Raw genomic sequence first — 57,002 nt, 5'->3', positions numbered from 1 at the left:
GTCGTCGACGTCGTCGAAGAACACGATCCGGTCGGCGACGGGGGAGGCCGCGGCGAATGCGCGGAGCGCCTGCTCCTCGGGTCCGCGGCCCACGACCACCAGCTTCAGCCGCTCGTTCGCCGCCGTGCGCTCGAATCCCGTGATGAGGTCGTCGACACCCTTCGCCTTCGTCAGCCGTGAGAGGAACAGCACGTAGCCGTCGCGGTCGAGCTCGCGCATCGCGAGCGTCGCCTCGACGACCGCCGGATCGAGGTCGACGTACGCGGAGGTGTCGATCGCGGGGTACGAGATGTCGATGCGCTGGCGGCACTGCTCCGCGAACGCCGTGCCGTGCACGGCGTCGATCTCGGCCGCGGACGAGACGATGAGGTCGCGCGTGTACTCCGAGACGGCCACGCAGTGATCCTGCGAGAGGTAGCTCGAGAGCACGTGCGCGGCCGCGCCGAACCGGCCCTCCTCGACGCACGAGCGCACGACGTTCGTGACATCCGACCCGACGGCCTCGGCGATCGTCGTCACGTTGACGGGGAGCCCCGTGTTCCACGCGGCGCGCACGGCGTCGGCGACGGCGATCGTGTGGGGGCTCAGGTAGAGCGAGAGGCAGACGGTCGGCACGCCGTCGGTGAACAGCTCGATGAGCCGACCAGTGATGCCCGCGAGGTATCGGCCGTCAGGCACCTTGTAGTCGCCGACCGGGTCGGGGCGCTCGACGAAGATGCCCTCGCTGTAGGGCAGCATCGTGTCGAGCGGTTTCAGCGGCAGTCCGGTGGCCTCGAGGCGGTCGATCGGCCAGGTGATGATGCGAACCTCGTCGAAGCCGCGCTCGATCGCGGCCTCGGCGAGATTGCGGCCCTCGACCGAGTGCCCGCAGATGACGGGGTCGGCGCGGTTGACGATGACGAGGCGGTTGCGTGGCTTGCTGCTCATGACGGTTCCTTTCAGCGCTGGCGGTCGTGCCGGGTCATCCGCTCGGGGTCGACGGCGGTCGGGCGCTCGTGCCCCACGCGCCGGGCTCCGGCCCGAGCGCGACGAGTAATCGGCCGCCGCGGTGCACCTCGTCGCCGCGGAGCCAGGTGCGATCGATCGGGTCGCCGTTCAGGTGCACCGACTGCACGTACTGCGGCGGGCCGTCGTGGCCGGGCTCGACGAATCCCGTCGTCTCGATCGCCAGATCGCCGCCGCTCATCGCGATGCGGCTCTCGGCGTGCGCCGGCGCGTTCACGAGGAACAGGTTCTGCCCGGCGACGGGGAAGAGTCCGAGCGAGGCCCAGACGTACCACGAGCTCAGGCCGCCGGAGTCGTCGTTGCCCGGCAGGCCGCCGCGACCTATGCCGAACTGCTGCTGCACCGCGGCATGCACCACCTCGGCGGTGCGATCGGGGCGTCCGGCGTAGTGGTACGCCCACGGGGCGTCCATGTCGGGCTCGTTGTTCATGCCTTCGAACCTGCCGAGCGCGTAGCCGGCCGTGAGCTCGTCGAGGTCGGGCCTGACGCCGGGCTGGCGCACCGGTTCGGCGCCGAAGCCGAAGAAGCGGTCGAGCATGTCGACGAACCGCTCGTCGCCGCCCGCGAGGTCGATGCGCCCGCGCATGTCGTGCAGGAGGCGGAACGAGTAGTTGTACCGGCTGCCCTCGTAGAACGTCGAGTCGACGAGCAGGCCCGTCTCGGGGTCGAACGCGTTGCGCCACCGAGCGGAGAGGCCGACGAACTGCTTGGCGAGTGCACGGTCGCCGACCCGTTCGGCCACCTTCGACGTGCACCAGTACCCGAACGCGAGGTCGAGCGTGTGGCTGATCGGATGCGCGTGCCCGCGCAGCAGGAAGTCCTCGCCGTAGGTGCGGCGGAGGTCGGCGTGCATGTGCACGAGCGCCCAGTCCCAGTCGACGCCGGGCAGGTCGAGCTGGCACAGGTCGGCGAGGAAGGTCTGCGCGAGCGCGCTGCCCTGCCGGGAGAACCGGTCGCTGCCGCGCGCCATGCGGTAGCCGATCGGGAAGTTGCCCTCCTCCTCGCAGATCGTCAGCAGCGCCGTGCCGAGTTCGATCGCGCGCTCGGGCATGAGCGCGGTGATGAGCGGCAACTGGGTGCGGTAGATGTCCCACATGGTCGACAGGTCGAACACGAACGGGCCGTCGGCGGGCCAGAACGGGCTCTCCTCCGGGGCGAGGCACGGCTTGATGAGCGAGTGGTAGAGCGCCGTCGAGAACACCGTGTCGCGCTCGGCGCTCGGCGCGTCGACCGTGATCGACTTCAGCTGCCGACGCCAGGTCTTGCGCGTGCGCTCGCGCCTCGGGGTGAACCTCGAGTGCCCCTCGCCGCAGTCGGCCCGCAGGTTCGCCTTCGCCTGCTCGACGCCGCGCAGCGAGAAGCCGATGCGCACCTCGATCGACTGCCCCGGTTCGCTCGGCCCGGCCCACATGAGGCCGAACGGTCGCAGGGTCGTCGGTCGGATGTGGTCGAACGCGAGTCGCGTGCCGCCCGGCATCAATCGTCGGTCGTACCAGAGCATCTGCCGCCACGCACTCGCGTCGCACTCGATGTAGACCGCGAGCGGCGTGCCCTCGACGACGATCTCGCCCTGCGCGACGCCCGGCGCGATGGACTCGAGCTTCGCCCGCAGCGGGATGGTCTCGCCGTACGGGATGCCGAGGCCCCCGAGCGAGAAGTCGATCACGACGCGGGCGTTGCGATGCCGCGGGAACGTGTACCGGTGCACCGCGCTCTTGGGCCCCACCGTCAGTTCGGCCCGGATGCCGTTCTCGAGGGTCGCCTGGTAGTACCCGGGCTCCGCCGCTTCGTCGACGATGTCCCACTGCCGGCCGAGCTCGTCGAGCGGCTCGATCATGGGCGTCACGCGGAAGTAGTTGTAGTACTTGCGGATCGCCCCCGTGCCCGACTGCTGGAAGTGCGTGAACCCGGATGCCACGGGCCGGTCGTGCAACTCGACCGGCAGGCCCTCGGTGCCGAGGTCGTAGCGCCCGTACCCCGTGGGATAGGCGCCCGAGTACGCGCACGCCGACACCATGCCGAGCGGGTAGGCGGCACCCGGATGCGTGTTGCCGACCTGCGGCTTCGGCCACCACCAGGTGGCCGCGAGCCCCGTCTGCGGCGGGAGCGCCGTGGCCTCGGTTCCGATGAACGGATCGACGCGCCCGATCACGTCGGGTTCCCCCGCCCGCCCTGCATCATCGGTGACGCCGGTCGGGCCTCGGTCGCGTGCATCGTGGCCATGCAGGGACGCTACGTGCTCCGCGCTCGCCGTAGGTTACGGGCCGATGAACGATGACGGGCGGGCCCGCGGCATCCGTTCGCGACGGAATCCGCTCCGCGAAGGCATCGGATGCCCCGGGCCGCCCGGGTCGGGAATGACAGGGTGCGCCCGCTGTTGTAGTCTGTAAGGCCGCGCAACCTTCGGGTCGGGCGGCATTGGAAACTCCACAGCGTGCGACAACGGCCCGTCAGCCGGTTCTTCCGGCGGCGCGACATGGGGATGATCGGTTTCGACATCGTCTGTGTACCCACGAGAAGCGGGCCGAGGATCCAGGGTTATCTCGTAAACGATCTCTGGAAAAAATAACTGCCAATAAGACGCAGTCCGACTTCGCCCTCGCTGCTTAAGCGAGCTCGATAGTCCGTCAGCCCGGGTTCGTTTCCGCCCCGGTCGCTGGCGTCATCTAGGAAACTCGCTGCACGTCGTCGCCTGAGCGCCGTGTGGGACTTTCTTCAGGCTGGGCCTGTCGACTTAGGTGCCTGTGGCAAAGGTCGGGGCCGAGCAGAACGCTTGCACAGGATGCGCCCGGAGAAGGCGTGGAAACTCAGCGATGGACGGGGGTTCAATTCCCCCCATCTCCACCATCGGTCGTTGTCGCACGTTGCGGAACTCGTCAAGAGGCCGTCCTTCGGGCGGCCTCTTCGTCGTCTCCGGTCGCCGTCGACGCCGTCCGGATTCGCGTCAGTCTGCGGTGTCCCCTTGACAGGGGTGCCAGTTCACGGAATCGTGAGGATCGCTCTCGACGATGAGAGCGCTCTCACGAAGTGAGATGGCGAGGTTCCCCGTCGCTTCGGCGTGCGGTGGTCGATGAAGATCAATGGAGCGTGACGATGACATCCGGTGCCCGATACTCCTGGCGTCCGTGGGCGGCGGTCGCCGCGGCCGGCCTCGTGGCCGCGACCCTCTCGGCGGTGGCCGCGCCGGCCAGCGCCGACGAGTCCGACGGCCTTGCCGGAGCGACGCTCTACGTCGGTCCCTTCAGCACGACGCTCGAAGCCGCGCAGCAGCTCGGCGGGCAGGCCCGTGCCGACGCGCAACTGCTCGGCAGCATCCCCTCCGGTTCGTGGATCACGAAGGGCACGCCCGCCGAGGCGGAGGCCGCCGTCGACGCCATCGTCGACCGGTCGTCTGCTCGCGGCGAGATGCCCGTGATCGTGGTCTACAACCTGCCGTTCCGCGACTGCGCGCAGTACTCCGCGGGTGGCGCGGCCGACACGGCCGCCTACCTCGCCTGGGTCGACGGGGTCGTCGCGGGCATCGCCGGCCGTCCGGCCACGGTGATCCTCGAGCCCGACGGCGTCGGCATCATCCCGCACTACACGACCCTCGACGGCGTGCAGGAGTGGTGCCAGCCCGCCGAGCTCGACCCGGCGACGGCCGGCCCGGATCGTTTCGTGCAGCTGAACGGCGCCGTCGATCAGCTGAAGGCCGGCGCCGCGACATCCGTCTACCTCGACGGAACCGGCGCCAGCTGGCTGAACGTCGGCGAGATCTCGGATCGCCTCATCAAGGCCGGCGTGGAGCGCGCCGACGGGTTCTTCCTGAACGCGTCGAACTACCAGTTCACGGCGAACTCGACCGCCTTCGGCACGTGGGTCTCGTCGTGCATCGCCTACGCGACCGAGGTGAACCAGGCCTCGACGGCATTCGCCGACTGCGGGAACCAGTACTGGAACGGCGGGCCCGACACCGGGTGGCAGGGCACCTCGATGACGCAGTACGCCGAGTGGAGCGCGAACGCCGCAGACCTCGCGGTGAACACGAGCGGCGTCGACTCGCGCTACCGGTCGATCCTCGGCGGCGTCGAGCCGACCACCCGGTTCGTGATCGACACGAGTCGCAACGGCCTCGGACCGTGGCAGTATCCGGCCGACACGTATCCGACGCACGAGGACTGGTGCAACCCGCCCGCCCGAGGCCTGGGCGTGCAGCCGAGCACCGAGACCGGGGTTCCGCTCGTCGACGCCTATCTCTGGATCAAGGTGCCCGGCGAGTCCGACGGCAAGTGCTATCGCGGCACCGCCGGACCGCTCGATCCCGCGCGCGGCATCGAGGACCCGGCCGCCGGTCAGTGGTTCACCCAGCAGGCGCGGGAGCTCGTCTCGCTCGCGGCTCCGTCGATCTCGCCGCTCGTCTGCGATGTCTCGGTCACCGGCGCGAAGATCGGGCGCGGGTTCACCGCCGTGCTCGTGATCCAGAATCGCGGCACCACCGCGATCGAACCCTGGCGCCTCGCATGGAGCTTCGACGGCTCGCAACGCGTCACGGGAGTGCTCGGAGGCTCGTACGCGCAGCACGGCGCCGACGTGACCGTGGACGCGCCGAAGCGGCTGGCCAGGCTCGCGCCGGGCAAGAAGACGCTGCTCGTCGTCGCCGGTGTCGGCGCCGCGACCGAGCCATGGCAGTTCTCGCTGAACGGGCGCGCCTGCACCTCGAGTTGAGCTCGCCGCGCGTCATCCGCTCCGATCAGTCGGTCGGGGCGGATGCCGCGCGCAGCAGCTCGGCCGCACGCTGCACGGCCGGGTTCGTGCGCATCGTGCGCTTGACGCGCATCATGATGCGGCGGTGCGCCGCGGCATCCGTGATCGGGATCATGACGGTGCCGGGTGGCTGGGCGATCGCGCCGAGGCGGGGGAGCACGGTCACCCCGATGCCGGTCGCGACGTAGTCGAAGGCGCTGGTGTAGTCGGGCGCGTGGATGCGGAAGCGCGGGGCGAAGCCCGCCGTCGCGGCGGACGACATGACGATCTCGCGGCACGGGCCCCGGCTGTGGTCGTTGTCGACCCACGGTTCGTCGGCGAGCTCGGCGAGCGCCACGCCCGTTCGCCCGACGAGCGCGTGGGTCTCGGGCACGACGACGACGTAGCCCTCGACGCGGAGCTCTTCGAGGTCGTACGCGTCGGCGGCGCCCTCGGCGGCGGTCGGATCGCGGTCGGCGCGCACCGACTCGGCGACGTAGAGTTCGATGTCGGGGTCTCCGGTGAGCTGGCCGCGGAACTCGATCAGCGCGAGCTCGAGCCTGAGCTGCGGGAACTCGCGGGCGAGGGTGGCCACGACCTGCGGCAACCAGGCGCGGTTCGCCGACGAGAAGGTTCCGATGCGCACCGTGCCCGTTCGGCCGGTGCGCAGGTCGTCGACCGCGCCGTCGAAGTCGGCGAGGTGGTCGAGCACGCGTGCCGCGCGCTCGGCGACGGCGACGCCCGCGGCGGTGGGCACGATGCCGCGCCCGCGGCGTTCGACGAGCGTCAGCCCGGTCTCGCGCTGCAGCGCGCTCACGTGCTGGCTCACCGCGGAGGCCGTGTAGCCGAGCCGTGATGCCGCCCGGTTGATGGAACCGGTCTGCACAACGGTGCGGAAGACGCTGAGGCGGTGCGGGTCGACCATGGCCAGATACTACAGTCCTGCTACATCAATGCCAACGATCGTTCGCTTGTGCTGCATCATCAAGTCGAGCAGGCTCGAGGCATGCGCACCAGTCCCGCACCGTCGTCCGTTCCCGCACCGATGGCGGCAGCCGCCCTTCCGGCCGAGCGCACCGCGACCGGATGGCCCGTGCTCGCCGCGATGGCCGTCGTGCTCGTGCTGTGGGCCTCGGCGTTCATCGCGATCCGGTTCGTGGGCGACGCGATCTCGCCGGGGCCGCTCGCGCTCGGACGACAGCTCGTCGGCGCCGCCGCGCTCGTCGCGGTCGCCCTCATCCGCAGGCCGCCCCTGCCGCGCGGGCGCACGCTCGCGCTCATCGCGCTCTACGGCGTGCTGTGGTTCGCGGGCTACACGCTGGTGCTGAACCTCGCCGAACGCCACCTCGACGCGGGTACGGCGGCGATGCTCGTGAACATCGCGCCGCTGCTTGTGGCGGTCGCGGCGGGGGCCCTCCTCAAGGAGGGCTTCCCGCGCTCGCTCATGATCGGCATGCTCGTGGCCTTCGTCGGCGTCGTCGTCATCGCGACCGGAGGCGTCGGCGCGCACAGCGATCCGCTCGGCATCGCGCTCGGCATCCTCGCGGCCGTGCTCTACGCGCTCGGCGTGCTCGTGCAGAAGGTCGCGCTGCGCACGGCGGACGCGCTGAGCGCGACCTGGGTCGGCTGTGCGATCGGAGCGGCCGTGCTGCTCCCGTTCCTGCCGCAGGCGGTCGGCGAGTTCGCGGTCGCCCCGGCACCGGCGGTCTGGGCGACGGCCTACCTCGGGGTGTTCCCGACGGCCGTCGCGTTCCTGCTCTGGGCGTACGTGCTGAAGCGCACGCCGGCCGGGCTCACGGCGTCCGCGACGCTCGCGGTGCCCGCGATCGTGGTGCTGCTGAGCTGGCTCCTGCTCGGGGAGCTGCCGACGCTGCTCGGCATGGTCGGCGGCGCGCTGTGCCTCATCGGCGTCGCGATCAGCAGGCGGTCGCCGCGGCATCCGAAGGGCTGAACCGACCTCGCCGCCGCCGACCTCGCCGACCTCGCCGCTTCGATGCGCGGATGCCGCGGCGCCCGCCGAGCGTCAGGCCGGGTCGCGCGCGAGCATGCCGTTCTGGATGCGCTGCACGCCGCCGAACTGACCGGCGCAGACGGCACCGAGCAGCACGGCGAAGCCGGCCCACATGAACGTCTCCCAGGCAGGTGCGACGACGACCAGCGCACGGATGCCTCCGGCGGCGGCGAAGATCGCGGCGAGCCCCGCGAGAGACGACGAGATCAGGCGCGGCAGGAGGTCGGCCGAGAACCCGACGAAGCGCACGCCGAACCAGTCGCCGCGCGTCGGCGTTCGGCGGCCCTGGTGATAGGGGAGCGCCGACCAGTAGGCGGTCGCCCGCGCGAGCCTGCGTCCGGAGCGATGCAGTGCGATGAGGAGCCAGACCGCCGGCACGCCGAAGGCCGCGCCGACCAGGCCCACGAACCCGGCGAACACCAGGTCGCCGAGCGGATCGACGCCTGAGGCGAGCACCGAGACCGCGAAGCTGGCGATGAGCACTGCAACCAGTGCACCGATGGTGCCCACGAGGCCCAGCACCCATCGCGAGGTTCGGCCGTAGTCTGCGCGCGTGCGCTCGGCGGCACCGTCGGCGTCGATCGGGCGGACCTGCGCGCCGGCCTGCGCCTCCGCAGCGAGCACGTCGGGAATCGTCGTGGGCAGGATCATCCGGAACACGGGGCCGCCTCGCCACCGTTCGGGGTGGTCGGTGCCGACGGGCGCAGGCCGATCATCCGGCGAGCCGGTCGAGCGAATCCGACATCATCGTCAGGCTTCCGCTGAAGACGTAGTCGAGATCGTCGGGCAGCCCGGCCACCGCCGTCGAGAGGTCGAGCAGGGGCTCGTCGCCGCCCGCCGCGCGTGCGATGATCTCGAGGCCCTCGACCGAGTCGGGCGCGACGCCCCAGGCGGCCACGAGCACCGATTCGAGCGTCTCGGTCGAGACCGGCTCGTCGCCCGTGAAGATCACGGCGAGCGACATCATCTTGCTGAAGCCCGATTGGAAGACGATGGGACTGGCATCGACCACGCGCGGATCCGATGCGATAAGGGCGTCGGTCACCGACGACTCGAACGGCTGCGAGGTGGCGGTGACTGCCGGCGCGCCGCTCGGCCGCGGGAGGAGCGTGCAACCGCAGAGGGGGATCACCAGGAGGGCGGCGCCGGCGACGATGGCCGTCGAGCGACGGATGCGGTTCCGGGGAGCGCGGATCATCGGTGCGCCCGTCGTCCGAGGTGGGGTGCCATCGGAGGCGCATCGATCCGGCGGGGCCGGCGCGTACTCGGGTTCCGCTTCGAGCTCACGATGCGTCGACCGGCCGGAAGCGCGGCACGCGGGCGCCGTCGATCTCGATCGTCTCGGCGAACATGTCGAGCGGGCGGATCCAGACTCCGTGGTCGCCGTAGAGCGCCCGGTAGACGACGAACCACTCCTCGGTCTCGGAGTGGCGCGCGAGCTCGAGCACCTCGTACCGGTTGCCCTTGTAATGCTCGTAGAGGCCCGGCGTCACGTCGGCCGGGCCTCCCGAGTTCGCGGCGCCGGGCTCGGGGCTCATGCTCGGCCGCCGAGCCGGGGGAGCACCTCGGTGCCGAGCAGTTCGACGTGCTCCAGGTCGAGCTGGTCGACCGTCTGCAGGTAGACGCGGTCGGCGCCGAGCTCGCGCAGGCGCTCGATCTTGTCGATCGCGGCCGTCGGCGTGCCGGCGACGTTCACGTCGGCGAAGGTGTCGGGGTCGGCGTCGATCGCCGCGAGGCGTCGGAGGTAGGCCGCCTCGTCGGTCGCGACGACGGTGGGCAGCGCGACCGAGAGCTTGAGCGTCGCCGGATCGCGGTCGATCGCCTCGCAGGCCCGGCGCACGCCGTCGAACTTCGCGACGATCTCGTCTTCGCCGCGGAACCCGAGGTTGAACTCGGTCGCGTAACGCGCGGCGATCGCGGGCGTGCGCTTCGGCCCGCCGCCGCCGACGATCACCGGCACGCGCGACTGCACGGGCTTCGGCAGCGCGGGCGACCCCGTGAGCGAGTAGTGCTCGCCCGCGAAGTCGAAGGTCGATCCCTCCGGCGTCGCCCAGAGTCCGGTCACGACGGCGAGCTGCTCGTCGAGCAGACCGAACCGCCGCTCGGGGAACGGGATGCCGTACGCGGCGTGCTCCTCGGCGAACCATCCGGTGCCGAGGCCGAGCTCGGCGCGGCCGCCCGACATCTGGTCGACCTGGGCCACCTGGATCGCGAGGATGCCCGGAACGCGGTACGTGACCGACGAGACCAGCGTGCCGAGCCGGATGCGGCGGGTCTCGCGGGCGAGCCCGGCGAGGGTGGTCCACGCGTCGGTCGGGCCGGGGAGCGGATCACCGCCGCCCATGCGCAGGTAGTGGTCGGAACGGAACCAGCCGTCGAACCCGAGCCGCTCGGCCGCCTGCGCGTGCGCGAGCTGCGTGTCGTAGCTCGCGCCCTGCTGCGGTTCGGTGAACAGGCACACCTCGAAGGCGGGCCGGTCGGGGGTCGTGCCGGTCATGCGTTCCTCTCGTCTCGGGACTCGGATGCCGCGGGGTCGGCGACGATCGCGAGCACCTGCTCGTGCAGCAGTCCGTTGGTGGCCAGGGCCGACCCGTGCGCGTGGCCTGGTGCACCGTCGACCGAGGTGAACACGCCGCCGGCCTCTTCGACGATCGGCACGAGCGCGGCGAGGTCGTACTCCTTCACGTCGAACTCGCCGACGATGTCGACGAGGCCCTCGGCGAGGAGCATGTACGACCACAGGTCGCCGTACGCCCGGTCGCGCCAGACCGCCTCGCCGAGCGCGAGCAGGGCGGGCAGGCGGCCGGCGTCGCGCCACTGGGCGATGCTCTGGAAGCTGAGCGACGCGTCGGCGAGGCTCTCGACGCCGGACACGCGGATGCGACGGGCGGGGCTCTCTCCGTCGCCGTCGGTCCACGCGCCGAGGCCGCGCGCGGCCCACCAGCGGCGGCCGAGGGCGGGCATCGACGCGACGCCCACGGCGGGCGTGCCGTCGATCGCGAGCGAGATGAGCGCGCCCCACACCGGAACGCCCCGGAGGAAGTTCGAGGTGCCGTCGATCGGGTCGATGATCCACTGGCGGGACCCGCGGTCGTCGCGGCCAAACTCCTCGCCGAGGATGCCGTCGGCCGGGCGGGCCTCGGCCAGCCGGTCGCGGATCGCGCGCTCCACCGCGAGGTCGGACTCCGTCACGAACGTGCGGTCGGGCTTCGTCGAGATCGCGAGGTCCGCCGAGCGGAAGCGCTCGAGCGCGACGCGATCGGCCAGATCGGCCAGTTCGAGGGCGAGTGCCAGGTCATCGGAGAGGTCGTTGCCGGGGGAGGGAGTCGAGACGCCGTTCACCGTGACAGGCTATCGGGCGGGGCCGTGCCGCGAACCGGTCGGTGTCGCGAACCGACGCGACACGCCCGGCCGAGTGGCATCCCGGCCTCGATTCGCGATTCGCCGCGATGTGCTGCTAGAGTCATCTCTCGGTTCGGAAAGCGAAAAACAGCCCGAATCACGCACCTCTAGCTCAATCGGCAGAGCAACTGACTCTTAATCAGTGGGTTCTGGGTTCAAGTCCCAGGGGGTGCACGAACAGCCCCGATCCTCTCGCCAGGATCGGGGCTTTTCTATTTCCCGCCCTCGATCGAGGAGCGACCGAACCCAGCGACCGCGCCCAGCATTCGGGCCTGCTCGTCTGGCCGCTCGTCGGGCGGCGACCGCTCGTCCGTTCAGCCGACGAGCGTCAGGCCGATGAACGCCATCTGCGACTGCGAGTTGTCGAGGCAGGTCTGGTACAGCAGGTCGAAGCCGCCGGGGATGTCGTTCGAGTCGGCCGTCGCGCCATCGAGCACCGCGGCGATGCCCTCGACTCGATACCGCCCCGAGACCACGCCGCTCATGTCGACGATCGCCCCCGACCAGGTCGGGAATCCGGCGCCTCCGCAGTGCCAGTGCTCGCCGATGACCCTGACCCCGTACGTGCCCGAGAGGTCCACCCCGCCCGCGCACGCATCGAGTTCGGCCTGGAACCCACTGGCCCAGACGTACTCGGTCCAGTCTGCCGACGCCGGGCCGGGCGGGGCGGGTGCATCCGGGGTCCAGGTCGCGTCGGCGTCGCTTCCGCCGTCTTCGTCGTCGCGGGTTCCGATCCCTGAGGCGGATGCCGCGGCATCCGCTGCCGCCTGCGTGGCCGCAGCAGCCGCGCGTTCGGCGGCGACCCGGGCCTCCTCGGCCAGGCGGTCCTGCTCGTGCTGCCACGCGGCCACCGCCTCCTGGAGGCGTTCGATGGACTTCGCTGCGGCGGTCGCGTCCGCGTCGAGCGAGGTCGAGGCGTCGTCGAGCGTCGCGGCGAGCGACGCCGCCGAACCGGATGCCCCGACGACCGCGGCGTCCGACCCGACGGCCACGCCACCGTCGAGAGCGGCCCGCGTCGACGCCAGCGTCGAGCGCAGGCGGTCGAGGACCTCGCGGAGGTCGTCCGCCGCGTCGTCGTCGAGCGTGCGGTCGGCCGCGGCCTCGAGTGCCGCATCGGCGTCGTCCGCGGCCTCCGAGGCGTTCCGGATCGCGGCGGCGAGCCGCGACACGCGGTCGGGTGTCGCGATGATCAGCGCGCTCCGGTGCACCCGCAGGCCCCCGGCGTCTGCGGATGCGGAGGCCGCGGCAGCGGTCGAGGCCGGTATCGCCACGGCCGTGCGCCGATCGGATGCGAGCGCCGCGTCGCCGATGACGCCGACCATGCACGTGGCGACGACGACCGGGATCGCCCAGAAGCCCGAGGCACGCAGCCCGTGCCGACGCCGGAACACGCGGCCCCGAACGTTCCCTGAATCGCTCACCCTTGCCATCCCCCCGAATGGAAAGGGGGTGCGCCCGGCCCGGGAACGGGCTGCGACGACTCCCCCAAGTCGTGGGGCCCACGCTAGTGCACCCGTGAGGGCGTGGTCGAGGACCCGCCGCAGCGTGTTCGGGCGAAGGTCGCGCAGCGCTCCGAGCCGTGCCGACCGGGCTCAGGCCCGCTGGCCGCCTCTCGCCCGACGACGGATCGTTGCGGTCGCCGTCGCACCAGCACCGAGGAGGACCGCCCCGACCGCCCAGGCGAGCCACGGCGAACCGGAGAAGCCGCTCTCGGCGAGGTCGCCGCTGGGTGCCGGCGTCGGATTCGGGGTCGGGGTCGGCGTCGGAACGGGCAGGTTCGCGGTGTTCGCCAGGCCGATCTCGACGGTGGTGCCCGTCGTCGGCACGAACGTGACCCAGCCGTCGGCGTCGGGCTCGAGCACGGTGCCGTCGACCGTCCACGTCGGCGTGCCCCAGACGACGCCGGGGATCGCCGGCGGCGCAGCCTCGCGCACCGATACCGGGACGCCGGTCGGCAGCTCGTCACGGCTCACGGGAACGCCTGCCGTCACCTCGGTCGTGAGGATCGGGCCGTTGGAGATGCGGTACTCGATCGGGAACGCGGTGTCGGTCGAGACGAGGTCCGATCCGGGCCCGGTGACCGTCTTCACGGCCGAGAGGGAGCCGAAGCCGTCCATGGTGTTCGTCAGCGACAGCGACACCGTGGTGCCCGGCATCACGACGAACGTGATGTTGCCGTCGGCGTCGGGCACCTGCGTCGAGCCGTCGACCGTCCATCCGGGCGTGCCCCACTCGACGCCCGGGATCTCGGGCAGGTCGCCCTCGCGCACGGTCACCACGGTGCCTGCGGGGAGCGACGGGAACGTGATCGCCTCCGAGGCGGGGATCTCGGTCGTCTGCTCCTCGCCGCCGTCGAGCGTGTAGATGAGCGGGAACATCGTGCCGTCGGGCAGGGAGCTCGATCCGTCGCCCGCCACGGTCTTCGAGATCGCGATCCAGCCGACCGCGTCTGCGTCGTTCGTGAGCTGCACGGCGATGGTCTCGCCGCCGACCAGCGTGAAGGTGACGTCGCCGTTCGCATCGGGTTCGACGGGCACGCCGTCGACCGTCCAGACGGGCGTGCCCCAGGTGATGCCGTCGACGTCGGGGAACTCGATCTCGCCGATCGTCACGATGTCGCCTGCGGCGAGGTCGGCGACGACGGCCGGATCGTCGGGCGAGACCGTCAGGTCGATCGGATCGCCGCCGTTCACGGTGTAAGCCAAGGTGAACTCGGCCCCCGACGGCACCGCGGTGTCGCCCGAGCCGGTGAGCTGCTTCGACACGCTGAAGCCGGCCGGGATCGGGGCGGCCGCGTCGGTCACGACCAGCTCCGTCGACGGGTGCGTCGCGTCGATGACGAAGGTCGTGTCGCCGTCCCACGTGATGTCGGTCCACGCGAGGTCGGGCGGCAGCACGTCGTCATCGGGCGGGATCTCGAAGAGCGCGATCCGCGTGCCGAAGGGGAACTGCACGTCGGGCGACACCGGCGTCCCGTCTGCGCTCAGTTCGAGCACGCCGGTCGAACGGGTGCCGTCGGGGGCGAGGGCGACGTAGCGCACCCTGAACGTCGTGTCGGGGGCGAGGTCGGCGGGCGCGACCCCGTCGAGCGCCTTCGCGACCGAGAACGTCCCCTCCTCGACCGGGGTCTCGCACGGGAGGGCCCCCGCGAACAGGTACGAGTGCACCTCTCCGCCGAGGATCGTGACATCGTTCGCGATGATCTGGCCGTCCCACGGCTGGGCGGTGATCGTGAGGTTCGCATCGGGCGCGTAGATCGAGCCGTCGCCGCGACCGCCGGTGCTGATGGTGACCGCGCCGGTCACCTCCGAGAGATCCCACACGGTGTAGGGCGAGTACGTGCCCTCGGGGTCGATCGCGGGCGGCATGATCGCCGTGGTGCCCGCGGCGACGTGGATCACGAGCGGATTCAGCGGGCCGGGCGTGCCGTCGGAGAACTGGAGCAGGCTCGCACCCTCGATGTCCGCGTACTGCACCACGTTCGGCTGGTCGGGCGAGAGCGGTCCGAGCACGATGCGGTCACCGGCGTCCTCGAGGATGTCGACGGGATAGCCCACGAGCTGCGTCGGGTCGACGACGTTCGCGAAGCACTGGTCGATCTCATCCTGATTGGCGTCGGCGCTCGCCTGCACGTAGTCGGCGACGGTCGAGCGGGTGTCGGCACCGGTCTCGTACGTGAAGATGCTGCCGTCGCCTGCCGACGTCGGAGGCGGGGTCGAGTCGTCGGGGTAGTCCTGGTTCTGGGCGTCGATGAGCGGCGGGTCGTCGGTGCCGGCCGTGCGCGCATAGCGCAGCCAGTCGCCGCGGGTGAACGAGACGAACGGCGCGGTGCGGTCGACGACCTTCAGGTCGCCGACCTGGGCCGGCTCGGTGGCGCCGAGGCTGGAGATCTGCGCGCGCCCCGGGTTGTTCGCCGGATCCGACGCGTAGGCGCCGATCAGCACGCGTGTCGGGTCGCCGTCGACGGTCGGCAGCACGTACGAGCCCGTGCCGGCGATCACGTGCGCGAACTGGTACGTGGCCGAATGCGTGATGCGCAGGCGGTCGCCCACCGCGATGCTGCCCTCGAACTCGGAGTTGCCGAGCGTCGCGTTGCCCTGCGCGTAGACCGTGTAGCCGCCCGCGAGCGTCAGCGGGTTCACTGCGGAGGTTCCGGGGGCGAGCACCACGGCGCTCCGCGCAGGCAGGACCTTCGTCGTTGCGGAGGGAACGGATGCCGATGCCGAGCCGGGGATCGCCATGAATCCGACGCCGCCGGCGAGCAGCGCCGCGGCCATCGCTGCGAGAGGTGCGAACCACCGACGTGCGTGCATGCAGACTCCATCCCCGGTCCGTACGCGTCGAGCGGTCACCCGGGTCGTCGCCGGCCTCGGGTGTCGCCGTCGCTCACCTCATGAAAGCACATCCGGGTCGCCGAGGGCAGAGGGCGGCACCCTCGTCGGGGGCGGCTCAGCCGACGTTTCCGAGGGCCGCGAGCACGCGCGGCGCCGCGCCGCCGAGGTTGAACTGCTCAGCGAACCGGTCGAACGCCGCACGACGGTCGTCGTCGAGCGGGCGGATCGTCGCGTCGAACTCGCCGAGCTCGAGGTCGCGCACCACCTCGACGACCTTCGGGGCGACGTCGAGGTAATCCGCGGCATCCGAGATGCGTGCGCGCATCGTGGCGGAGAGCAGCACGGATGCATCGGCGGCCGCGGCACGGATGCCGTCGAGGTCGACGAAGTCGCGCAGCAGCGTCGCTGCGGTCTTCTCGCCGATGCCCTTGACGCCGGGCAGCCCGTCGGACGCGTCTCCGCGCAGCGCCGCGAAGTCGGCGTACTGCTGGGGGAGCACCGAGTACTTGGCCACGACGGACGCGTCGGTGAGGACCTCGAGCTTGCTCATGCCGCGCGCCGTGTAGATCACGCGAACGTCGCGCGCGTCGTCGACGAGCTGGAACAGGTCGCGATCGCCGGTGACCACGTCGACGGGCAGGGTCGACTGCGTGGCGAGGCTGCCGATGACGTCGTCGGCCTCGTGCTCCGCCGCGCCGACGATCGGGATGCCGAGGATGCCGAGCACCTCGCGGATGAGGGGGATCTGCACGACGAGCGGGTCGGGCGTCTCTTCGACGTCGGCCGCGTCGGCGACGACCTCGACGACGCGGTGGGCCTTGTAGCTCGGGATGAGCTCGACGCGCCAGGCGGGCCGCCAGTCGTCGTCCCAGCAGGCGACGAGCTGCGTCGGCTCGTAGTCGGTGACGAGCCTCGAGATGATGTCGAGCAGCCCGCGCACGGCGTTCACCGGCGTGCCGTCGGCGGCCTTCAACGAGTCGGGAACGCCGTAGAACGCGCGGAAGTAGAGCGAGGCGGTGTCGAGGAGCATCAGGCGATCGGTCACACGGCGATCCTGTCACGACCCGCCGACGGGCGGGAAGAAGCCCATCATGCGCAGGCACTCGTATCCGAAGTTCGCGAGGCAGTACAGGCCGAGCGTCGCGCCGAGCAGCGTCTCGCGGAATGAGCCGGTGTCGCCGAGCAGCGGCAGCGAGACGTGCCCGCTCGCGAGCCAGAGCCGATTGACGACCGGCGTCTCGCGCACCCGCTCGGGCGGGCGGAGCACCTGCGGCCACAGCACGCCGGGCACTCCGCCCGTGAGGAAGTCGCCGAGCAGGTGCACGACGAACCCGAGCGTCACGGCGAGCGGGAACCACGCGACCTGCTCGGGAGCGAACACGACGATCGCCGCGCCGACCGCGGCCCCGGCGGCCCACGCCGCGAACCAGGACTTCGCGAAGCCGCGCGCCTTGAGCCCGAAGCAGGTGAGCACCGCGGTGCCGACGCCCGCGCCGATCGCGATCGTGCCGTGCCCGTCGACGGGCACGGTGATGAGGGTCAGCGCCCAGGCCAGCACCATGATCACGACGACCGCGATCGCGGAGTGCGCGCCCTGCCGGTGGCCGCCCGAGAGCGTGCCGACCGTGCGGGCCATGAGCCGGCCGAGCACGGGCACCGAGTGCGAGATGGTCGCGCTGTGGTGGTCGGCATCTGGCAGCAGCGCGGCGCCCGCGGCGACGGCGGTGCCCGCGAGCACGCCGACGGGGTCGAGCGGGTACGCGCCGAGCCCGAGCACCGGCATGGTGCTCGTGACGGCGATCCAGGCGGCGGCGCCGCTCGTGGCGTGGGTGATGCCCATCATCGTGCGTACTGCTTCCGGTCGGCGCGGTGCTCGGCCGATCGGCCGTCGATCAGTCTGCCGGAGGCCCCCGACATCGTGCGAACGGACCGGCGCCCGTCGCGCGCGGGTGCGCCCCGGCATCCGTCCGGCCGCGTCGCCCTCGGCTCAGTCGTCGAAGCCGCGCGCCGTGAGGGCTTCGCCCAGGTGCTCGGCCGTGCGGAGCGCGCGCACGATCACCGGCACCGCGAGGGCGAGCAGCGAGCCCTCCGAACCCCTCGCCCGCCGCGCCTCCACGACCTCGCGCACCAGGTCGGCGAGCAGTGGCACGCAGCGGATCGTGAGCGCGAGCGCGAGCCCGACGCGGTCGGCGTCGACCCACCGCGCGAATGGCCGCAGCAGCGTCTGCATGGCGTCGAGGGTCTGGGTCACGGGCGTGGTCAGCGTGTAGAGCGCCGCGAGCGCCACGGCGATGAGCAGGCGCACCGCCATGGTCGCGGCCGCCTCCCACCCGCCGAACACGACCTGCACGGGCACGGCGAACGCGAGCACCCACACGATCGGCACGATCTGCCGCAGCGCGAGCCGCGCCGGCACGCGCGCGAGCACGAAGAGCAGCACCACGACGACGGATGCCGCGGCGAGCCAGGCCAGCGTTCCCAGGAGCGCGACCGCCGTGACGAGCACCGCGAGCACGCCGAGCTTCGCGAGCGCGGGCGTGCGGTGCACGATCGACGTGCCGGGGTGGAAGACGCCGATCACGGACGCGGCTCCGAGTTCGCGCCGCTCATGCGATCCGCGCCCGGTACGCGTCGAGGGCGATGCCCGGCACGTCGTCGGCGACCACGCGACCGCCCTCCATGACGATCACGCGATCGAAGTCCTCGAGCAGCTCGAGCTGGTGGCTGACCACGACGAGCTGCTGCTCGAGGCCGGCGAAGTGCGCCGCGATGAGGCGCGCGTTGCGCGCGTCGAGCAGGGTCGTCGGCTCGTCGGCGACGACGATCTCGGGCCGGGCGACGAGCACCGCGGCGATGGCGAGCAGCTGCTTCTGGCCGCCCGACAGCCGGTGCGCCGGACGGTCGGCGAGGTCGGTGAGCCCGAACCGCTCGAGCACGGCGTCGACGCGCGCCGCGGCATCCGCCTTCTCGAGCCGGTGCCGGCGGAGCGTGAACGCGATGTCCTCGCGCACCGTGGGCATGACGATCTGGTTGTCGGCGTTCGTGAAGACGAACCCGACCCGGCGGCGCACGTCGCGCGCCCGCCGTGAGACGTCGAGCCCGTCGACGAGCACGCGCCCGACCGTGGGAGCCACGAGCCCGTTGACCATGCGCGCGAGCGTCGACTTGCCCGAGCCGTTGGCGCCGACGATGCCGATGCGGCGCTCGCGCAGCACGAGCGAGACGTCGTCGACGACGCGCTCGTCGCCGAAGTCGTGGCTGACGCCCTCGAACACGATCTCGGTCATGCGGTCTGCTCCTGCTCGGTCGGACGTCGGGTTCCGTCGCGCGCGGTCATGCGAGCCGCTCCACGATCATCGCCACGCCCTGGCCGCCGCCGATGGAGCACGCGGCGAGCCCCGGCCGGTCGTCGTCGGCCGCCGCCATGCGCGCGGCCAGCCGCACGAGCAGCACCGCTCCGGAGGCCCCCCACGGGTGCCCGAGCGCGATGGCGCCGCCGTCGCCGCTGATCAGGCGCTCGTCGAGGCCGAGCTCGTCGCTCACGGCGAGCACCTGCGCCGCGAACGCCTCGGTGATCTCGACGAAGCCGAGGTCGCGGGCGTCGAGTCCCGCGCGGGCGAGGGCCGCCTGCGCGGCAGGAGCGGCGCCGAGCCCGGGCAGGGCGGGGTCGCCGGCGGCGACCGCCGACGCGCGGATGCGCAGGGCCGGGAGCCCGAGCCCGCGGGCGACCTGCTCGGTGGTCACCGCCATCGCGGCCGCACCGTCGGAGAACCCGCAGGAGTTGCCGGCCGTGACGGTGGCGTCGTCGTCTGGCGAGAACGCGGGGGCGAACCTGGCGAGCCGTGCACGGTCGAGGCCGGCGCGGGGCCGGTCGTCGCGGGCGACCCCGTCGACGGGCACGATCTCGCCGTCGAAGACCCCGGCCTCACGGGCGGATGCGGCGAGCCCGTGCGAGCGCGCGGCCCAGGCGTCCTGCCTGGACCGGTCGATGCCGCGCACGACGGCCAGCCGATCGGCGGCGGGACCCATGTCGGGGTCCGGAAGGCCCGGGGGAGCGAACGGCGCGCGCGAGTAGCGCTCGCCGGACCGCGGCCACGCGCGGTGCGGGGCCGTCGATGCGGACTCCGCGCCGCCCGCGAGCACGAGCCGTGCATCGCCCGACTTCACCCGCGACGCGGCCTGCAGCACGGCGTCGAGGCCCGAACCGCACTGGCGGTCGACCGTGACGCCCGGCACCTCGACGCCGAGACCGGCTCGCAGCGCGGCGACGCGGGCGACGTCGCCGCCGGGGCCCATGCAGTTGCCGAGCACGACGTCGTCGATCGGCAGGCCCGCGGGCGCGACGATCCGCGCGACCTCGGCGAGCACGGGCGCCGCGAGCGCGTCGACGGTGTGCGCGGCGAATCCACGGCCGGCGGTGCCGATCGCGGTCCGCCTGGCGGCGACGATCACGGGCAGGTCGGTCGCGGCGGTGCTCACGATGCGCTCCGATCGAGCACGACGGCGGAGGCCGTGCCGAGCGCCCCGTCGGCCAGCGCGGCGCGCAGCGCGCCGCGCGCCACCTTGCCCGCCGCCGTGAGCGGCACCGGTGCGGCGAACCAGCGTCGTGGAAGCTCCTCGGTCGGGAGCTCACGGCGTGCGGCCGAGGCGACCTCGTCGAGCGAAGCCCCGTCGGCCAGTTCGACGACCGCCACGATGCGCTCGCCGAGCAGTGCATGGGGTTCGCCGAGCACGGCGGCCGCCCGCACGCCGGCCAGGCCGTTCAGCCGCGCCTCGACCGACTCCGCGACGACGGTCGCGCCGGCGGTCGTGATGGCCGCGTCTCCGCGGCCGAGCACGACCCAGCCGCCGTCATCGGTCGGCTCCGCCAGGTCTCCCACGGTCGCGAACCCGGCCGCGTCGCGGCGCAGCATGCCTCCGCCGACCACGCCGAGCGCGAGGTACGGCGACCGGGCCCAGAGCACGTCGCCCGCGGCATCCGCCCGCACCTCGACCTCGACGCCCGGGAACGCACGCAGCGTCGCGCCGTCGCGACCGCCGAGCACGAACGAGAGCTCGGCCGCGCCGTAGTACTCGACGAGACGGATGCCGCGCGCCGACGCCCGTGCGCGGAGGGCGGGGCTGAGCGCGGCCCCCGCCACGATCGCCTTGCGTGGGACCGTGTCGCCGTCGATCACCCTCGACAGGCGAGTCGGCGTCGCGTGCATCGCCGACGCGCCCTCGAGCCGGTCGGTCGCCGTCGCGCCCAGCCAGAGCGCGTGGAGGACGCCGTAGAGGTGCATCGACACGTGCAGCGGACCCGTCACCGCGATGCGGTCGGCGTCGCCGACCTCGGCGAGCCCCGCGAGCGGCTCGGCCGACGCCAGCCACGAGTCGTTCGTGCGGGCGACCACCCGCGGCGACGCGCCCGACGACCCCGACGTGAGCAGGGCGAGCCGCGTGCCCGGCGGGAGGTGCGCGGCCACGGCGTCGGCCTCGCGCTGCGAGCCGCCGACGAGCACGGGCCTGCCGCGGTCGAGGGCGGCGAGCACGCGCGTGACGAGCGAGATGGGGTCGGTGCCGACGGGGCATCCGACCGGACCGGTGCCCGACGGCATCGCTGCGGAGCCCACCGCCCTCGCCAACGCGCCGAATCGCACGGCTTCGCCCCCGAAGTCGAGGGCGACGTCGGCGGCGGACCCGTTCAGCCAGTCGCTCATGCCGGGGCGGCGACCGGCTTCTCGCGCTTCCACGGCCACGGGCGCGGGGCGATGAGCCCGGGCCAGGCGCGGTGCACGCCCTTGGCGACCAGCACGGTGACGACGACCTTCACGAGGTCGCCCGGCAGGAACACGAGCGAGCCGGCGAACGCGACGCCGAGCGGCGTGCCCGTGATCGCGGCGAACACCGGCACGCCCACGAGGTAGATCGCGACGATGCCGCCGAGGGCGGTCCAGAGCAGGGCCGGCGCGATGCGGTACTTCGGCAGCAGGCGGGCGGTGGCCCAGCCGATGACGAGCACCCCGAGGAGCCAGCCGAGCAGGTAGCCGACCGACGGTCCGACGAACACGCCGAGGCCGCCCCGGCCGCCCGAGAGGAGCGGCAGCCCTGCCGCGACGAGCGCGATGAGCAGCAGCACCGAGAGGAACCCCTTGCGCGCGCCGAGGATGGCGCCCGCGAGCATCACGCCGAGCGTCTGGAACGTGATCGGCACGGCCGTGCCGCCGAGGTACAGCGCACCCGGCAGGCCGAGCGCGGCGATGAGGGCGGCGAAGACGGCGACCTGCGTGAGGTCGGTCGCGGTGCCGCGACGCCTCGGGCGCCGTGCGCCGTCCTCGTGGTGGGCGGCGTCGTTCGTGGTGGGCTCGGCGGCGGTCATCGTCGGCTCCCGGAGTCGTGACGGACGCGGGCTGGTGGCCCGCTCGGGCCGGATGGCCCGCTCCTCACGCTAGGCAGAACCGTCGGGCCGCCGCTCCGATCGCCGTACAAGAATCCGGGTCGGAATTTGGACCGGCACGGTCGCGTCGGCCTCGAGGACCGCGCGCACAGGGCTCCGCACGGACAGGGGCGCCGAGCGCGGACCGGGCGCCCGCGCGCATCAGGCCATGCAGATCAGGCGGCGCGGACCTCGAACCCGTGCTCGGCGTAGGCGGGCGACTCGTCGACCGTCTCGGCCGCGGCATCCGTCGTCTCGTCGGCGGTGGGCTCGGCCCACACCACGAGGGGAGCGGGCTCCCAGCTGAGCGCGAGCGGCTCGGCCTCGGCGGGCACCACCACGGCGACCGCGTCGCGCTCGTCGAGCACCGCGCGGGTGAGGTCGGCGGAGATCTGGTGCGTGATCACGGCATCGAAGATGTGGTCGGTGTCGCCCTCGGCACGGCGCACGAGCGACCACGGGCCGTTCGGACCGATGAACTCCGAGAGCTTCGCGTTCAGCAGCTCGAAGAGGTGCTCGCCACGGAGGTCGGCCGCGGTAGGGCGCGGCGGCTTTGCGACGGCGTGCGCGGATGCCTGTGCGGCGAGCCTCGCTCTGCGCCAACGGCGGAACATCGGTGGCCCCTCTCGTGGGAACGGTGGCCGCACGGTTCGGGCCGTGCGGAACTGCATCCAGTTTCAGCCAGGAGGCGGGCGGGATGCCGCTGAACACGCCGCAAGCGGCGCGATCCCCGATGCTACTCCTCGGTCAGCTCGCCTTCGCGCGCCTCTTCGGCGACCGTGCCGATCGCGATGGCCAGGCTCGCCGCCCACGAGACCCACATGAGCAGCAGGCGCCAGTCGCGGGGACCGGAGGCGGTGGCGCGCACGACCCCGAGTCCGCTGATGATCGCTCCGAGGACGGCTCCGCTGAAGAGGTACTTGCGCATGGCACCACGCTACCGGGCGGAGGCATCCGTGGCGAGGCATCCGGCTGCGAGGTCAGAGGGTTGACACGCGCGGGGCGCCGCGTCAAGGGCCGCGGGCGCGGATGCGGACCGCTGTTAGCCTGAGGACGACCGCGAGGAGGGACTCCAGTCGCATGAACACCGCTCAGCCCGACGCCGAAGACCTGTACGTCGACCACGTGTACGACATGATCGTGGTCTCGAACCGACTCCCGGTCGACTACGAGGAGCAAGCCGACGGCGGTGCGGGCTGGCGCAGCTCGCCCGGCGGGCTGGTCACCGCGCTCGAACCCGTCATGCGCGCGGCCGACGGGGCCTGGATCGGCTGGGCCGGCGTCGCCGACCGCGAGTTCGACCCGTTCGAGCACGACGGCATCTCGATCATCCCGGTGCCGCTCAGCGCCACCGAGCTCGAGGAGTACTACGAGGGCTTCTCGAACGACACCCTGTGGCCGCTCTACCACGACGTCATCGCGCCGCCCACGTTCCACCGCGAGTGGTGGGACGCCTACGTGCGCGTCAATCGGCGATTCGCCGAGGCGGCGGCGCGCGCGGCATCCGACGGCGCGGTGGTCTGGGTGCAGGACTACCAGCTGCAGCTCGTGCCGAAGATGCTCCGCGAGTCGCGACCCGACCTCGTGATCGGGTTCTTCAACCACATTCCGTTCCCCGCATACGGCATCTACTCGCAGCTGCCGTGGCGCAGGCAGGTCATCGACGGGCTGCTCGGGGCCGACGTCATCGGCTTCCAGCGCGCGGCCGACGCCGGCAACTTCTCGCGCGCCGTGCGCCGCCTGCAGGGCTACCCGACCCGCGGCAACGTGATCGAGGTGCCGAACGATCCGAGCCCGGGCGACGAGGCGGTCATGCGTCGCGTGGTCGCGCGCGCCTTCCCGATCTCGATCGACGCCGAGGGGTTCGAGGAGATCGCGAGGAGGCCCGCGGTCCAGGCCAGGGCGCGCGAGATCCGCGAGAGCCTCGGCAACCCCGAGACCGTCATGCTCGGCGTCGACCGCCTCGACTACACCAAGGGCATCCGGCATCGCATGAAGGCGTTCGGCGAGCTGCTGCGCGACGGACGCCTCGCAGTCGAGGACGCGACGCTCGTGCAGGTCGCCAGCCCCTCCCGCGAACGCGTCGAGACGTACCGGCAGCTCCGCGACGAGATCGAGCTCACGGTCGGCCGCCTGAACGGCGACTACGCCACGCTCGGCCACCAGGCCATCGCCTACCTGCACCACGGCTACCCGCGCGAGGAGATGGTGGCCCTCTACCTCGCCGCCGACGTCATGCTCGTGACCGCGCTCCGCGACGGCATGAACCTCGTCGCGAAGGAGTACGTCGCGTGCCGCTTCGACGGCGACGGCGTGCTCGTGCTGAGCGAGTTCGCCGGGGCCTCCGACGAGCTCAAGCAGGCCGTGCTGGTGAACCCGCACGACATCGAGGGGCTGAAGGACGCGATCGTCGAGGCGGTGCGGATGCCGCGGCGCGAGCGTGCGCGTCGCATGCGCGCCCTGCGCCGGCGCGTCCGCGAGAACGACGTCGCGAAGTGGTCGGCGTCGTTCCTCGAAACCCTCACCGGGTCGGGCATCATCAAGGCCGGACTCTCGGATCCGCTCCGCGACGCGGTCGGGAAGCTGGCCTCGACCGAGCGCCTGCTCGTCGCCCTCGACTTCGACGGCACGATCGCCCCGCTCGTCGAGCATCCCCACGAAGCCCGTGCCACCGAGCAAGCCGCGGCGGCCATCGCCAGGCTGGTCGCGCTGCCCGACACCCGGGTCGCACTCGTGTCGGGCCGAGCGCTCGAGAGCCTCGGCGAGGTGGCCTCGCCGCCCGACGGCGTGCTCCTGAGCGGATCGCACGGGGTCGAGCTCAAGCTCGACACCGGTCCGATCACGCTCGACCTGCGCGATGCCGAGCTGCTGAAGCTCGCGCAGCTCACCAGGGTCGTCGAGGAGGTCGCGGCCGCGCATGAGGGCACGCGCGTCGAGCACAAGCCGGCCGGCCTCGCCCTGCACACGCGCGGGCTCACGTCGAGCGCGGCCTCGGCCGCCCAGCTCGCGGCGCGCGAGCGCGTGGCCGACCAGCTCGGCGGCATCACCGTGCGCTCCGGCAAGTCGGTGCTCGAGTTCTCGGTGCGGTCGACCGACAAGGGCGAGTCGTTCATGCGACTCCGCCAGCACGCGGGCGCCACCCGCGCGATCTACCTCGGCGACGACGTGACCGACGAGGACGCCTTCGCGGCGCTCGAAGACGGCGACGTCGGCGTCAAGGTCGGCCAGGGCAAGTCGATCGCGCCGTACCGCGTGCGGAACCCAGACGATGTCGCCGAGCTGCTCGAGCTACTCGCGTCGGCGCGTGAAGCGGCGGCCGGAGGGGTCTCCCGCTGGGAATAGACTTCTCGACATGTCGGAGTTCGATCCCAAACCGCGCAGTCGCACCGTAACCGATGGCATCGAGGCCATGACCAGCCGGGGCATGCTCCGCGCAGTCGGCATGGGGGATGCCGACTGGGACAAGCCCCAGATCGGCATCGCGAGCTCGTGGAACGAGATCACGCCGTGCAACCTCTCGCTCGCCCGCCTCGCGCAGGCGGCCAAGGAGGGCGTGCACGGCGGCGGCGGGTACCCGCTGCAGTTCGGCACCGTCTCCGTCTCCGACGGCATCTCCATGGGCCACGAGGGCATGCACTTCTCGCTCGTCTCGCGCGAGGTCATCGCGGACTCGGTCGAGGTCGTCATGCAGGCCGAGCGCCTCGACGGTTCGGTGCTGCTCGCGGGCTGCGACAAGTCGATCCCCGGCATGCTCATGGCCGCGGCCCGCCTCGACCTCTCGAGCGTCTTCCTCTACGCCGGTTCGATCGCACCCGGCTGGGTGCGCCTGTCCGACGGCACCGAGAAGGACATTACGATCATCGACTCGTTCGAGGCAGTAGGCGCCGTCAAGGCCGGCACCATGAGCGCCGAAGACGCGCACCGCATCGAGTGCGCCTTCGCGCCGGGCGAAGGTGCCTGCGGCGGCATGTACACGGCCAACACGATGGCCTCGGTCGCCGAGGCGCTGGGCCTCTCGCTCCCGGGGTCGGCGTCGCCCGCCTCGGCCGACCGCCGCCGCGACTACTACGCGCACCGCTCGGGCGAGGCCGTGGTCAACCTGCTCAACAAGGGCATCACCGCCCGTCAGATCCTCACCAAGGAGGCGTTCGAGAACGCCATCGCCGTGGGCATGGCGCTCGGCGGCTCGACGAACATCGTGCTCCACCTCCTCGCGATCGCCCGTGAGGCCGAGGTCGAGCTGACGCTCGACGACTTCAACCGCATCGGCTCCAAGGTGCCGCACATCGGCGACCTGAAGCCCTTCGGCAAGTACGTCATGAACGACGTCGACCGGCGCGGCGGCGTGCCCGTGCTCATGAAGGCCCTGCTCGACGCGGGCCTGCTGCACGGCGACGTCTTGACCGTGACCGGCAAGACCATGCGCGAGAACCTCGAGGAGCTGAACCTCCCGCCGCTCGACGGCGAGGTGCTGCACACGCTCGACGACCCCATCCACGAGACCGGCGGCCTCACGATCCTGCACGGGTCGCTCGCCCCCGAGGGCGCGGTCGTGAAGACGGCGGGCTTCGACGCCGCCGTGTTCGAGGGCCCCGCCCGCGTCTTCGAGCGCGAGCGCGCGGCCATGGATGCGCTGACGAACGGCGAGATCCAGGCCGGCGACGTCGTCGTCATCCGCTACGAGGGCCCCAAGGGCGGCCCCGGCATGCGGGAGATGCTCGCCATCACGGCGGCCATCAAGGGCGCAGGCCTCGGCAAAGATGTACTACTCTTGACGGACGGTCGATTCTCAGGCGGCACAACCGGACTGTGCATCGGCCATCTGGCACCCGAAGCGGTGGACGCAGGTCCCATCGCCTTCGTGCGCGATGGTGATCTGATACGGGTCGATATCGCAGCTCGTTCCATCGATCTACTTGTCGATGATGCCGAGCTGGCTGCCCGCCGTGAAGGCTGGGCTCCGCTTCCCCCGCGCTACACCCGAGGCGTTCTCGCGAAGTACTCCAAGCTCGTGCGCTCGGCCGCCGAAGGCGCCACGACGGGCTGAGCACTGCGCTTTCCGCTCACACCGCTCACCAGAACAGGAACCGAATGACCACGGAATCCACTCCCGTGCCGTCGCCCGCTCTCGTGCCCCCGCATGCACCGGTGGAGATCACCGGTGCCGAGGGCGTCGTCCGCTCGCTCGAGATGCTCGGCATCACCGACGTGTTCGGACTCCCCGGCGGCGCCATCCTCCCCGTCTACGACCCGCTGCTCGACAGCCGCAAGCTGCGCCACATCCTCGTGCGACACGAGCAGGGTGCGGGCCACGCGGCGCAGGGCTACGCGTCGTCCACCGGCAAGCTCGGCGTCGCGATCGCGACCTCGGGCCCCGGTGCGACGAACCTCGTCACCGCCATCGCCGACGCGCACATGGACTCGGTGCCGCTGCTCGCGATCACCGGCCAGGTGTTCTCGAACCTCATGGGCACCGACGCGTTCCAGGAGGCCGACATCGTCGGCATCACGATGCCCATCACGAAGCACTCGTTCCTCGTGAAGAAGGCCGAGGAGATCCCCGCGACGATCGCGGCCGCCGCGCACATCGCGTCGACGGGTCGCCCCGGCCCCGTGCTCGTGGACATCACCAAAGACGCGCAGCAGGCGATGTTCTCCTTCTCGTGGCCGCCGAAGATCGACCTTCCGGGCTACCGTCCCATCACCAAGGCGCACGGCAAGCAGGTCACGGCGGCGGCGCAGCTGCTCGCCGAGGCCAAGCGGCCCGTGCTCTACGTTGGCGGCGGCGTCATCCGGTCGCGTGCGTCCGAGGAGCTCCTCGAGCTCGCCGAGGCGACCGGAGCCCCCGTGGTGACGACGCTCATGGCCCGCGGCGCGTTCCCCGACTCGCACCAGCAGCACCTCGGCATGCCCGGCATGCACGGCACGGTCCCGGCCGTGATCGCGCTGCAGGAGGCCGACCTGCTCGTGGCGCTCGGCGCCCGGTTCGACGACCGCGTGACCGGCAAGGCGGCGCTCTTCGCGCCGAACGCGAAGGTCGTGCACGTCGACATCGACCCCGCCGAGATCTCCAAGATCCGCGTCGCCGACGTGCCGATCGTCGGCGACCTGAAAGACGTGCTCGTCGACCTGCGCGCGGCCTACGCCGACCAGGTCGCGGCGGGTGCGCCCGACCTCGCCGAATGGTGGGCGACGCTCGACGGCCTCCGCTCGGAGTTCCCGCTCGGGTTCTCGCCGACCTCCGACGGCCTGCTCGCACCCCAGCACGTCATCCAGCGCATCGGCGAGCTCACCGGTCCGGAGGGCATCTACGCCGCCGGCGTCGGCCAGCACCAGATGTGGGCCGCGCAGTTCATCAAGTACGAGCGCCCCAACTCGTGGCTGAACTCGGGTGGCGCCGGAACCATGGGCTACGCGGTGCCCGCCGCCATGGGCGCCAAGGTCGCCGAGCCGAACCGCACCGTCTGGGCGATCGACGGCGACGGCTGCTTCCAGATGACCAACCAGGAGCTCGCGACCTGCACCCTGAACGACATCCCGATCAAGGTGGCGATCATCAACAACTCGTCGCTCGGCATGGTGCGGCAGTGGCAGACGCTCTTCTACGACGGCCGCTACTCGAACACCGACCTGAACACGGGCCACGACAGCGTGCGCGTGCCCGACTTCGTCAAGCTCGCCGAGGCCTACGGCGCGCTCGGTATCCGCGTGACGAAGGAAGAAGAGGTCGACGCGGCCATCAAGCTCGCGCTCGAGACCAACGACCGCCCGGTCGTGATCGACTTCGTCGTCTCGGCCGACGCGATGGTGTGGCCGATGGTGCCGCAGGGCGTGTCGAACAGCTACGTGCAGTACGCCCGCGATCACTCGCCGGCCTTCAGCGAGGAGGACTGACCATGTCGACCCACGTGCTCTCCCTCCTCGTCGAGGACAAGCCCGGTCTGCTGACGCGCGTCGCAGGACTCTTCGCGCGTCGCGGCTTCAACATCGAGTCGCTCGCGGTCGGCCACTCCGAGATCGAGGGCCTCTCGCGCATCACGGTCGTCGTCGACGTCGAGGACCTCCCGCTCGAACAGGTGACCAAGCAGCTCAACAAGCTCATCAACGTCATCAAGATCGTCGAGCTCGACCCCGCCCAGTCGGTGCAGCGCGAGCACCTGCTGATCAAGGTGCGCGTCGACAACGCGACCCGCTCGCAGGTGCTCGAGGCCGTCAACCTCTTCCGCGCCCGCGTCGTCGACGTCTCGACCGACGCGCTCGTGATCGAGGTCACCGGCGACTCGGGCAAGACCACCGCGTTCCTCAAGGTGCTCGAGCCCTACGGCATCCGCGAGATCGCCCAGTCGGGCCTGCTCGCGATCGGCCGCGGCGGCAAGTCGATCACCGAGCGCGTCTTCAAGAACTGAATCGGATGCCGCGGCGCGCGCGCCGTGACATCCCTGCATGAAACCCACACCAAGGAGAAAACAGCAATGGCTGAGATGTACTACGACCAGGACGCCGACCTCTCGATCATCCAGGGCCGCAAGGTCGCCGTCATCGGGTACGGCTCGCAGGGGCACGCCCACGCGCAGAACCTGCGCGACTCGGGCGTCGAGGTCGTCATCGGCCTCAAGGACGGCTCGAAGTCGATCCAGAAGGCCGAAGAGGCCGGCTTCGAGGTCAAGAACGTGGCCGACGCCGCGGCCTGGGCCGACGTCGTCGTGATCCTCGCGCCCGACCAGTACCAGCGCCACATCTTCGCGGAGTCCGTCAAGGAGAACCTGAACGAGGGCGACGTGCTCGTCTTCGGCCACGGCTTTAACATCCGCTTCGGCTACATCGAGGCGCCCGCCGGCGTCGACGTGATCCTCGTCGCCCCGAAGGCACCCGGCCACACCGTGCGTCGCGAGTTCGTCGCGGGCCGGGGCATCCCCGACATCATCGCCGTCGAGCAGGACGCCTCGGGCAACGCCTGGGAGATCGCGAAGTCGTACGCGAAGGGCATCGGCGGTACCCGCGCCGGCGTCATCAAGACGACCTTCACCGAAGAGACCGAGACCGACCTGTTCGGCGAGCAGGCCGTGCTCTGCGGCGGCACCTCGCAGCTCGTGCAGTACGGCTTCGAGACCCTCGTCGAGGCCGGCTACCAGCCCGAGATCGCCTACTTCGAGGTGCTCCACGAGCTGAAGCTCATCGTCGACCTCATGTGGGAGGGCGGCATCGCCAAGCAGCGCTGGTCGGTCTCCGACACGGCCGAGTACGGCGACTACGTCTCGGGCCCCCGTGTCATCGACCCGTCGGTCAAGGAGAACATGAAGGCCGTGCTCGCCGACATCCAGGACGGCACGTTCGCCACGCGCTTCATCGCCGACCAGGACAACGGCCAGAAGGAGTTCCTCGAGCTCCGCGCCAAGGGCGAGCAGCACCCGATCGAGACCACCGGTCGCGACCTGCGCAAGCTCTTCGCCTGGAACTCGTCCGACGACGACGACTACGTGGACGGCGAGGTCGCTCGCTGACGCGAGTCCTCCAGCACCACCCGTGACGGCGGGGTCGGCTTCGGCCGGCCCCGTCGTTTCGCGTTCGCGACGTGCGCCGGGTCGCCGTCGACGAAGTGTCAAGATCTGGTTGACACGTCTGGAGTGTCAATGTTAGGTTGACGCCATGAATCAGGCATCCGCTTCCGTCGTCGCCGTCCGTCGCATCACCGTCGCCTCGATCGTCGCCATCGCCATCGGTGCGATCGTCGCGATCCTCGGAATCGGCCTGGACTGGCAGGGCTTTCTCGGCGGCATGGCGCTCGGAGCGGGCATCGGGCTCGTCGTGGTCGGCGCGTACTTCTGGGGCTATGCGAACGGCGTCCGCAGGGGCGGCTCGCGCGCGATGTGGCTGCCCGGCCGAGACGCCGACTCGTGACCGACCTCGCCGATGCGCTGGGCAGGGTCGTGCTCGCGGAGGCCGGCGTCGACGCCGATGCCCTCGACGTCGACGCCCACCGGGCGCTGATCGCCGCCAGCGCCAGGGCCGAGGTCGAAGTGCGCGGCATCCTGCAGCGGTCGGTCGAGGCCGCGCGTGCGGGCGGGGCGAGCTGGGCCGTCATCGGCACCGAGCTCGGCATGACGCGGCAGGCCGCGCAACAGCGGTTCGGCGGTGCCGAAGCCCCGGCCGGCGCCGAGGAACGCTGGCTCGGACCGGTCACCGCCTTCGACGAGATGGGCGAGCTCGACGCGGCGGGTCGTGCAGGTTGGCGCACCGTGGAGGCCGGCATGCTCGCGCACCGCATGGTCCGAACCGGCACGCGATGGGAGCATCGGCGCGTGCTCTGGCGGGCGTCGCTCGCCGCGGACGAGGCCGACGGCTGGCAGGTGGCGTGCCGCGCCTTCCCGTGGATCTACCTCGTGCGGGATCTCGGAGTCCCGGCCGAAGCCTGAACCCGGGTGGGGCCGGGTCCGGCTCGTGCGACGGCGTGCGCGAATGAGCACGGCCAATTCACCCGAAACCCCTTGTCGAGGCGGCCCCCGTTGTGGTCACATGTGGTCCCATGAGCGAACACTCCAACCACGAACCCGTTCCCCGCTGGTGCTCGTGCGATGTGCCCGACGACGAGCACGTCGAGCACATCGAGCACGTCGGCGGCGTCGGGCCGCTCGGTTCGTCGAGCGGCTCGGGCCTCACCCGACGCAACGTCCTCATCGGGGCCTCCGCCGCCGGTGCCCTCGCCGCCGCGGGCTGGGCTGGCCCGGCCGCCGCCGCGCCGGCCGGTCGGGGCGGCAAGTCGGTGACCATCACGATCATGGGCACGTCCGACCTGCACACGAACGTCGTCAACTGGGACTACTACAAGGACGCGACCTACAGCGACAGCGCCGGCAATGCCGTCGGGCTCTCGCGGGTCGCGAGCGTCGTGAAGCAGATCCGGGCCGACCGGGGAGCCGACCGCACGCTGCTGTTCGATGCGGGCGACACGATCCAGGGCACGCCGCTCGGGTTCTACTACGCGACCGTCGAGCCCGTCACCGAGACGGGCGCGATCCACCCGATGGCCGCCCAGATGAACGCGCTCGACTACGACGCCGTGGCGCTCGGCAACCACGAGTTCAACTACGGCCTCGAGTTCCTCGACAACTGGATCCGGCAGATGGACGCCCCCGTGCTCGCGGCCAATGCCGTCTTCGCGAAGACGAAGGTACCCCGGTTCCGGCCGTACGCGATCAAGACGATCAAGGTCAAGGGTCGCAAGCCGATCCGAGTCGGAGTGCTCGGACTCACCAACCCGGGTGTGGTCATCTGGGACAAGGCGAACGTCGAGGGCAAGGTCGAGGTGCTCGACCTCGTCGCGACCGCCAAGCGGTGGGTGCCCATCATGCGGGCGCAGGGCGTCGACATCGTGGTCGTGAGCGCCCACTCGGGCGACAGCGGCACCTCGTCGTACTCGGGCGACCTGCCCAATGAGAACGCGGCGGCGCTCGTCGCCGAGCAGGTGCCCGGCATCGACGCGATCCTGTTCGGGCACGCCCACCGCGAGGTGCCCGAGCGGTTCGTGACGAACGTGAAGACGGGCGCGCAGGTCGTCATGAGCGAGCCCAAGAACTGGGGGCAGCGTCTCAGCGTCTTCGATCTGGCGTTGGAGTTCGATCGCGGCCGGTGGAAGGTCACGTCGAGCTCGGCGCACCTCGTGAACACCAACACGGTGGTCGACGACCCCGAGTTCGTCGGGATCGTGCGCGCCCAGCACGACGCCGTGGTCGCCTACATGAACTCCCCGGTCGCGACCTCGACGACCGAGATGCTCGCGGCCGAGTCGTGCTGGAAGGACACCGCGATCCTCGACTACGTCAACGAGGTGCAGACCGCGACCGTCGCGGCTGCCGTCGCCGGCACGCCGGAGGCATCCCTCCCGATCGTCTCGATCGCGGCCCCGTTCAACCGTGCGGCGCGGTTCCCGGCGGGCTCCGTGACCATCAAGGATGTCGCGGGGCTCTACATCTACGACAACACCCTCATGGCCTCGGTGCTCACGGGCAAGCAGATCAGGGAGTACCTCGAGTTCTCGGCCGAGTACTACAAGCAGGTCGCGCCCGACGCCCCGGTCGACCCGGCCGCATGGACGAACGCGCCGACGCCACGCGCCGCGTCGACGCCCGACTACAACTACGACCAGTTCTCGGGCGTGGAGTACACGGTCGACATCTCGAAGCCCGTCGGGCAGCGGATCTCGCCGCTGACCTACGGCGGCGCGGCCGTCGCAGACGACCAGCAGTTCCTCGTCGCCGTGAACAACTACCGGCAGTCGGGCGGCGGCGGGTTCCCGCACATCGCGACGGCGCCCGTGGTCTACAACGCGCAGGTCGCGATCCGCGAGGCGATCGTGGCGTACGCGTCGGAGCAGGGCACGATCGACCCGGCGACGTTCCACGTCGAGAACTGGCGGCTGGTGCGAAACGGTGTGCCGGTGTTCTGAGCCCCGGATCGCGCGCTCGGCGACGACGGAGGGCGGCCCGGTCGGGTCGTCCTCCGTCCGCGTCCGCGGCGTGCGCGCCGAGGCGGTGACCACGGCGTCGACGTGCGCGCGGACGGGTGGGAAGTGTGCCGTCAGCCCTGTAGACGCACCCCCGGCCCGGTGGTAGACATGCCCCGCACGTTCGCACGAGGGGGTCTGACATGCGCACCAGGATGGACATCGAGGGGCTCACGGTCGGCGATGCCGACGCCGCACGGACCGGCCCGTGGCATCCGGTCCTCGATGCGTACGCGCGCGGGGTCGAGGCGATGAAGGCGCGCGACGACGCGGGCCCGCAGCCCGATTCGTGGATGTGGGCGGCCAACACGCACGGCATCGACCAGTTCACGCAGCGACGGCCGGCGTGGGCCCAGTGCACGCACGCGTCGCTGTTCTTCCTGCCGTGGCACCGCGCGTATCTCGCGTGGTTCGAGCAGTCGATCCGCGACGCGGCCGGCGAGCCCGACTGGGCACTGCCGTACTGGGACTACTCGCAGCCGTCGTCGCCGCGCACGCTCCCCGTCGAGTTCGCGGTCGAGCAGCGCACGGTCGACGGCGAGCTCGTCGACAACCCGCTGTTCTCCCCGGGGCGGCTCGCGCAGCCCATCCCGGCGGAGGACGCCGACGTGGTCGAGGCCCTCGCGCAGCCGCACTACCTGCTCGACCGCGAGGCCGGGTTCGGAGGCGCCCTGCCCGACCAGTTCTTCGGCACGGTCGAGGACCGCCCGCACAACTACGTGCACATGGCGATCGGCGGGTTCATGCGCTCGCCCGCGACCGCCGGCCGCGATCCGATCTTCTGGCTGCACCACGCGAACATCGACCGCCTGTGGGAGGTGTGGCTCTCGCTCGAGGGCTCGGTGCGACTGACGGATGCCGGCGCCGCGGCCCCCGAGGTCGTGTCGGCGTGGGACTCGGCGACGTTCTGGTTCGGCGACGAGCAGGGGCCGAGGACCTACGCGATGGCCGCGGTCGAGGACCTCGAGCACGAGTCGATGGACTACGGGTACGAGTCGATCGTGCTCGACGATGCGACGGCCGACGCGGTCGCCGAGCGGCGGGAGCAGATCCTCGCCGCGGCAGGAGGTGGGTTCGGCGTGGACGAGGCGGCGAGATGGCAGGCGGTGGGGGCGACCTTCGACCTCGCGTCGGGCGAAGAGCGCGACATCCCGTTCGAGGGCGGTCTGGGGCTCGACGCGGCGCCGCCGACCCGGCTCATGCTGGAGTTGGTGGGCGCGACGGCGCACGACCCGCACCCGGCGTACGACGTCGAGATCCGGTCGGCGCCCGACGCCGACGCGCACGTCGTGCGCGGGTTCTCGACGTTCGGCCTCGCGGGCACGCCCGACGACGAGGTGCGCAACTACCTGGTCGACGCGTCGGCCGTGCTGCCCGCCCTCCTCGACGAGGGATGGGGCGGCGGTGCCCTCACGGTGCGCCTGCTCCCGGCCTCGTCGCGCGACGGCGAGGGCGGCGACGACGCACGCGCGGTGCAGGTCGCGCAGGTCACGGTCTACGTGCAGGCGCCATGACGCTGCAATCCGACCGTCGTGCAGGTGCGGGCCGTTCGACGGCGCCGGCCCGAGCCGGTGCGCGGGCAGGGTCCGGTGCGCCCGGCACGCGCCGCGGACGCCGTACGCCGCGCGAGCCCGGCGGCGCCATGCGCCTCGTGTGCGGCGCCGCGTGGGCGGTGCTGGTCGTCGGGGCGCTCCCGATCCCGATCGTCGGTTCCGGCTCGGTGCTGCACCTGCACGGCGGTGCGGATGCCGCGGGCGGCCCTGAGGGCTCCGGTGCCGCCGCGGCATCCGTCGTCGTGACCCCCGGTTGGATCGCCGGCTGGGCGCTCATGGTCGTGGCGATGATGTGGCCGCTCATGGTGCCGCTCGCGAACCGCATCGCCACGGGGGCGTTCGTGCGCTGGCGGATCGTGCTGCCCGTGGTCGCCGTGGCGGTGTCGACGGCGCTGTGGGTGGGCTTCGGCGTCGTCGCCGGCCTCATCGCGCAGCTCGCGGCGGTGCCGGTCGGCAGCCTGTGGTGGCAGCTCCTCGCGCTCGTCGTCGCGGCCGTCGCGACGCGTTCGGCCTGGCGCGCCCGGCTGCTGGCGCGCTGCCAGAAGACGCCGCCGATCGCCCCCGGCGGTCGCCGCGGCATCCGCTCGGCCGCCGTCGCGGGCTTCGCGGAGTGGCGCCGATGCGCGGTGCTGTGCGGCCCGCTCATGCTCGCGATGGTTCCCGGGCACGGCCTCGTGGTGCTCGCCGCGGCGAGCCTCGCGGTGTGGTGGGAGGCGCGGCATCCCCGCGCCTGGCGCGATCGGATGCCGCCGGCGCTCATCGTGGTCGCGGCACTCGGGGCGGTCGGCACGGCGCTGCTCGGCGTGTCCGGCCTCGGCGGCTTCGGCGCCAGCGGCGTCGCCGGTGTCGGCGGGATCGGCGGCTGAGCCGTGGCGCGCGCTGCCGGCCCTGTCGCCACGGTGTCGCTCCTGATCCAGGACGACACGGTCGACCTCGGCGCGATCGCCGGGCAGCGGGTGCCCGTGCGCGAGACGCGCGAGCTCGCCCTGCCGGCTGACGCGAACGACCGCTTCCTCGACGGTCCGGCGTGCCGAAGGCTCGCCGTGGTCGACTTCGACCCCGACACCGGGCAGCCGCTGCCGCCGCCCGTGGCATTCGAGCCGCGCACCGCGGGCTCGCTCGACGGCGCCTTCGCGTTCGACGAGGCGGAGCCCGACTCGCCCGCCGCGATCGCGGTGAACGCATTCGGCATCGCGTTCCGCACCATCCGCATGTTCGAGGGGGTCGACGCGCTCGGGCGCCGGGTGCGCTGGGCGTTCGACAGCGAGCAGCTGCTCGTCGTGCCGCGCGCGGGGGAGCAGGCCAACGCGGCGTACGACCGGCGCACGCGGAGCCTGCAGTTCTCGTGGTTCACGGGCGCCTCCGGGGAGCGGGTGTACACGGCGCTCAGCCGCGACATCGTGGCGCACGAATGCGGGCACGCGCTGCTCGATGCGGTGCAGCCCTCCCTGGTCGACCGTCCGACGCGCGAGGCGGTCGCGATCCACGAGGCCGTCGCCGACGTCGTCGCGGTGCTCATGGCGCTCGAGAGCGATCGGCTGCGCTCGAGCGTGCTCGCCCGCGGCGGACTCCGTCTCGACGGTCCGACGGCGTTCAGCGCGATCGCCGAGGAGTTCGGCGTCGCGAAGCCGGGGCCGGGCGGCGAGCCGCGGCACGCGCTGCGCGAGCTCGCGAACGACGTCACGCTCGCGTCGCTCGCCGGTGCGGCGCCGCACGAGCTCAGCACGCTGCTCTCGGCGATCTACTTCGACACTCTCCGCGGCATCTTCGACGAGCGGTTCGCGAAGGAACTGCTGCCGCGTCGCGACGGTGGGCGGCGTCGCACGCCGGTGCAGGCCGCGAACCGCGCGCTCGGCACGGCGCACCTGGTGTTCCGCCGGTTCGTGCTGCGCGGCATCGATTACCTGCCGCCCGGCGACCTTGGATTCGCGGATGTCGCGCGCGCCGCCATCGCGGCCGATGCGGCGATCGACGGGGCGACCGGGCGGCCGGTGCCGACCTCGGTGCGTCGTCGACGCGACGCGTTCGCCGGCCGGTTCGTCGTGCGGGGGATCGCGGTCACGGCCGCCCAGCTGCGGGCGCGGCGGTCGCGCGCGCTCGACCTCGATCCCGCGCAGCTCGAGGCCCTGCGTGACGCCGACTTCGCGGCGTACGCCTGGGTCGGCGCGCACCGGCGCGCGATCGGCATCCCAGCCGGGGTGCCGTTCTCGGTGCTGCCGCGCATCGACGCGACGAAGCGGGTCGGTCCGGAGGGGGTCGACCCGCAGCGGGAACTGCTCGTGAAGGTCGCCTGGGATCGCCAGGGGGAGCGGCGGCCCGACGGCACCCGGGCCCGGGCGGTGCCGGTGGGTGCGACGATCGCGATCCGCTGGCGCGACGGCCGCTGCCTCGCGCTCGTGCGGAGCGTCGCGGCCGAGGGCGGTCTCCGGGGCGCGGCCGGGCACGCTGCGACCGTCGAGGGTCCGGATGCCGCGGCGCCGGGTGTCGGGACGGTGGCGCCTGCGGCGGTGCACCCCGTCGCCGCAGACGATGACGGGCCCGACGACCTCGGGTCGGACGACTTCGCGCCGGGCGTCCTCGGGGCAGACGCCCATGGCCCGCGCGGAATCGCGGGTGGCCGGCTCGGATCGCCCCCCGCGTTGGTGGCGTCCGCCGCCCGCCGTGCCCCGCTCACGGCACCGCCGCCCGGCGTCGAGCCCGGGGCCTTCTTCGACCTCGTGCGGGCGAGGGGAGCCCTCCGCCCGAGGTGAGTCCGCGGTCGGCCCCCGCCTCACGGGGCCGCTACTGTGTCAGGGTGCCGAACCAGTTGCAGGTCGAGATCGCCGTCCAGGATGCCGCGGGCGTCCGCATCGCCCTCGAGGAGGGCGCCGCCCGCATCGAGCTGTGCCAGGCGCTCGGGCTCGGCGGGCTGACGCCGTCGGCCGGGCTGGTCGAGGCGGCCGTCGAGGCGGCGCGCGTGGCCGGCGCATCAGGGTTCGTGCACGTGTTGGTGCGCCCGCGCGGCGGCGGGTTCGTGTACGACGCCGACGAGCTCGACACCATCGTGCGCGACATCCGGCTCGCCCGTTCGCTCGGCGCCGACGGCGTCGTGGTGGGTGCGCTGACCGAAGACGGCGTGCTCGACGACCGGGCGATCGCCTCGTTCGTCGACGCGGCCGCCGGCATCGACGTGACCGTGCACCGCGCCGTCGACGCGAGCGCCGACGCGGTCGCCTCGGTGCTCGCGCTCGCCGGATCGGGTGTGCGCCGCGTGCTCACCTCCGGCGGCGGCGTCGACTGCCGTGCAGGCCTGCCGACCCTCGAGCGCATGATCGCGGGCGTGTCGGGCGGGCTCGAGGTCATGTCGGGCGGCGGCGTGCGGGTGCCCGACATCGCCGACCTCGCGGCGGCCGGCGTCGACGCGGTGCACCTCTCGGCCAGGGCGCGCGACGAGCGGGGCGGCCCCAGTGGGCCGGGCGGCGGCATCGACGGGTTCGACGTGACCGATGCCGCGACGGTGCGGGCCGCAGTCGCCGCTGCCGGCGGCCGCTGGCGCACGGCCTGAACAGCCGATCGACGTAGGCTTGAGGTCATGACGCGCGAGACCGATGACGACGCCCTGCGCTGGGAGGGCGACGACGATCCGACCCTCGCACCCGGCTGGAAGAAGGTCGGCCCGGCGGTGACGGCGTCCACCGCGGCGACCGCCTCCGACGCGAACGGCGCGAGCGGCGCGAACGGCGCGGCCGCGGCATCCGACCCCGCCGGCACCGGCGCTCGAGACCGCGGCGCGCCCGGCGACGCGACGCTCGACGAGGCCTCCGAGCCGGCGGGCGACGCGACCGCCGCCCCGCAGACCGGGTCGGTCGAGCTCGTCGTGCTCGGCATCCTCGCGGGCGTCTACCTGCTCTACACGATCGGCTGGTTCATCACGGCGCTCCGCACGTCGGTGCCGGGGGTCAGCGTCGTGAGCGACGCGATGTACGGCCTGGGCCTCTGGCTCGCGGTGCTCGCGGCGCCGTGCTGGTTCGCCCTCGCCCTCCGCGCCGGCGGCCGTCGCGCGCGACTCGCCTGGCTGATCGCGGGCGCCCTCGTGCTCGCCCCGCTGCCGTTCGTCCTGGGGGTCACCGCATGAGCGCCGTTCCCGCTTCGCCCGAGCCGGGCGCGCCGATCGTCTCCGATGCGGATGCCGCGGGCGGGCCTGCCCGCGTGCGCACCCTGCCGATCTGGCTCGACGTGAGCCTCGCGGTGCTCTTCGGCCTCTTCTTCGCCTACGACGTGTGGGAGGTCGTGGAATCGATCGTGCAGCTGCTCGGCCTCGGGCTCTCGTTCAGCGGCGCGGGCTGGGCCGTCATGATCGCGGCGCTCGTGGCACCGCTGGCATGCTTCGGCGTCGCGTTCGCGCTCGGTCGCAGGCGCGGGTTGCTCGCGCGCATCGCCCTGTACTTCACGGGCCTCGCGGTCTCGGCCGTGCTGTTCCTCAGCCTGTCGGTGCTGCTCGGGCAGATCGGCGGCGTCGTCGTCTGACCCGCCGCTGGCAGGCTCCACCCGACGGGCTGTGCGGTCGCGCGTCGTCATACGGACGAAACACGTGTCCCGCCTGAAGTAGGCTGAGCGGGTTGCGCCCCCGACGGTGTGTGGCGCATCCCACCCACACAGTGCTGCGCCGTCGCGCGCGCAACCCCCGAAGGAATCACTCGTGTCAAAGCCGGTCGTGCTGATCGCCGAAGAACTCTCGCCCGCCACCGTCGACGCCCTCGGGCCCGACTTCGACGTCCGCAACGTCGACGGCACCGACCGGGCGGCGCTGCTGTCCGCGCTCTCCGACGCCAACGCGATCCTCGTGCGGTCAGCGACGAAGGTCGACGCCGAGGCGATCGCCGCGGCGCCCAAGCTCCAGGTCATCGCCCGTGCGGGCGTCGGCCTCGACAACGTCGACATCAAGGCCGCGACGACGGCCGGCGTCATGGTCGTGAACGCGCCGACGTCGAACATCATCTCGGCGGCCGAGCTCACGGTCGGCCACATCCTGAGCCTCGCGCGGCACATCCCGGCCGCGCACTCCGCGCTCGCGCAGGGCGAGTGGAAACGCTCGCACTACACGGGCACCGAGCTCTACGAGAAGACCGTCGGCATCATCGGCCTCGGCCGCATCGGCGCGCTCATCACGGCTCGCCTGCAGGCGTTCGGCGTCGAGGTCATCGCCTACGACCCGTACATCACCGCCGCCCGGGCGCAGCAGCTCGGCGTGCAGACCGTCTCGCTCGACGAACTGCTCGAGCGCAGCGACTTCATCACGATCCACATGCCGAAGACGCCCGAGACCACGGGCATGATCGGCGCCGAGCAGTTCGCGAAGATGAAGCCGTCGGCGTACATCGTGAACGTCGCGCGCGGCGGGCTCATCGACGAGGACGCACTGCACGACGCGCTCGTCGCCCGAACCATCGCCGGCGCGGGCCTCGACGTGTTCGTGCAGGAGCCGCCCCGCGAGTCGCCGCTGCTCGGCCTGCCGAACGTCATCGTCACGCCCCACCTCGGCGCGTCGACCGACGAGGCCCAGGAGAAGGCCGGCATCTCGGTCGCGAAGTCGGTGCGCCTCGCGCTCGCCGGCGAGCTCGTGCCCGACGCGGTCAACGTCGCGGGCGGCGTCATCGACCCGTACGTGCGCCCCGGCATCCCGCTCGTCGAGAAGCTCGGCCAGCTCTTCTCGGGCCTCGCGCAGGGCGCCCTCACGAGCCTCGACGTCGAGGTGCACGGCGAGCTCTCCGAGTACGACGTCAAGGTGCTGAAGCTCGCGGCCCTCAAGGGCGTGTTCACGAACGTCGTGAGCGAGTCGGTCTCGTACGTCAACGCTCCGCTGCTCGCCGAGCAGCGCGGCATCGACGTGCGCCTCATCGTCGACGCCGAGTCGAGCGAGTTCCGCAACGTCATCACGCTGAGCGGTGCACTGGCCGACGGCCGCCAGATCTCGGTCTCGGGCACGCTGACCGGCACCAAGCAGATCGAGAAGCTCGTGGGCATCAACGGCTACGAGCTCGAGGTGCCGATCGCCACGACCCACATCGTCATGGAGTACGCCGACCGTCCCGGCATCGTCGCGGTCTACGGTCGCGAGTTCGGCGAGGCCGGCATCAACATCGCCGGCATGCAGATCGCCCGTCGCGAGGCCGGCGGCAGCGCGCTCAGCGTGCTCACCGTCGACTCGCCGGTTCCGGCCGAGGTGCTCGAGCGCGTGCGCGATGCGATCGACGCGTCGGTGTTCGTCGAGATCGACATCACCGAGTAGCCGGCACGACGCAGGCGAGCGGATGCCGCGGGCGGGCCCAGCAGGGTCGGCGCGCGGCATCCGTCGTCTCGGGGTCCGAACCGGAAGCGGCATCGGGATGTCGCGCACCGAACGGCGCGATGGCTCGGTGGGGAGCGGGGGAGTTCAGCGCCCGTCGGCGGCGAGGCGTTCGAGCAGGGCGACGAGCGCGTCCATCTGCTCGGGCGAGACGTCGCCGGCGGTCGCGGTGTCGTCGATCGCCTCGGCCCGCAGAGCCGAGTGGTAGTAGAGCCCGTCGCCGATGAGCGTGATGGCGATCGCGAGCGCCGGGTCGGAGACGTGGGTGCCGAGCTCGACGAGCCAGCGCTCGCGCACCTCCTCGATCGCCTGCCCGGCCTGGCGGTCGCCGCCCTGCGCGAGGCGCACGGTCGCGATGAAGCTCCGGTCGAGCGGGGTCTCGATCTCGACCGATGAGCGCACGAAGTACGAGATCGGGCCCTCCGGGGCGTCGTGGATGCGCGCGACGTCTTCGTCGATGAGGCGGTGCAGGCGCTCGATGAGCCCGCCGATGAGTGCTTGACGGCTGCCGAAGTGGTAGAGCAGACCGCCCTTCGAGACGCCGGCGGCCTTCGCGGTCGCGTCGAGCGTGGCCGCGCGTTCGCCGTCGGCGATGATCAGCCGCTCGAAGGCGTCGAGCACGGCTTCTCGGGCGGCGGGGGGACGGCTCATGACCCCATTGTGTCGGAGAATCGTCGACGGTTCGGCGATGGCGGGCGTGGCGACATCCTGTTACTATACCAACCGGACGGTACAGAAACTGCTCCGACGACACAGAACGAGTGAACGCATGACCGAGAACACGCAGACCCCGAACCACGCAGGCACGACCCGGCTCGCCGACCCCGCACCCGTGCCCGAACCGCGCACGCGTGCGCCCCGACGCGCCTGGATCGCCCTCGCGGTGCTCATGCTGCCCGTGCTGCTCGTCTCGATCGACAACACGGTGCTGAGCTTCGCCCTGCCCGAGATCTCGCGAGCGCTCGAGCCGACGGCCGCGCAGCAGCTCTGGATCATCGACGCCTACCCGCTCGTGCTCGCCGGCCTGCTCGTGGCCATGGGCAGCGCGGGCGACCGTTGGGGCCGCCGCCGCATGCTGCTCATCGGCTCGGTCGGCTTCGCCGTCGTGTCGATCGCCGCCGCCTTCGCGCCCACCGCCGAGGCGCTCATCGCGGCCCGCGCCGCACTCGGCTTCTTCGGCGCCATGCTCATGCCCTCCACGCTGTCGCTGCTGCGCACGGTCTTCACCGACCGCGAGCAGCGCCGCCTCGCGATCGCGATCTGGGCCTCGGGCTTCGCGGCGGGCAGTGCGCTCGGCCCGCTCGTCGGAGGGCTCCTGCTCGAGCACTTCGCGTGGGGCTCGGTGTTCCTGCTCGCCGTGCCCGTGCTCGTGCCGCTCATCGTGCTCGTGCCGCTGCTCATCCCCGAGAGCCGCGACCCGCAGCCCGGCCGCATCGACGTCGTCAGCATCGTGCTCTCGCTCGCGGCCATGGTGCCGATCGTCTTCGGCATCAAGTCGATCGCGACCGACGGGCTCGGCGGCATCGGCATCCAGGCGATCCTCTTCGGGCTCTTCTGCGCGATCTGGTTCGTGCGTCGGCAGCTGCGCAGCGAGACCCCCATGCTCGACGTGCGACTGTTCGCGCAGGGCTCGTTCGGCGGTGCCGTGCTGGTGAACCTGTTCAGCGTCATCGCGCTCGTCGGGTTCCTGTACTTCGTGTCTCAGCACCTGCAGCTCATCGCGGGGCTCAGCCCGGTGGCGGCCGGCATCGCGCTGCTGCCCGGCCTCGTCGCCATGATCATCATGGGGCTCGCGGTCGTGCCCATCGCCCGCCGGGTGCGCCCCCGCGTGCTGGTGCCCGTCGCGCTCGCGCTCTCCGCGGGCGGGTACCTCGTGATCGCGTTCTTCGCGGATTCCGGGTCGATCGCCCCGATCGTCGTCGCGTTCGTCATGCTTGGCGTCGGCATCGGCGCCGCCGAGACGGTGTCGAACGAGCTCATCCTCTCGAGCGCACCGCCCGCCAAGGTCGGCGCCGCCTCGGCGGTCTCCGAGACCGCGTACGAACTCGGCGCCGTGCTCGGCACCGCGGTGCTCGGCAGCATCCTCGCCGCGCACTACCGCTCGGCGATCGTGCTGCCCGCATCCCTCACTGCGGACCAGGCGGATGCCGCGCGCGAGACCCTCGCGGGAGCATCGACCGTCGCCGAGTCGCTGCCGACCGAGATCGCCGACCGGCTGCTCGCCTCGGCCGCGCACGCGTTCGACAGCGGCGTCGTGCTCACGTCGCTCATCGGCGTGGGGCTCATGGTGGGAGCGGCGGTCATCGCCGCCATCACGCTGCGCAACCCGGTCGAGTCGCGCGAGCACTGACGCGCACCCGGTTCCGCACGGGGCGAGCGCAGACGCGGATCCGACATGCAGGAGGGCCCGTGCCGCACAGCGGCACGGGCCCTCCTGGCGTGTCTCAGTACGCCGTCGAGTCGGGCGCGCTGGTCTCGTCGCGGCGCACCTGCGTGCCGGAGGCGGGGTCGATGCTCGTCTGCGACGTCGAGATCGTGCGGCGGCGGCGCGCGAGCAGCACCAGGCCGAGGACGACGACGACCGCGCCGGCGGCCATCAGGATGTAGCCGACCAGTTGCAGGTCGATCCAGTCGAGGCCGATGTTCAGGGCGAACGCGAGGATCGCGCCGATCACGATGAGGACGATTCCGAGTCCGATGCTCATCGGGGGACTCCTTCCGGGCGAGGCCGGGTGCACTCGCCGATCAGCGGCCGGGGTGCCCGGCCGCGGCTCAGGTTAGCCCGGCCAGCAGATACGCTGTGAGGGCTGGCGCACGAAGGAGAGCAGATGGTAAAGAAGGTCAAACTCGCGGTCATCCCCGGTGACGGCATCGGACCCGAAGTGGTGGCAGAGGCGCTGAAGGCGCTCGACGCGGCCGTGCAGGGCACCGAGCTGGTCATCGAGCAGACGCCGTACTCGCTGGGCGCCGCGCGCTACCTCGAGACCGGCGATGTGCTGACCGACGACGACCTCGCCGCCATCAAGCAGCACGACGCGATCCTGCTCGGCGCCGTCGGCGGCACGCCGGGCGACCCGCGACTGGTCGGCGCGAACATCGAGCGCGGCCTCCTGCTGAAGCTCCGCTTCGAGCTCGACCACTACGTGAACCTGCGGCCGACCGTGCTGCACGACGGCGTCGCGAGCCCGCTCGCGAACCCCGGCGAGGTCGACTTCGTCGTCGTGCGCGAGGGCACCGAGGGCCCGTACGTCGGCAACGGCGGCGCGATCCGCACCGGCACGCCCGCCGAGGTCGCCAACGAGGTCTCGGTGAACACCGCCTACGGCGTCGAGCGCGTCGTGCGCTATGCGTTCGCCGCGGCATCCGCACGCCCCCGCAAGAAGGTCACGCTCGTGCACAAGACGAATGTGCTCGTGTTCGCGGGCTCGCTCTGGAAGCGCACGGTCGACGCGGTCGCCGCCGAGTACCCCGACGTCGCCGTCGATTACCTGCACGTCGACGCCGCGACGATCTTCCTCGTCACGGATCCTGCTAGATTCGACGTCATCGTCACAGACAACCTCTTCGGCGACATCCTCACCGACCTGGCCGGCGCGATCAGCGGCGGCATCGGCCTCGCTGCCTCGGGCAACATCAACCCCGACGGCCGATTCCCCAGCATGTTCGAGCCGGTTCACGGTTCCGCACCCGACATCGCCGGGAAGGGCATCGCCGACCCCACCGCCGCGATCCTCTCCGTCGCACTCCTGCTCCGCCACCTCGGCGAGGCGGATGCCGCGGCAGGGGTCGAGCGGGCGGTCGCCGCCGACATCGCCGAGCGCGGTGACGCGACCCGTTCGACCTCCGAGGTCGGCGACGCGATCGCCGCCCGCATCGGCTCACTCGACTGATCCACCGTTCGAAGGACCACATCATGACGATCAACCTTCCGCTCCAGGCCCCGTCTCCCGCAGGCCTCATCTGGCAGACCGTGCGCAACGAGGAGGCGAAGACGCCCGAGGCGCGCGCCGAGATCCTCGCCGACCCCGGCTTCGGCAACCACTTCACCGACCACATGGTCGACGTCTGCTGGTCCGAGAAGGGCGGCTGGCACCGCCCGCGCGTGACGCCCTACGGCCCGATCTCGCTCGACCCGGCCGCCGCGGTGCTGCACTACGCGCAGGAGATCTTCGAGGGCATGAAGGCGTACCGTCACGCCGACGGCTCGATCCGCACCTTCCGCCCCTACGAGAACGCCGCCCGCATGCAGCGCTCGGCGAAGCGCCTCGCCCTGCCCGAGCTGCCGAGCGAGATCTTCATCGAGTCGCTGAAGAAGCTCATCGAGGTCGACGCCGAGTGGGTGCCCGGCGCTCCCGAGACGAGCCTGTACCTGCGCCCGTTCATGTTCGCGAAGGAGGCGTTCCTCGGCGTGCGTCCCGCGAAGAAGGTGGCGTACTACCTCATCGCGAGCCCGGCCGCCGCGTACTTCCCCGGCGGCGTGGCGCCCGTGAACATCTGGCTCTCGACGAAGTACGCGCGTGCGGGCAAGGGCGGCACGGGCGCCGCCAAGACCGGCGGCAACTACGCGTCGAGCCTGCTGCCGCAGGCCGAGGCCTACGAGAAGGGCTGCCAGCAGGTCGCGTTCCTCGACGACGCGGGCAACCTCGAGGAGCTCGGCGGCATGAACGTCGTCATCGTCAAGCGCGACGGCACGCTCGTGACGCCCGAGTCCGACTCGATCCTCGAGGGCATCACGCGCGACTCGATCCTGCAGCTCGCGGCCGACCGCGGGCACGTCGTCGAGCGGCGCGCGCTCTCGATCGACGAGTGGCGTTCTGGTGTCGAATCCGGCGACATCGTCGGCGCGTTCGCGTGCGGCACCGCCGCCGTGGTGGTGCCCATCGGGCGCCTGCTCGCCGAGGACTTCGAGATCGTACACACGCACTCCGAGGCATCCGATCTCGCCCTGTCGCTCCGCGAGGAGCTGACCGACATCCAGTACGGCCGTCGCGAAGACCGCCACGGGTGGATGCTGCGCCTCGACGCGTGATCGATCCCGAACCGCTCGAAGGGGCGGATGCCGCGGCCGACGCCGTGCGCATCCGCCCCTTCGCGCTCGCCGACACCGAGGCGGTGGTCGCGCTGTGGCGCGACGCCGGCCTCGTGAAGCCGTGGAACGACCCGTACCTCGACATCGAGCGAAAGCTGACCGTGCAGCCCGAGCTGTTCCTGGTGGGGGAGTCGGTCGGCGCGGTCGTCGGCACGGCGATGATCGGGTACGACGGGCACCGCGGCTGGGTCAACTACCTCGCGGTCGCCGACCCCGCCCGCGGCACCGGCCTCGGGCGCGCGCTCATGCGCGAGGCGGAGCGACTGCTCGTCGAGCGCGGATGCCCGAAGCTGAACCTGCAGGTGCGCACGTCGAACGCCGACGTCATCGCGTTCTACGAGCGGCTCGGCTACGCCCACGACGACGTGGCGAGCCTCGGAAAGCGGCTCATCCCCGACGCGCCGCCGGTTTCCGGGCCGTGAAGTCGCCGTAGGCTTGAACCCATGAAGATCGCACGGTTCAGCCATGGTGAGACCATCTCGTTCGGAGTCGTCGACGAGGAGGAGCACGAGCTCGTCGTGCTGAAGGCCGATCCGATGTTCGCGGGCTACGAGCCCACGGGCGAGCGGGTGCCGCTCGCCGAGGCGAAGCTGCTCGCTCCCGTGATCCCACGGTCGAAGGTCGTCGCGGTCGGGCGCAACTACGCCGACCACGCCGCCGAGTTCGGCAACGACGTGCCCGCCGAGCCGCTGCTGTTCCTGAAGCCGAACACCTCGGTCATCGGGCCGGGCGATGCCATCGTGCTGCCGCCGCAGAGCGAGCGCGTCGAGTTCGAGGGCGAGGTGGCGGTCGTGATCGGCCGCATCGCCAAGAACGTCCCAGAGGCCGACGCGCTCGGCGTGGTGTTCGGCTACACGATCGCGAACGACGTCACGGCCCGCGATCTGCAGCAGCGCGACGGCCAGTGGTCGCGTGCCAAGGGATTCGACACGTTCTGCCCGCTCGGCCCGGTGATCGACACCGAGCTCGACCTCGAAGGCGGCACGATCGAGACGGGCGTCGGGGGCGAGCGCAAGCAGCACGCACCCCTCACCGACATGGTGCACACGATCCCGGCGATCATCGCCTACGCGTCGAGCGTGTTCACGCTGCTGCCGGGCGACGTCATCCTCACGGGCACGCCCGCCGGTGTCGGCCCGATCGTCGACGGCGACACCGTCGAGGTGACGGTCTCGGGGCTCGGCACGCTGTCGAACCCGGTGCGCCGGGCCGGCTGAGCGCCCGCGACGCGAATCGGTGCGCCCGAGCGCTCAGATCGCGAATGCGGCGTGCGGCTGCAGGGCCTCGAGCGCGAGCGCGACATCCTCCGTGTCGTTCCAGACGTGGAACGCCACGCGTGCGCGCCCTGCGCGGCCCGAGGCCGTGACACCCGCGGTCGTGAGCGACGCGAGGTCGCAGCCGGTCGGGTCGGCCCACGAGACGATCGCGCTGTCGGATGCCTCGAGGCCGAGGCCTGCGCGGAACGAGTTCGCCAGGGCGAGGTCGTGCTCGCGCACGGCGTCCATGTCGAGCGAGGCGGCGAGCCCGAGCGCGGCCTCGGCGCCGGCCCATGCGTTCCAAGCGGGGGAGACGTCGAAGCGCGTCGCGTCGTCGGCGAGGTGCAGTGAGGGGCCGTAGCACGAGGTCCACGGGTCGGCGCCCGAGTACCAGCCGGCGGTGAACGGCGTGACCTCGGCGATCGCGCGCTCCGAGAACGCGGCGAAGGCCGCGCCGCGCGGTGCGCCGAGCCACTTGTAGGCATGGCAGACGACCACGTCGGCGTCGAGGTCGTCGGTCGGCATCCAGCCCGTGGCCTGGGTCGTGTCGACGAGCGCGAGGGCGCCCGCGTCGCGCGCAGCGGCGGCGACGGCCGCGGCATCCGCGATCGCGCCGGTCGCCGACTGCACGAGCGAGTACGACACGAATGCGGTCTCGGGGCGCACCTCGTCGGCGAGGGCCTCGAGCGGCACGTGCCGCACGTGCAGGCCGCCGTGCGCGAGGAAGGGCGCGACCATCGACGAGAAGTCGCCGTCGACGACGAGCACCTCGCTGCCGCGCGGAGCGGAGGCGGCGACGAGCCCCGTGAACACCGAGACTTGCGACCCCGTGGCGATCTGCTGCGGCTGCGCGCCGAGCAGCGTCGCCGCGTGCCCGCGAGCGCGTTCGAGGCCCGCCGAGTAGTCGGCGGCCGTCGCCCGGCCGGCGGCCCAGGCGTCGAGGTCGCGGCGCACGGCCTCGCGCGTCACGTCGGCGGGCAGGCCGAGCGTGCAGGCGGCCAGGTAGCCGCGGCCGCCGAGGTAGCGAGTGCGTTCGTGGTGCATGCTTCCAGCCTCCGCCGACTCGTTCCATTGCACAACGACAGGTATGCAATCGAACACATGCCTAGCGATTATGATTCGAGCATGTCGGATGCCTCGATCGACGCCCTCGCCCAGTCCCTCGACCTGCAGACCGTGCGCGTCGTGCGCCGGATCGCCGAGCACGGTTCGCTCACGGCCGCCGCCGAATCGCTCGGCTACAGCCAGCCGGCCGTGAGCCAGCAGCTCCGCCGCTTCGAGGAGCGCACGGGCATCGCCCTCGTCGAACGCGCCGGACGCGGAGTGCGGCTCACCCAGTCGGGCCGCGTGCTTGCCCGCCACGCCAACGCCGTTGCGACCGCGCTGGAGGCGGCCGCGGGCGAGCTCGCCGAGATCCGGGGCCTTCGGGCAGGGCGGGTGCGCCTCGCGGCGTTCCCGTCGGCGTCGGCCACGCTCGTGCCGAAGCTCATCGCCGGGCTCGGCGCGCGGCATCCGGGCGTCACCGTCACCTACGTCGAGGCCGAGCCGCCCGAGGCGGTCGCCGCCGTGCGCGCCGACCGCGCCGACCTCGCCATCACGTTCAGCTACCCGGGCGACCGCGACGACCCCCACGTCGAACGCGCGCGCGGCCTCGACGTGCGCTCCATCGGCGCCGAGCCCATGCGCGTCGTGCTGCCCGAGGGGCACGCCGCGGCGGCTGCCGACGCCGTCGACCTCGCCGACCTCGCCCACGACGCCTGGATCGCCGGCTGCCCGAGCTGTCGCGGGCACCTGCTCGAGCTCACCGACGAGGCCGGGTTCCGCCCGCGCATCGGCTTCGAGACCGACAACTTCGTCGCCGTCGAGAGCATGGTCGCGCAGGGGCTCGGCGTTGCGCTGCTGCCCGAGCTCGCCCTCGCGGCCTCGCCGAGACAGCCGGGCGTGGTCACCCGGCCGACCGCCGGGGGAGACGTGCGCTCGCTCCACCTCGTGACCGCGCGCGGCGGCACCCGCGTTCCGGCGGTCGCGGCGGCCGTCGCCGTGCTCGAGGAGCTCGCGGCGGGTCACTGAGCCGGGGGCCCGCGTCCGCGCCGCGCTGCCTGCGCCGCCCGCGCCGGCTGCGCCGGGCGGCTCATGCCCAGGCCCGTCGGCCCCCGGCGCCGCCGCAGGCGCCGACATCCGCCCCTCGGTACGATTGAGGGGATGTCTGAGACAACCCACCCCACGACCACGGCCACCGGCAGCGACGTTCGCGTGCGCTTCTGCCCGTCGCCCACCGGCACGCCGCACGTCGGCCTCGTCCGCACCGCGCTCTTCAACTGGGCGCACGCCCGCCACACGGGCGGCACGTTCGTGTTCCGCATCGAAGACACCGACGCGGCGCGTGACAGTGAAGAGAGCTTCGAGCAGATCATCGACGCGCTCACCTGGCTCGGCCTCGACTGGGACGAGGGCATCCACAAGGGCGGCCCGAACGAGCCGTACCGCCAGTCGCAGCGCGGCGACATCTACCAGGACGTCATCGCGCGCCTGAAGGACGCCGGGCACCTCTACGAGTCGTTCTCGACCGCCGAAGAGATCGACGCGCGCAACCTGGCGAACGGCCGCCCGAAGCAGCTCGGCTACGACAACTACGACCGCGACCTCACCGACGAGCAGAAGGCCGCGTTCCGCGCCGAGGGCCGTGAGCCCGCGCTGCGCCTGCGCGTGCCCGAGGTCGACCTCGGCTTCGACGACCTCGTTCGCGGCCGCATCGACTTCCCGGTCGGGTCGACCATCGACTTCGTGCTCGTGCGCCCGAACGGCGCGCCGCTCTACACGCTCGTGAACCCCGTCGACGACGCGCTCATGGGCATCACGCACGTGCTCCGCGGCGAAGACATCCTCTCGTCGACCCCGCGCCAGATCGCGCTCTACCACGCGCTCATCGACATCGGCGTGACCACGTTCGTGCCGCGCTTCGGCCACCTGCCCTACGTCATGGGCGAGGGCAACAAGAAGCTCTCCAAGCGCGACCCCGAGTCGAACCTGTTCCACCACCGCGACCGCGGGTTCATCCCCGAGGGCCTCGTGAACTACCTCGCGCTGCTCGGCTGGGGCTTCTCGGCCGACCGCGACGTGTTCAGCCGCGACGAGTTCATCGCGGCCTTCGACGTCGCCAACGTCAACCCGAACCCGGCCCGCTTCGACCAGAAGAAGGCCGAGTCGATCAACGGCGACCACATCCGCCTGCTCGAGCCCGCCGACTTCGTCTCGCGCATCGTGCCGTACCTGCAGGCCGCCGGCGCCGTCTCGACGCCCGTCACGCCCGGCGAAGAGGCGATCATCGTCGAGGCCGCGCCGCTCGTGCAGGAGCGCATCGCCCTCCTCGGCGAGGTGCCCGGCCTGATGGGCTTCCTGTTCACGGATGCCGCGGGGCTGACCTTCGACGACGACGCCCTCAAGGGGCTTCCCGCCGATGCGCCCGCGGTGCTCGCCGCCGCCCGCGACGCGCTCGACCGGCTGCCCGCCGAGTCGTGGACGCACGACCAGATCGAGGAGGCCCTCCGCGGCGCCCTCATCGACGGCCTCGGGCTCAAGCCCCGCGTGGCGTTCGGCCCCGTGCGCACCGCGATCTCGGGCCGCCGCATCTCGCCGCCGCTGTTCGAGTCGATGCAGATCCTCGGCAAGGTCGACTCGCTCGCGCGTCTCGACGCGTTGAGCGCGAAGCTCGGCTGACCGGGTCGCCAACTCGGTCGTCGAACGGATGCCGCGGGCGCGATGCCCGCGGCATCCGTCGTCTCCGGGGTGGCGGGCAATTCAGCCGGCGCGTTCAGCCGGCGCTCAGCGCCCGTTCAGCGCGCTGAGCTCCGCTCAGTTTGGCGGCGGCCGCTGCATAGGCTAGAGTCTTATCTCGGCGCGGAACACGGTTCCGAGGCCATTGGGGTATGGTGTAATTGGCAACACGGAGGTTTCTGGTACCTTTGTTCTTGGTTCGAGTCCAGGTACCCCAGCAGTGAAGAACCCCCGCTCAGGCGGGGGTTTTCGCGTATCCGGCCACGGTTCTTCGTCGGCCCTCGCCTGCTCGTCGAGAGGTCATTGCCCATTCGACGCCGAGGGGGATAGAGTCGGCAGTCACGGGGGATGCGCACCTGAGGCGCCCCGCCAGGTGCGACTCCTGGGTCCTCCACCAAGGTCTCGGCTAGGCCCTTTCGACGGCTCGGTGTCGAGCAGCTCGCAGGGCTGCGCGATCGAGCGGTAGTCGACCGCGACGCACTGGCCGCTCCCGGCGCGGGCGGCTATCCTCGCTCGCATGTGTCGCAACATCCGGGTGCTCCACAACTTCGAACCGCCGACGACCGACGACGAGGTGCGCGAGGCTGCGCTGCAGTTCGTGCGGAAGGTGAGCGGCTCGACCCATCCGTCGCGCGCGAACGCGGAGGCGTTCGATCGGGCGATCGACGAGATCGCGGCGGCCACGAGGCGCCTGCTCGACGGGCTCGTGACGAACGCGCCGCCGAAGAACCGCGAACTCGAGGCGGTCAAGGGCAGGCAGCGGCACGAGGCGCGCATGGAGCGCGAGGTCAGGATCCGCACCGCGGCGGTCTGACCGCGATCGGGCGGGCCTGGCGGTCGGTGCGCCGTGCGGCGCCGCCCATGCCCCGGCGCACGCCAGCGGCATGCCCCGGCGACCGGCTGTTGCGCACGACCGGCCGCCGGGTCATCCGATGATCCGCGAATCAGACGTGCAGCGTGGTCGACCGCTGCGAGCGGGCGCGCTGCTCGGCGAGCTGGTCGTCGAACTCGGCGCGCCAGTTCTCGCTCAGCGCGATGCCCTGCCTCACGGCCTCCTCGGTCGAGAGCTCCACGGGGAACCCGAAGGTGTCCGAGAGCAGGAACAGCTCGCGCCCGGTGACGCCGGTGTCGCGATACCCCGACAGCACCTTGAGGCCCTTGCGCAGCGTGCGGCGGAACGACTGCTCCTCCTTCACGAGCACCATCTCGACGTACTCGGCGTGCTCGCCGACTTCGGGGAAGTGGGCGTCGTAGATGCGCGCGATGGTCGGCACGATCTCGCCGAAGAAGTTCTCCTCGAGCCCGAGGTCGAAGGCGAAGCGGATGGCCCGGCGGATGAGCCGGCGCATCACGTAGCCCTGCGCCTTGTTGCCAGGGGTCACGCCGTCGACCGCGAGGAACGTGGCTCCGCGCAGGTGGTCGGCCACCACGCGCATGGCCCGCTCGTGCTCCTCGTACGACAGGCCGGTGAGCTCCTCGAGGCGCTCGACGATCGGGCGGAGCAGGCTGATGCGGAACACGTCCGGACTGTCCATCGCCGCCGCCGCGATGCGCGCGAGCCCGCCGCCGTAGTCGACGTTGCGGCGGGGCAGCTGCTCGAACCCGGTCTCGGTGCGGCGGTACTCCATGAACACCGAGTTGCCGAGCTCGATGAAGCGGCCGCAGTCGCAGTTCTGGTGGCAGTGCTCGCCGTAGGCGGGGTCGTGCTCCACCTGCGGGAAGAGGTAGAACATCTCGGTGTCGGGGCCGCCGGGTTCGCCGACGGGCATCTCCTCGGCCTTGCCCCCGCGGCACCACCAGTTCTTCTTGCCGTAGAACGCGATGCGCGCCCCTCCCGTGCCGACGGATGCCGCGTGCTCCTCGGTGCCCACGTCGACCTGGTCGCTCGAGACGCCGGCCTCGGTGAACAGGCGGTTCCAGATCGCCGCGGCCTCGGTGTCCTTCGGGATGTCGTAGGCAGGATCGCCGCCGAAGCACGACACGTAGATCCGCGAGGGATCGAGCCCGACCTTGGCGGTCAGGAAGGTCCAGACCTGCGGGATCTGCTCCTCCTTGAAGTAGTCGCCCAGGCTCCAGTTGCCGAGCATCTCGAAGAAGGTGGTGTGGCGGTTGTCGCCGACCTCCTCGATGTCCTGCACGCGCAGGCAGGTCTGGCTGTCGGTGAGGCGCCGGCCCGCTGGATGCTCGGCGCCGAGCAGGTAGGGCAGCAGCGGTTGCATCCCGCTTCCCGTGAACAGGGTCGTCGGGTCGTCGCGGGGGATGAGCGGTGCCCTGGGGATCACGACATGCCCCCGTTCGGACATGTAGTCGAGGTAGGCGCGGCGGATCTCGTCTGCGGTCAGCGCGGTCATGGTTGCCATTGGAACATCAGTCGGTCGCAGCGCGCCAGAGCGCCGCGCCGAATGCGCGCCCGATCGATCCCGCCGCGCCGCCCCGGGGTGCTGGACATGCGTGGCATCCTGAGGTTCGATTGAGGGGACCGCGGTCGTTCGCCCCTACCGGACGAGCGGGTCGGCACTTGGGGGTGGTCGTGACCGAACGCAACAAGCGCAGCCGCGATTTCGCGGAGACGCGGACGCCATTGGGGGTGCTCGGCGGGCTCCTCGGCATCATGGTGGCGAGCGCGGCGGCGGCGGCCCTGCTCGTGGTGGGCGTGACGCCGGCGCTGGCGACGGTCGGCATGGCCGCCTCGGGCACCATCGACACGTTCGAGCGACTGCCCGGCTACCTCCAGATCGGCGACCTCTCGCAGAAGAGCAACATCTACGCCACGCGTTCCGACGGCTCGAACGTGCTCCTCGCCTCGTTCTACGACCAGAACCGCGTCGAGGTCGAGTGGGACCAGATCAGCCCGTTCGTGAAGGATGCGACCGTCGCCGGCGAGGACCCGCGCTTCTACGATCACGGCGGCGTCGACCTGCAGGGCACCATCCGAGCCGCACTGACGACGGCGGCGGGCCGCGAGACCCAGGGCGGCTCGTCGATCGCCCAGCAGTACGTCAAGAACGTGCGCGTGCAGCAGTGCGAGCGCGAGGCCGACACGACGGCGTTCGAGGGCATGGCCGAAGACGAGGTGGCGGCGCTCACGGGCGACGAGCGGTTCGCGCTCATCGAGGAGGAACGCCTCACCTGCTACGACACGGCGACCGAGACCAGCATCGACCGCAAGCTCAAGGAGATGCGCCTCGCGATCGGCGTCGAGAAGCGCTACACGAAGAACGAGATCCTGCTCGGCTACCTCAACATCGCCGGCTTCGGGGGCACCGTCTACGGCATCGAGGCGGCGGCCTCCTACTACTTCAGCACCAGCGCGGCGAACCTCACGCTCCCGCAGGCGGCCTCGCTCGTGGCGATCGTGAACAACCCGGTCAAGTTCCAGCTCGACAAGCCCGACAGCGAGACCAACGGCGCTGCGAACGGGTACGCGGCCAACCGCGATCGGCGCGACTACCTGCTCAGGCAGATGCTGCACGAGAAGAAGATCACGCAGCCGCAGTACGACGAGGCGATCGCGACCCCGGTCGAGCCGAAGATCACCGAACCGAGCACCGGCTGCCAGACCGCCGGAGGCTCCGCGTTCTTCTGCGACTACGTCAAGCACATCCTGCAGAACGACCCCACGTTCGGCGAAGACGACGAGACGAGGATGCTGAACTTCCGCCGCGGCGGTTACCAGATCTACACGACGCTCGACCTCGACCTGCAGTACGCCGCAGAGAAGGCCATGAACGAGAACGTGCCCTCGACCTTCCCCGGCTGGGATGTCGGCGGCGTGATCTCGAGCGTCCAGGTCGGCACGGGACGCGTGCTGGCGATGGCGCAGAACAAGCTGTACAGCCAGGACCCCGAGGTCATCGCCGGACACCCCTTCGTGACCGGCATCAACTACAACACCGACTACGACTACGGCGGGTCGAGCGGATTCCAGCCCGGATCGTCGTACAAGGTCTTCACGCTCGCCGAATGGCTCGCCGAGGGCCACGCCCTCACCGAACGGGTCAACTCGAGCCGCAAGAGCAACTGGGGTGCGTTCAACGACAGCTGCCTCGGCACGCAGTACGCGGACCCGGGATGGAACCCGCGCAACGACGCGAACGAGCCCGGCGGCAACTACAGTGCGCTCGAGTCGACCATCGGCTCGATCAACACCGGGTTCCTCGGTATGGCGAAACTCATCGACCAGTGCGGCATCGCGAAGAAGGCCGAAGCGTTCGGGGTGCACCGGGCCGACGGCAACCCGCTCGTGCAGTACCCGTCGGCGGTGCTCGGCATCAACGAGGTCGCGCCGCTCAGCATGGCCGTCGCGTTCGCGGGCATCGCGAACGACGGCGTCACCTGCACCCCCATCGCCATCGATCGCATCGTGGGCGCCGACGGCGAGGACATCAAGCCGCCGGCGTCGACGTGCGCTGCGGCGGTCACGCCCGAGGTCGCCGGCGCGATGCACTATGCGATGTCCCGGGTCATGACGAGCGGCACCGGACGGCAGTCGAACAACTCGACGTATCCGTCGGTTCCGCTCATCGGCAAGACCGGTACGACCGACGGTGCGAAGGACACGTGGATGGTCGGCGCGAGCACCGAGGTCGCGACTGCGGTGGCGGTCGTGAGCGTGAACGGCGATGCCAACCAGCGTGCGATCTCGTTCGACTCGGGTGAGGCGGCGACCGCTCGTCACCGCATGTGGCCGATCGTCATGTCCGCGGCATCGGCCAAGTACGGGGGCGGAGAGTTCCGCATGGACGGCCCGGGTCCGGTCGCGCCGTTCACGTCGCCGACGCCGTTCGACGACGTCCCCGCGTACGTGGAACCGACGCCCACGCCTGCGCCCGCTCCGGCCCCCGCCCCGGCGCCGGCGCCTGCGCCTCAGGGCACCGGCGGCGAGCGCACGCTCGAACCGCGTGACGACGAGGGGCGTGGCGGCCCCAATCCCGACGGTGGCGGCGGAGAAGACGGCGGAGACGAGGGCGGCGAAGACGGCGGTGGCCGGGGTCGATGACCCCGCCGCCGTGAGGCTCGACGCGCGAGGTCGGCGGCGTCAGAAGTCGAGGGTGTCGCCGGGCTCGAGGCGGGCGTACTCGCCGCCGCCCTGCTCGACGGCCCACGCGAGGCGCGCGTGCGAGAGATCCTTGCCGAACTGCGAGAGCACCATCTCGTGCGTGGCGAACGCCCGTCTCGGGGCGACGGCGCGCACGTAGTCCATCGATTCCGAGATCTTCATCCAGGGTGCTCCGGCGGGCGCGGCGAGTACCTGGACGTCGAGCCCGTCGGGCACGACGAAGGAGTCGCCCGCGTAGGCGAACGACTCGTTCACGATCACGCCGATGTTGTCGATGATGCCGATCGACGAATGGATCTCGGCGTGGCGGCCGCCGAAGAAGCGCAGCCTGAACGGCCCGACCTCGACCACGTCGTCGGCCGCGACCGTCTCGACCGGGAATCCGGATGCCGCGGCCGCGACTCCGGCGGGCCCGAACAGCCGCACGTCGGGGCTCGCGTCGACGATGCGCCGGAGTTGCTCGGGGCTCCAGTGGTCGGCGTGCTCGTGGGTGATGACGACCGCGACGGCGCCCGCGGCATCCGTGATCGGCGTCGTGTAGTTGCCGGGGTCGATGA

Annotated in this window: 50 protein-coding genes, 2 tRNA genes and 1 other RNA gene (2 of these 53 cut by a window edge); 29 read left to right on the top strand and 24 right to left on the bottom strand. The window is 71.7% G+C overall.

The window, feature by feature from the left end; all coding sequences use genetic code 11:
- Both ACFVS8_RS04005 and ACFVS8_RS04000 read right to left on the bottom strand, forming a co-directional pair.
- Positions 1–927: the 5' portion of a glycosyltransferase gene (locus ACFVS8_RS04005; protein WP_387057817.1), read on the bottom strand. The gene continues 363 nt to the left of window position 1, outside the view; 927 of the gene's 1,290 nt are visible here — the first part of the coding sequence; its start codon is at positions 925–927; its stop codon lies beyond the left edge, outside the window.
- A gap of 34 nt (positions 928–961) precedes the next feature.
- Positions 962–3,157: a glycoside hydrolase domain-containing protein gene (locus ACFVS8_RS04000; RefSeq protein ID WP_387057814.1), complete on the bottom strand. Its 2,196-nt coding sequence runs from the start codon at positions 3,155–3,157 to the stop codon at positions 962–964.
- 326 nt (positions 3,158–3,483) lie between these two features.
- On the opposite strand from ACFVS8_RS04000, the gene ssrA reads away from it, so the two are divergent.
- Positions 3,484–3,852, top strand: a transfer-messenger RNA (tmRNA) gene (gene ssrA / locus ACFVS8_RS03995).
- A gap of 246 nt (positions 3,853–4,098) precedes the next feature.
- Entirely contained in the window at positions 4,099–5,709 is a 1,611-nt protein-coding gene (locus ACFVS8_RS03990; RefSeq protein WP_387058185.1) for a glycoside hydrolase family 6 protein, read from the top strand.
- Between the two features lie 25 nt (positions 5,710–5,734).
- Here the strand turns inward: ACFVS8_RS03990 and ACFVS8_RS03985 are convergent, their stop codons facing one another.
- Positions 5,735–6,652 carry a LysR family transcriptional regulator gene (locus ACFVS8_RS03985; RefSeq protein ID WP_387057811.1) on the bottom strand — a complete coding sequence of 306 codons (918 nt, stop codon included), beginning with the start codon at positions 6,650–6,652 and terminating at the stop codon, positions 5,735–5,737.
- Positions 6,653–6,733: 81 nt separating this feature from the next.
- Here ACFVS8_RS03985 and ACFVS8_RS03980 point away from each other — a divergent pair, with 81 nt between their 5' ends.
- The gene (locus tag ACFVS8_RS03980) at positions 6,734–7,678 is read left to right on the top strand and encodes a DMT family transporter (protein WP_387057809.1); all 945 of its coding nucleotides are present in this window, start codon (positions 6,734–6,736) and stop codon (positions 7,676–7,678) included.
- Positions 7,679–7,750: 72 nt separating this feature from the next.
- Here the strand turns inward: ACFVS8_RS03980 and ACFVS8_RS03975 are convergent, their stop codons facing one another.
- From ACFVS8_RS03975 to ACFVS8_RS03955, 5 genes are all read right to left on the bottom strand, one after another.
- Positions 7,751–8,398, bottom strand: a complete 648-nt coding sequence (locus ACFVS8_RS03975) for a hypothetical protein (RefSeq protein WP_387057806.1) — start codon at positions 8,396–8,398, stop codon at positions 7,751–7,753.
- Between the two features lie 52 nt (positions 8,399–8,450).
- Positions 8,451–8,750, bottom strand: a complete 300-nt coding sequence (locus tag ACFVS8_RS03970; RefSeq protein ID WP_387057803.1) for a hypothetical protein — start codon at positions 8,748–8,750, stop codon at positions 8,451–8,453.
- A 271-nt stretch (positions 8,751–9,021) separates the two neighbouring features.
- A complete protein-coding gene (locus ACFVS8_RS03965; RefSeq protein WP_387057800.1) occupies positions 9,022–9,276 on the bottom strand; it encodes a DUF1653 domain-containing protein in 255 nt (84 codons plus the stop codon).
- Complete coding sequence (locus ACFVS8_RS03960; protein ID WP_387057797.1) at positions 9,273–10,235, bottom strand: LLM class F420-dependent oxidoreductase; 963 nt, start codon at positions 10,233–10,235, stop codon at positions 9,273–9,275. Before ACFVS8_RS03960 ends, ACFVS8_RS03965 begins: the two co-directional genes overlap by 4 nt.
- Positions 10,232–11,080: an inositol monophosphatase family protein gene (locus tag ACFVS8_RS03955; RefSeq protein WP_387057794.1), complete on the bottom strand. Its 849-nt coding sequence runs from the start codon at positions 11,078–11,080 to the stop codon at positions 10,232–10,234. The genes ACFVS8_RS03960 and ACFVS8_RS03955 overlap by 4 nt, the downstream gene beginning before the upstream one ends.
- Positions 11,081–11,241: 161 nt before the next feature.
- Between ACFVS8_RS03955 and ACFVS8_RS03950 the strand changes: the two genes are divergently transcribed.
- Positions 11,242–11,314, top strand: a tRNA-Lys gene (locus ACFVS8_RS03950).
- Between the two features lie 140 nt (positions 11,315–11,454).
- Here the strand turns inward: ACFVS8_RS03950 and ACFVS8_RS03945 are convergent.
- The 11 genes from ACFVS8_RS03945 to ACFVS8_RS03895 all read right to left on the bottom strand — a co-directional run bounded on the left by ACFVS8_RS03945 (position 11,455) and on the right by ACFVS8_RS03895 (position 22,817).
- On the bottom strand, positions 11,455–12,561 hold the full coding sequence (locus ACFVS8_RS03945) for a hypothetical protein (RefSeq protein ID WP_387057791.1): 1,107 nt from the start codon (positions 12,559–12,561) through the stop codon (positions 11,455–11,457).
- Positions 12,562–12,732: 171 nt separating this feature from the next.
- Positions 12,733–15,453, bottom strand: coding sequence for a collagen-binding domain-containing protein (locus ACFVS8_RS03940; RefSeq protein ID WP_387057788.1), 2,721 nt, complete (start codon positions 15,451–15,453; stop codon positions 12,733–12,735).
- A 136-nt stretch (positions 15,454–15,589) separates the two neighbouring features.
- The gene (locus ACFVS8_RS03935; RefSeq protein ID WP_387057785.1) at positions 15,590–16,519 is read right to left on the bottom strand and encodes a 5'-3' exonuclease H3TH domain-containing protein; all 930 of its coding nucleotides are present in this window, start codon (positions 16,517–16,519) and stop codon (positions 15,590–15,592) included.
- Between the two features lie 12 nt (positions 16,520–16,531).
- The gene (locus ACFVS8_RS03930; RefSeq protein WP_387057782.1) at positions 16,532–17,317 is read right to left on the bottom strand and encodes a metal-dependent hydrolase; all 786 of its coding nucleotides are present in this window, start codon (positions 17,315–17,317) and stop codon (positions 16,532–16,534) included.
- Between the two features lie 144 nt (positions 17,318–17,461).
- Positions 17,462–18,055 carry an energy-coupling factor transporter transmembrane component T family protein gene (locus tag ACFVS8_RS03925; RefSeq protein WP_387057779.1) on the bottom strand — a complete coding sequence of 198 codons (594 nt, stop codon included), beginning with the start codon at positions 18,053–18,055 and terminating at the stop codon, positions 17,462–17,464.
- Between the two features lie 25 nt (positions 18,056–18,080).
- Positions 18,081–18,761 (bottom strand): energy-coupling factor ABC transporter ATP-binding protein, encoded by a 681-nt coding sequence (locus ACFVS8_RS03920; RefSeq protein WP_387057776.1) that lies wholly within the window; start codon positions 18,759–18,761, stop codon positions 18,081–18,083.
- A 46-nt stretch (positions 18,762–18,807) separates the two neighbouring features.
- Positions 18,808–19,953: a thiolase family protein gene (locus ACFVS8_RS03915; protein WP_387057773.1), complete on the bottom strand. Its 1,146-nt coding sequence runs from the start codon at positions 19,951–19,953 to the stop codon at positions 18,808–18,810.
- Positions 19,950–21,173, bottom strand: coding sequence for a long-chain fatty acid--CoA ligase (locus ACFVS8_RS03910; protein WP_387057770.1), 1,224 nt, complete (start codon positions 21,171–21,173; stop codon positions 19,950–19,952). The genes ACFVS8_RS03915 and ACFVS8_RS03910 overlap by 4 nt, the downstream gene beginning before the upstream one ends.
- Entirely contained in the window at positions 21,170–21,832 is a 663-nt protein-coding gene (locus tag ACFVS8_RS03905) for a biotin transporter BioY (RefSeq protein WP_387057767.1), read from the bottom strand. The genes ACFVS8_RS03910 and ACFVS8_RS03905 overlap by 4 nt, the downstream gene beginning before the upstream one ends.
- A gap of 233 nt (positions 21,833–22,065) precedes the next feature.
- Positions 22,066–22,503 carry a hypothetical protein gene (locus tag ACFVS8_RS03900; protein ID WP_387057764.1) on the bottom strand — a complete coding sequence of 146 codons (438 nt, stop codon included), beginning with the start codon at positions 22,501–22,503 and terminating at the stop codon, positions 22,066–22,068.
- 122 nt (positions 22,504–22,625) lie between these two features.
- Positions 22,626–22,817 carry a hypothetical protein gene (locus ACFVS8_RS03895; protein WP_387057761.1) on the bottom strand — a complete coding sequence of 64 codons (192 nt, stop codon included), beginning with the start codon at positions 22,815–22,817 and terminating at the stop codon, positions 22,626–22,628.
- Positions 22,818–22,969: 152 nt separating this feature from the next.
- Here ACFVS8_RS03895 and ACFVS8_RS03890 point away from each other — a divergent pair, with 152 nt between their 5' ends.
- The 15 genes from ACFVS8_RS03890 (at position 22,970) to serA (ending at position 41,210) form a co-directional block, all read left to right on the top strand.
- Positions 22,970–25,231, top strand: a complete 2,262-nt coding sequence (locus tag ACFVS8_RS03890; RefSeq protein ID WP_387057758.1) for a bifunctional alpha,alpha-trehalose-phosphate synthase (UDP-forming)/trehalose-phosphatase — start codon at positions 22,970–22,972, stop codon at positions 25,229–25,231.
- Between the two features lie 10 nt (positions 25,232–25,241).
- Complete coding sequence (ilvD, locus tag ACFVS8_RS03885; protein ID WP_387057755.1) at positions 25,242–26,936, top strand: dihydroxy-acid dehydratase; 1,695 nt, start codon at positions 25,242–25,244, stop codon at positions 26,934–26,936.
- A gap of 44 nt (positions 26,937–26,980) precedes the next feature.
- Positions 26,981–28,783: an acetolactate synthase large subunit gene (locus tag ACFVS8_RS03880; protein WP_387057751.1), complete on the top strand. Its 1,803-nt coding sequence runs from the start codon at positions 26,981–26,983 to the stop codon at positions 28,781–28,783.
- A gap of 2 nt (positions 28,784–28,785) precedes the next feature.
- On the top strand, positions 28,786–29,295 hold the full coding sequence (ilvN, locus tag ACFVS8_RS03875; RefSeq protein ID WP_387057748.1) for an acetolactate synthase small subunit: 510 nt from the start codon (positions 28,786–28,788) through the stop codon (positions 29,293–29,295).
- Positions 29,296–29,361: 66 nt separating this feature from the next.
- On the top strand, positions 29,362–30,390 hold the full coding sequence (gene ilvC, locus ACFVS8_RS03870; RefSeq protein WP_387057745.1) for a ketol-acid reductoisomerase: 1,029 nt from the start codon (positions 29,362–29,364) through the stop codon (positions 30,388–30,390).
- A gap of 145 nt (positions 30,391–30,535) precedes the next feature.
- Positions 30,536–30,787 carry a hypothetical protein gene (locus ACFVS8_RS03865; protein WP_387057742.1) on the top strand — a complete coding sequence of 84 codons (252 nt, stop codon included), beginning with the start codon at positions 30,536–30,538 and terminating at the stop codon, positions 30,785–30,787.
- Positions 30,784–31,302, top strand: coding sequence for a hypothetical protein (locus tag ACFVS8_RS03860; RefSeq protein ID WP_387057739.1), 519 nt, complete (start codon positions 30,784–30,786; stop codon positions 31,300–31,302). Before ACFVS8_RS03865 ends, ACFVS8_RS03860 begins: the two co-directional genes overlap by 4 nt.
- 110 nt (positions 31,303–31,412) lie before the next feature.
- The gene (locus ACFVS8_RS03855) at positions 31,413–33,332 is read left to right on the top strand and encodes a bifunctional metallophosphatase/5'-nucleotidase (protein ID WP_387057736.1); all 1,920 of its coding nucleotides are present in this window, start codon (positions 31,413–31,415) and stop codon (positions 33,330–33,332) included.
- A gap of 200 nt (positions 33,333–33,532) precedes the next feature.
- A complete protein-coding gene (locus ACFVS8_RS03850; protein ID WP_387057733.1) occupies positions 33,533–34,903 on the top strand; it encodes a tyrosinase family protein in 1,371 nt (456 codons plus the stop codon).
- Complete coding sequence (locus ACFVS8_RS03845) at positions 34,900–35,808, top strand: DUF2182 domain-containing protein (protein WP_387057730.1); 909 nt, start codon at positions 34,900–34,902, stop codon at positions 35,806–35,808. The genes ACFVS8_RS03850 and ACFVS8_RS03845 overlap by 4 nt, the downstream gene beginning before the upstream one ends.
- 3 nt (positions 35,809–35,811) lie before the next feature.
- Complete coding sequence (locus ACFVS8_RS03840) at positions 35,812–37,692, top strand: hypothetical protein (RefSeq protein ID WP_387057728.1); 1,881 nt, start codon at positions 35,812–35,814, stop codon at positions 37,690–37,692.
- A gap of 44 nt (positions 37,693–37,736) precedes the next feature.
- A complete protein-coding gene (locus ACFVS8_RS03835; RefSeq protein WP_387057725.1) occupies positions 37,737–38,486 on the top strand; it encodes a copper homeostasis protein CutC in 750 nt (249 codons plus the stop codon).
- 27 nt (positions 38,487–38,513) lie between these two features.
- Complete coding sequence (locus ACFVS8_RS03830) at positions 38,514–39,056, top strand: DNA polymerase III subunit gamma/tau (protein WP_387057723.1); 543 nt, start codon at positions 38,514–38,516, stop codon at positions 39,054–39,056.
- Entirely contained in the window at positions 39,053–39,448 is a 396-nt protein-coding gene (locus tag ACFVS8_RS03825; RefSeq protein ID WP_387057720.1) for a bacitracin resistance protein, read from the top strand. Before ACFVS8_RS03830 ends, ACFVS8_RS03825 begins: the two co-directional genes overlap by 4 nt.
- Positions 39,449–39,620: 172 nt before the next feature.
- On the top strand, positions 39,621–41,210 hold the full coding sequence (gene serA, locus ACFVS8_RS03820; RefSeq protein WP_387057717.1) for a phosphoglycerate dehydrogenase: 1,590 nt from the start codon (positions 39,621–39,623) through the stop codon (positions 41,208–41,210).
- A 144-nt stretch (positions 41,211–41,354) separates the two neighbouring features.
- Here serA and ACFVS8_RS03815 read toward each other — a convergent pair whose 3' ends face one another.
- A complete protein-coding gene (locus tag ACFVS8_RS03815; RefSeq protein WP_387057714.1) occupies positions 41,355–41,918 on the bottom strand; it encodes a TetR/AcrR family transcriptional regulator in 564 nt (187 codons plus the stop codon).
- Between the two features lie 118 nt (positions 41,919–42,036).
- Between ACFVS8_RS03815 and ACFVS8_RS03810 the strand changes: the two genes are divergently transcribed.
- The gene (locus tag ACFVS8_RS03810; protein WP_387057712.1) at positions 42,037–43,617 is read left to right on the top strand and encodes an MFS transporter; all 1,581 of its coding nucleotides are present in this window, start codon (positions 42,037–42,039) and stop codon (positions 43,615–43,617) included.
- A gap of 94 nt (positions 43,618–43,711) precedes the next feature.
- On the opposite strand, the gene ACFVS8_RS03805 is transcribed toward ACFVS8_RS03810, so the two are convergent.
- A complete protein-coding gene (locus ACFVS8_RS03805) occupies positions 43,712–43,972 on the bottom strand; it encodes a DUF6458 family protein (RefSeq protein ID WP_387057710.1) in 261 nt (86 codons plus the stop codon).
- 123 nt (positions 43,973–44,095) lie between these two features.
- On the opposite strand from ACFVS8_RS03805, the gene ACFVS8_RS03800 reads away from it, so the two are divergent.
- From ACFVS8_RS03800 to ACFVS8_RS03785, 4 genes are read left to right on the top strand one after another with little or no spacing between them, the layout of a single operon-like run.
- A complete protein-coding gene (locus tag ACFVS8_RS03800) occupies positions 44,096–45,157 on the top strand; it encodes a 3-isopropylmalate dehydrogenase (protein ID WP_387057708.1) in 1,062 nt (353 codons plus the stop codon).
- Between the two features lie 23 nt (positions 45,158–45,180).
- Positions 45,181–46,296, top strand: a complete 1,116-nt coding sequence (locus ACFVS8_RS03795) for a branched-chain amino acid aminotransferase (protein ID WP_387057705.1) — start codon at positions 45,181–45,183, stop codon at positions 46,294–46,296.
- A complete protein-coding gene (locus tag ACFVS8_RS03790; RefSeq protein ID WP_387057702.1) occupies positions 46,293–46,778 on the top strand; it encodes a GNAT family acetyltransferase in 486 nt (161 codons plus the stop codon). Before ACFVS8_RS03795 ends, ACFVS8_RS03790 begins: the two co-directional genes overlap by 4 nt.
- Positions 46,779–46,799: 21 nt before the next feature.
- On the top strand, positions 46,800–47,573 hold the full coding sequence (locus tag ACFVS8_RS03785) for a fumarylacetoacetate hydrolase family protein (protein WP_387057699.1): 774 nt from the start codon (positions 46,800–46,802) through the stop codon (positions 47,571–47,573).
- Positions 47,574–47,606: 33 nt separating this feature from the next.
- On the opposite strand, the gene ACFVS8_RS03780 is transcribed toward ACFVS8_RS03785, so the two are convergent.
- On the bottom strand, positions 47,607–48,656 hold the full coding sequence (locus tag ACFVS8_RS03780) for an aminotransferase class V-fold PLP-dependent enzyme (protein ID WP_387057696.1): 1,050 nt from the start codon (positions 48,654–48,656) through the stop codon (positions 47,607–47,609).
- Between the two features lie 81 nt (positions 48,657–48,737).
- On the opposite strand from ACFVS8_RS03780, the gene ACFVS8_RS03775 reads away from it, so the two are divergent.
- The 4 genes from ACFVS8_RS03775 to ACFVS8_RS03760 all read left to right on the top strand — a co-directional run bounded on the left by ACFVS8_RS03775 (position 48,738) and on the right by ACFVS8_RS03760 (position 52,200).
- Positions 48,738–49,682, top strand: coding sequence for a LysR family transcriptional regulator (locus ACFVS8_RS03775; RefSeq protein WP_387057694.1), 945 nt, complete (start codon positions 48,738–48,740; stop codon positions 49,680–49,682).
- A 132-nt stretch (positions 49,683–49,814) separates the two neighbouring features.
- A complete protein-coding gene (gene gltX, locus ACFVS8_RS03770) occupies positions 49,815–51,329 on the top strand; it encodes a glutamate--tRNA ligase (RefSeq protein ID WP_387057691.1) in 1,515 nt (504 codons plus the stop codon).
- A 203-nt stretch (positions 51,330–51,532) separates the two neighbouring features.
- Positions 51,533–51,604, top strand: a tRNA-Gln gene (locus tag ACFVS8_RS03765).
- A gap of 299 nt (positions 51,605–51,903) precedes the next feature.
- Positions 51,904–52,200 carry a DUF2277 domain-containing protein gene (locus tag ACFVS8_RS03760; protein ID WP_387057688.1) on the top strand — a complete coding sequence of 99 codons (297 nt, stop codon included), beginning with the start codon at positions 51,904–51,906 and terminating at the stop codon, positions 52,198–52,200.
- Between the two features lie 130 nt (positions 52,201–52,330).
- On the opposite strand, the gene ACFVS8_RS03755 is transcribed toward ACFVS8_RS03760, so the two are convergent.
- Positions 52,331–53,737, bottom strand: a complete 1,407-nt coding sequence (locus ACFVS8_RS03755) for an alanine--tRNA ligase-related protein (RefSeq protein WP_387057685.1) — start codon at positions 53,735–53,737, stop codon at positions 52,331–52,333.
- Positions 53,738–53,916: 179 nt separating this feature from the next.
- Between ACFVS8_RS03755 and ACFVS8_RS03750 the strand changes: the two genes are divergently transcribed.
- Complete coding sequence (locus ACFVS8_RS03750; protein WP_387057682.1) at positions 53,917–56,385, top strand: transglycosylase domain-containing protein; 2,469 nt, start codon at positions 53,917–53,919, stop codon at positions 56,383–56,385.
- A 39-nt stretch (positions 56,386–56,424) separates the two neighbouring features.
- On the opposite strand, the gene ACFVS8_RS03745 is transcribed toward ACFVS8_RS03750, so the two are convergent.
- A protein-coding gene (locus ACFVS8_RS03745) for an MBL fold metallo-hydrolase (RefSeq protein WP_387057679.1) crosses the window boundary here: on the bottom strand, positions 56,425–57,002 show its 3' portion. It continues 61 nt past the right edge of the window; the window shows 578 of its 639 coding nt (coding positions 62–639); the start codon falls outside the window, past its right edge — the gene reads right to left on this strand; it ends in the stop codon at positions 56,425–56,427.

Origin of the sequence: Agromyces sp. NPDC058110 (assembly GCF_042884735.1) — a bacterium.
GTDB lineage: Bacteria > Actinomycetota > Actinomycetes > Actinomycetales > Microbacteriaceae > Agromyces.
This window is presented reverse-complemented; position numbering and strand designations above follow the sequence as displayed.

Coding starts and splice junctions, on each gene's coding strand:
- ACFVS8_RS03985 (WP_387057811.1), bottom strand. CDS start 6,652: ATGGTCGACCCGCACCGCCTCAGCGTCTTCCGCACCGTTGTGCAGACC.
- ACFVS8_RS03760 (WP_387057688.1), top strand. CDS start 51,904: ATGTGTCGCAACATCCGGGTGCTCCACAACTTCGAACCGCCGACGACC.
- ACFVS8_RS03855 (WP_387057736.1), top strand. CDS start 31,413: ATGAGCGAACACTCCAACCACGAACCCGTTCCCCGCTGGTGCTCGTGC.
- ACFVS8_RS03910 (WP_387057770.1), bottom strand. CDS start 21,173: ATGAGCGACTGGCTGAACGGGTCCGCCGCCGACGTCGCCCTCGACTTC.
- ACFVS8_RS03895 (WP_387057761.1), bottom strand. CDS start 22,817: ATGCGCAAGTACCTCTTCAGCGGAGCCGTCCTCGGAGCGATCATCAGC.
- ACFVS8_RS03850 (WP_387057733.1), top strand. CDS start 33,533: ATGCGCACCAGGATGGACATCGAGGGGCTCACGGTCGGCGATGCCGAC.
- ACFVS8_RS03755 (WP_387057685.1), bottom strand. CDS start 53,737: ATGACCGCGCTGACCGCAGACGAGATCCGCCGCGCCTACCTCGACTAC.
- ilvN (WP_387057748.1), top strand. CDS start 28,786: ATGTCGACCCACGTGCTCTCCCTCCTCGTCGAGGACAAGCCCGGTCTG.
- ACFVS8_RS03940 (WP_387057788.1), bottom strand. CDS start 15,453: ATGCACGCACGTCGGTGGTTCGCACCTCTCGCAGCGATGGCCGCGGCG.
- ACFVS8_RS03990 (WP_387058185.1), top strand. CDS start 4,099: ATGACATCCGGTGCCCGATACTCCTGGCGTCCGTGGGCGGCGGTCGCC.
- ACFVS8_RS03920 (WP_387057776.1), bottom strand. CDS start 18,761: ATGACCGAGATCGTGTTCGAGGGCGTCAGCCACGACTTCGGCGACGAG.
- ACFVS8_RS03800 (WP_387057708.1), top strand. CDS start 44,096: ATGGTAAAGAAGGTCAAACTCGCGGTCATCCCCGGTGACGGCATCGGA.
- ACFVS8_RS03880 (WP_387057751.1), top strand. CDS start 26,981: ATGACCACGGAATCCACTCCCGTGCCGTCGCCCGCTCTCGTGCCCCCG.
- ACFVS8_RS03845 (WP_387057730.1), top strand. CDS start 34,900: ATGACGCTGCAATCCGACCGTCGTGCAGGTGCGGGCCGTTCGACGGCG.
- ACFVS8_RS03795 (WP_387057705.1), top strand. CDS start 45,181: ATGACGATCAACCTTCCGCTCCAGGCCCCGTCTCCCGCAGGCCTCATC.
- ACFVS8_RS03965 (WP_387057800.1), bottom strand. CDS start 9,276: ATGAGCCCCGAGCCCGGCGCCGCGAACTCGGGAGGCCCGGCCGACGTG.
- ACFVS8_RS03980 (WP_387057809.1), top strand. CDS start 6,734: ATGCGCACCAGTCCCGCACCGTCGTCCGTTCCCGCACCGATGGCGGCA.
- ilvD (WP_387057755.1), top strand. CDS start 25,242: ATGTCGGAGTTCGATCCCAAACCGCGCAGTCGCACCGTAACCGATGGC.
- ilvC (WP_387057745.1), top strand. CDS start 29,362: ATGGCTGAGATGTACTACGACCAGGACGCCGACCTCTCGATCATCCAG.
- ACFVS8_RS03900 (WP_387057764.1), bottom strand. CDS start 22,503: ATGTTCCGCCGTTGGCGCAGAGCGAGGCTCGCCGCACAGGCATCCGCG.
- ACFVS8_RS03825 (WP_387057720.1), top strand. CDS start 39,053: ATGAGCGCCGTTCCCGCTTCGCCCGAGCCGGGCGCGCCGATCGTCTCC.
- ACFVS8_RS03810 (WP_387057712.1), top strand. CDS start 42,037: ATGACCGAGAACACGCAGACCCCGAACCACGCAGGCACGACCCGGCTC.
- ACFVS8_RS03930 (WP_387057782.1), bottom strand. CDS start 17,317: ATGATGGGCATCACCCACGCCACGAGCGGCGCCGCCGCCTGGATCGCC.
- ACFVS8_RS03805 (WP_387057710.1), bottom strand. CDS start 43,972: ATGAGCATCGGACTCGGAATCGTCCTCATCGTGATCGGCGCGATCCTC.
- ACFVS8_RS03815 (WP_387057714.1), bottom strand. CDS start 41,918: ATGAGCCGTCCCCCCGCCGCCCGAGAAGCCGTGCTCGACGCCTTCGAG.
- ACFVS8_RS03960 (WP_387057797.1), bottom strand. CDS start 10,235: ATGACCGGCACGACCCCCGACCGGCCCGCCTTCGAGGTGTGCCTGTTC.
- ACFVS8_RS03890 (WP_387057758.1), top strand. CDS start 22,970: ATGAACACCGCTCAGCCCGACGCCGAAGACCTGTACGTCGACCACGTG.
- gltX (WP_387057691.1), top strand. CDS start 49,815: ATGTCTGAGACAACCCACCCCACGACCACGGCCACCGGCAGCGACGTT.
- ACFVS8_RS03780 (WP_387057696.1), bottom strand. CDS start 48,656: ATGCACCACGAACGCACTCGCTACCTCGGCGGCCGCGGCTACCTGGCC.
- ACFVS8_RS03775 (WP_387057694.1), top strand. CDS start 48,738: ATGTCGGATGCCTCGATCGACGCCCTCGCCCAGTCCCTCGACCTGCAG.
- ACFVS8_RS03865 (WP_387057742.1), top strand. CDS start 30,536: ATGAATCAGGCATCCGCTTCCGTCGTCGCCGTCCGTCGCATCACCGTC.
- ACFVS8_RS03830 (WP_387057723.1), top strand. CDS start 38,514: ATGACGCGCGAGACCGATGACGACGCCCTGCGCTGGGAGGGCGACGAC.
- ACFVS8_RS03785 (WP_387057699.1), top strand. CDS start 46,800: ATGAAGATCGCACGGTTCAGCCATGGTGAGACCATCTCGTTCGGAGTC.
- ACFVS8_RS03905 (WP_387057767.1), bottom strand. CDS start 21,832: ATGACCGCCGCCGAGCCCACCACGAACGACGCCGCCCACCACGAGGAC.